Raw genomic sequence first — 57671 nt, 5'->3', positions numbered from 1 at the left:
TCCTCCAAACGCATTGATTCTAACTGAGATTAACATCTGAAATATGTATTCTCACCGCCGCTCCATATTTCAACCAACTGATTTCTACACCAAAAGTGAAAGCGAAGTTTGTCTCTTGAATTCATTAAATCTTCCTAGCAGATTGGGTTTAAGAGGCAATCAGCATTTTAAACATATGCATTTTGCTAATGAATGAAAGAAAGGGAAGTTATACCTGTTTTTTTCATAAGTGGCAATTTATAAAAGGAAGACCGGAATCATTTGATATCTTCATTTCGCTTTAAAAAGGACTAGCCGGTGAAAATTAGCTAATTTAACAGTTCGACATTAACCAACAAGTATGGAATGTATATTGGAAAATATAGAAGCTATCTTTCGAAAAATGAAGGATCGAGGTTGGAATATAGACAGTCCACATAAATGGGGCTTCTGTTTTTTTAGCCGAAGTGCTGATCCATTGAAACTGATTTTTAAAGAACTGGAAGATCACAACTATAAACTTGAAAGTCTTACAAAATCCAACGGCGATTGGAGAATTGAAGTTAGTAAGGCTGAAATTCTGACACCACTTAAACTGCACAAAAGAAATATCGCATTTAATGAGCTAGCAGATCACTTTGATTGCGATTATGACGGATGGGATGTTGAACCAGTATAGCGGGTGTGTGACATATTTCCGTTACAAACTTTATAATTCGAGCAATTAAATCTTGCCTCACAATTGGCGTAGTATCACAAATTGCGCCTCCTAGTTGATGCATCAAGTTAATTCGCACGGGCAAATTTCTGTGAAACTTCGAGGGTAGTTCATGAAGGCTTGATCAACCGTTTTTATAATTTATCTCCTATTGTTTTCACCTTCTCTCCCGTAATCCTCTCTCACAAACAGGAGGGATCGTGAGAAAGGGGGTGCAGCGCTAACCTTCAATACCAGACCTTCGTGAGAGCCTACCTTTCAAAGCCTCCATATCTTCACTGACCTTCGTAACAAAAATCTTCGCATAAATCTGCCTAGTGCGAATGTTAGTATGCCCAAGCATTTTAGAAACAGTCTCAATCGGCACACCATTTTGCAGCGTCACGGTTGTGGCCAAGGTATGGCCTGGCAACGTGTAAATTGAGAATCTTATTAATCCCGCAGATTACGACAATCTCTTTCAGATAATCTTTCATCTTTTAATTACCCGGCACAGGCAGTGCCAGCCCGCGACCCGCAAACAGGATGGTCTCTTTGTATTTGTAGATAGTTTTAAGGCTTCCGTAGCAACGGAATGTGCGATTAGTGATTCTGGTGAGTAAACTTTGCAGACTGATTGACTCACCGAATCACTCACCAAAACTTTGAGAATATTTGAACGTTTTCGTATAGTTGCGGCAAAGAAAAAAGCCTGCAATCGTTTGATTTGCAGGCTTTTGATGCTTTTTGTTATTTCTTCCAGTGATCCCGCTGGGATCATACCTATCTAAATAGCAATCTATTAATCAAAGATTTATAGCCTTTCAAATCTCTTACTCACCTATTGACTCACCAACTAAATTAACTAGCATGCAATTACATCAAAGATAATGATGTTTAAATCTGTGTGCTTGCTTATTGGCCATAATGTTAATTATACAACATACATTTTACTACTAGTTATTGTGTACAATACAATTAGTAACATCATTTATATTAACAACTTACAACGAAATAAAAAAACTGGGCCGCCCGGCGGCAGGAAGTCCGTGCTTTTTAAAAGGAAAGTTGTGGAATTTATCATGCTGAAATTGCTGATCGGCACCAGATCTACAAGCAGCTGCACATCCCTCAGGCAAGCTTTGTCATATGAACCGGTGGTATTTCAAAAACCGATTAAAGCCTTGCTTTTCCGATTAGTGCTTGAATTTTCCAATTGCTATTGGCCTAAAATAGCTTCATTGAAGGGCTACCTGGCAGGCAGCCCTTCAATATTTATTGCACTATCGCAAGTTTTCGGGTTGTTGTTGTGCCGTCGGTTAAGGTTATTTTGATGAAGTACATCCCAGTTTCGAAGGCTTTGAGCCTAATGTGATTTATAGGCTTATTAACGGATTTGTAAAGCGTTTTGCCTTGGTTGTTCAGGACTTCAACATCTTTTACTTTCCACCAATCCGGTGCATCTAAATGAACACTTTCTGCTGCCGGGTTTGGATATACAGACACTTCGAAGCCAAATTCAAATTTAATTTGCTCCATTGTGGAGTAAGTAAATGACGCGTCTGTATCCATCATTTTCAGTCGGTAGTAATTGTTTCCGTTTGCAGGATTTTGATGCACAAAATGATAATTGTGCAGCCCTTCGATTTCACCCAATGCATTCACCTTTCCAATGTCTTCCCATGTTTTTCCATTCAGGCTATGCTGAATTCCGAAATAATCGCTGCGGGTTTCGGAAGTGGTTTGCCACGTGAGCAGTGTCGTGGCGGCTTCTTTTCTTGCAGTGAAGCTGGTTAGTGTGACCGGCAATGGAGGCTCTTCCGCTGATAACGAAACCATCCATATATCTTGCAAGCCTTTACGGACAACGGTTCTGTCCCCGGGCTGGTAAACGATGTCAGACTGTGAACTGCCAATCATAAAATAGCTGCCGTTAGGCATCACTGTACCAAAACACGGAAAATCCGATCCACTTCCACCAATCGTCTTGTCCCACAATTTATTGCCCGCACCATCCACTTTGACAAGCCAGTAGTCACTGCGGTAATCACTGTCCACATACTCTTTCTGATTTTCTGTTTTGTCGAAACCGGAATCGGACTTACTGGCACAGGTCAGCAGGTATCCTCCGTCGCGGGTTTGCTCTGCATAAACAATTTCATCTCTGTCCGTGCCGCCCAGCGTCTGGTCCCATAAGACCTGACCGGAATCATTTAATTTTACCAACCAGCCATCGTTATAATTGGTCCTGATCACGTCCTCCGTTTTATCAAAACCGATTGGTGAATAGGATAAACCCATCAGCAAGATATCCCCATCACGATTCACGATCATGTCGTTAAGCACATCCGACTGCGACCCACCAAGAGAACGTTCCCATAGCAATGCACCACCCGCATTTACTTTTATCCCCCAGAAGTCAAAGGACCCTTTTGCCTCCGACCTGTCGCCGTCCGCAGGACCATTTGACGATCCTGCCAGCACAAACCCGCCATCCTCTGTTTGTTGCAGGGCTTCCAGATTGTCCGCGCCTGATGTTCCAAATGTCGCATCCCATAGCACATTGCCGGTCGGCGACAGCCGGACTACCCAGAAATCTACACTTCCCTTTGAGGCCGAGGTTTTATTGCCACCAATGCCTGAATCGGACGTTCCTCCAACCAGAATTCCTCCGTCCGCAGTTTGAATGATCTTGTGTGGAATGTCTTCACCGGGCCCGCCGATCAGTTTGTCCCACACAACTGACCCATTTGCAGACAACTTTACAACCCAGAAGTCAGTACCACCTTTACCGGGTTCAACTTCATTTCCCGCCATGCTAAACCGACCCTGCGCGCAAAGCAGGTAACCGCCATCTGCTGTGGGGACAATGTCGCTGGAAAACGGGGGTTCGGTGCTGTTTTTTGTCAAGGTTTTATCCCAAATGCGGGTTCCCTCAGGTGTAAACTTGACGATCCAGGGGTTGTTATCGGTGCCTGCCTCTGATTTATCCTCTTCCGCCTCACTGGTAGCGTTCGCTATCATGATAAAATTACCGTCGCGCGTTTTTCTGACCGTTGGAAAATTAGGGTATCCTTCATGCCCCGGCGATGCATTGCCAAGGCTTTTGTCCCAAGCTAATACGGGCAAATTTAGAGGAGTGATTTCGGAAGAATCAAATGTCAGCTGCCCAACTGCCGAGTAAGTGATATTGTCGTAAACATCTATCATTTTCAACCGGTACAAATTTGAGCCTGCGACGGGCAGCTGGTGTGTAAAAGTATAGTCATGGGCACCAGCTCCCGGACTCTTCACCGTGAACACATGGTTCCAATGGCTGTTTACACCATGTTCCACTTCAAAGCGCGTGCTGTAAGCGTCCGCGTTGGTCTGCCAGGCAAGTGCTGACGTGCCACCGTTCTTTTTCACAGAAAACGATGCCAGCGTCTGTGGATTGGGTGTATCGCTGAAGCCTATAAACCACATATCGGACGTCCCTTTACCAGGAGCCTTTCGATCTGTCGTAGGAGTATACGGATTGTAATTATCGCAGCGACCTCCGACGACATAATTCCCAGGAGAAATTTCAGTAGCGATCCGGATTTGATCCTCCCAGTCATTGAAGATGGATTTATCCCAAACCTTTTTCCTATTTGCGTCAAGCTTGACGACCCAGAAATCCCGGGAGAAGGGATATTCATCCTTCATATTTTCGGACTTCTCATAACCCGCATTTGAATTGCTCGAAACCGCGGCCAGATAGCCCCCATCCTGCGTTTGTTCTACGTAATAGATTTCATCTTCTTCCGTTCCGCCCAGTGTTCTGTCCCATCGTTTTGTGCCCGTAGACGAAATTTTGATCATCCAGCCATCCCAGGCACCCCTGTTAATGTCTGATTTGTCCCCTCCTATGCCTGAGTCCGAATATCCGGCCAGAATGAAGCCTTCGTCTTTAACAGCATAAAGATGCCTAAGCACCTCAAAACCTGTCCCACCATAAGTTTTATTCCAAATCAGATTACCATCGGGATTTATTTTAAAAGCGATAAAATCAAGATTTCCATTACCGCCCGAACCCGCATCCGAATAGCCGGCGACCAAATAACCGCCATCATTGGCCTGCACCCCAAGACCGCCATAAAAACTTCCATCGCCCCCGAACGTCTTGTCCCAAAGTTTCTCACCGGTAGGTGAAAACTTTACTACCCAAAGGTTAGCCTCCGCTGTGTTGGGCGCTGATTTATCGCCTCCGGCAACAGATTGCGAAGTGCCCGTAACCAGGAAGTTGCCGTCATTAGTCTGAAAAACCGCGCCCGGAGTGTCGTCGCCACTACCTCCAAAAGTCCTGTCCCATTCGATATTGCCACTTGCGGACAGCTTGATAATCCAGTAATCCAATCCCCCTTGCGTGTTTTGCGTCTTATCACCACCTATGCCCGCCTTGGAACCAGCGCATACAACGTAACCGCCATCGCTGGTTTCCGTAATTGCGACATTTGAAACTGCATCAGCCTCACGGAGCGTTTTGTCCCATATCTTCTGACCGTCCGCATTCAACTTGATGATCCAGGGATCCCGGCCATTCAGGCCTGGTTCGGTCTTATCACTCTGGTTTTCATGGGATGCAGTACTGGCAATAACCAGATTGTCATCCGATGTCTTTATAATTTTATCAGGATAAGCTGCTCCGCAACAGTCACCTATTCCGTTCCCAAATGACTTTTGCCATTTTATAGAAGGCTGCGCAAGAACACTTCCCAGTGAACCCAGGCAAAACACTATGAATGTTTGGATTAAAATTTTTTTCATAAATACAATTAAGTTACACCCTTGGCTTGTTTGCCGTCGGACTGCGGTTACTGGTCTATTTAATTATTATCAGTTTGATCGCCTCAGTGAATGTATCCGACTCCACTTTCAGCAAATAAATGCCTAGATTAAATGATTGTCCGGCAATGTCAAGTCTTGTGTTTTCACCCGGTTTGACGTTCTGAGGTACTGGAATAGTGAGGCTTTTACCAGCTGCATTGATCATTTCAAAAGAAATCGCACCGGCATGTTCCGGCGAAAGTGAAATGGTAAAGTGGTCTTTGACGGGATTTGGATAGATGATTGACGGCTGCTTTTCCTGTACTTCTGATAAAACTTCTTCCAGGCCTAGCCTTGCCGCACTGTTTGTTGCTTGAATGACTAGCTGCGGCGGATTGGCCGAAGCTTCCCGGCTATTTAAAATTATCCTTGTATTTCTATTGTTTGGGTCACTAAGAAGCAGACTCACCAGCTTTTCTCCGGATTGCTGTTGAGCTTTAACATAGCTGGTTACATCAATCTCGTAATATTTATATGCATCGGTAATGGTCGTAAACCCGAGGGAAGAAGTTGACGCACCTGGAGCATTGGACTTTGTGATGCCGACTTCAGTCCAGTTGTCATTGTCGATACCATAGGCATGTAGAGAGATAGCTTTTGTGTTTTCATGGTTATGTCCGTAAATACGAAGCTTCGCTGAACCAACTGTGGTGGATGCAGGTAATTGAAACCTTAGATAGGAAGAGCGACGAACGGCAGGATCACCTGAAAAGTTTTTGATCTCCAAGTTTCCAAAAAGTCCAAAATTGCTACTGCCATAACTGCCCTCCCGTACATAGGCATCGGCCACCGGAGAAAGGGTAGTGCTTGTCGCAATTACTTCAATTGCACAAACTTTTGGCAAGTCTGCCGCTCCGGTCAAAAAATCAATATTCAGTACACCGTCTGTTACAATAACGGAAATCGTTAACTGGACGGCACGCATAGCACCTCCTGCTGCAGAAAATATGTCATAGTTTGTCAACTGGCGGACGCCTTCAATGTTCACGTTAAACCGACGGCTGCCTGCACCGCCTTTTTTGCCAGGAGCACCGAAATAGGTTTCAGCGAAGTGCAGAGTTACGTTCACCTGACCATTGCGAACTGGAATGTTGTAGTTGAATGAAGGAGAGCAACGAGCAGACTGATACAGGGCGTCATTTGTTGTATTGAGAATATCGCCTGAGGTAATAGAGCTTGTGCGGTCTACGCCGGAGTAGTATTTGTCTCCAATAAACAGCTTCTTGGTGGCGGTGGTGAAATCCGGTCCACCGGCGTTGATGCGGAGGGTGGTTTGTGGGAGGGCCGGCTGGTCTTCTTCAAGGTAGGCCATCCACACATCAAATCTGCCTTTACGCCACATCGAGCGGTCTCCCCTTGCATAGAACAGGTTTGAATTGGAAGATCCGATCATCACATAATTGCCGCGTGATGTCTCCGATCCGTACCGTGGACCGTCACCGCCGTCCCCACCGGTCGTTTTGTCCCAGATCTTGTTCCCCCGGGCATTCAGTTTGATCAACCAGAAATCACCCTGTATATCCGAATCGTCGTAGGTCTTCTGGTTCTCTGATTTATCATATCCAGCATCTGACAGGCTTGTTGCGCTTATTAAATATCCTCCATCCGCTGTTTTTTCAATATAGGTAATCTCATCTGCTTTCGCTCCTCCCAACGTTTTGTCCCAAAGAACCTGGCCCAAAGAATCAATCTTAATCATCCATCCATCGGTGGCTATTCCACCTTTGCGATCCTCTGTTTTGTCAAAGCCGGCATTGGAGTAGGAAAAACCCACCAGAACAAAAGAGCCATCCGATTCCGGCAGAACTTCACTTAAGTATTCCATTTCAGTGCCCCCATACGTCTTCTCCCATAGCTTATTACCCACAGAATCAATCCTGATCGTCCAGAAGTCAAGCCCGCCCTTTACTTTGGTTTTGTCTCCGTCGGCGGGGGCTTCTGACCGGGATGATATCAGATAACCTCCATTCTGTGCCGGTCTGATGATGGCGTAATCCTCGTTGCCGGATGTGCCGTATGATTTGTCCCATTCCAATTGACCAGAAGCTGATAGCTTCACCACCCAGAGATCACGGCCTCCTCTGGATCCGGAAGTTCTGTCACCCGTGGCTCCGGATGCCGAGTAACCTGCGGCAATGTACCCACCATCACGCGTTGGAATCACAGAAGTTACAACATCTTCTAAACTCCCTCCCAGCGTCCTGTCCCACTCGATGTTTCCATTGGCGGACATTTTGACGATCCAGTAATCATGATCACCTCTGCCCGGCTCTGAGGCAGTCGATCCCTTTGTATTGTAGCTGGCCACTGCCATCACACTGCCGCCATCGGGTGTTGCAATGATGTCACCAACTGATGAAGCATTAGTATATCTGAATGTCTTATCCCAGATTCTGATACCATCCTGCGTGATTTTGATCAGCCAGGCACCAGCCCCGGCATTTGATTTGTCTTCGCCGGCTTCTTCGGACGACTGAGAAAGGATAAGAAAATTACCGTCAGTAGTCCGGGCAACCCTGCTGCAACCAGTTATGCCCATTCCATTTCGAACGTCATTGCCAAAATTTTTATCCCACTTAAATACTGGCTGACCAGTTGAGGTTATCTGAAAAGCAAAAAGCAAAAGCGATAACTGCCAGAGTAAATGTTTTTTCATAATAGGTAATGTTCGATTGAGTTACAAAATACTTCCAACCCATATAGACGGCAGTCAACTCGCGATACTGCAAGTTTTGAAAAAATTTTATTCGCTAATCAAACAGAAATCCTTCCGACAGTTGGATATCTAAGTACGGAAGGTGCTACCTTCCTCACTAATATGTACGTGACAGTGTTTGAGGCTTTGTAAGGCTTCTTCTAGAAGATCCACCATTATAGTATGACGATCCAGGTTTTACATAGGCATTTCTTCAATTCGAATTAATGTAGCAAATGTCCTTCCACGTGTACCAACACGAATGGGGCCCCAGTGGAAGGATATATGCTACTGAAATTTGTTGACAGTTACCATGTAAAATTTATCTGTTTATTAGGGATATATTCTAAGCCATTATAAATAATGGCCGAAAAGGAAATCCGGTAAAATACAATAATATCCCTTGAAACACTATTAGAGTACTGAAAAATTATTTAAATACTGTCGTATAACTTTTGTTATGTTAAGTGATTTATAAAAAACAACATAACCCGCATGTGAATGCGCGTATGAATGCTTAACTCGTGCGTTACCGCCAACCAACACTTATTCCAGCACCAGCATGAGATGCAAGCGGATTAGCCAGTAGCGGCACGGTGTATCGGAGTTTTACGATATAAATCCATTGTCTGCTAATTATATTGAACCGGAAGCCTATTATTCCAGATGGTGCAAGCAATCTTTGTTTTTTGATACCAGTGAACGGTATGTTATCGTATCGATCCACAAGGAAGCCTCCTGTTCCGGCCTCAAAAAAGCTTTCAATTAAATAGTTTCCTGGATGTGGATAACAGGACTTCCTTTTATAGGGGTTCAATATTAAGCAGTGCGTAATTGCTGATGATAGGGTTGGACTCCGGAAGTTTCCCCTGTTTATCACACCGATCCCTGCCTGTAAATTCCAGAATGTCCGCTCGTAATAGCTAAATGCTGCATCCGCAGAGATTGCACCTTTTGGTGTAATTCCAAAGCTTTCTACTCCAAATGCCCCACGAATGCGTGTATAGAATGGTTGTGAGATAGCCTGTCCACTCATAACCAGGAGCATCAGAAAATAACAATAATTTGCAACATTGGTCATAGTGTCTTAAAGAAAGCATACTATAGTTGTTATAAAACAATCAGGCAATTACCAATCCTTGTGCCGAATATTGGCGTACCATCCGGCAATGTCAAACGTAAGAAGATTGACCTTCCCCATCTTTCCTTACATACGGGAATTTACTTGTTAAAATCTAGTTAGGTGCGTTTACAGAATTGGTAAAAATTTCAAAGTATATAATGCCAGGTAAATGCGGAATAAAGACGAAAACTAAAGGCCAATTCTTAGTCCTACGCCTGCTTTAATAATATTGCCAAATGATAAAGACTTAAGATTTAAGATGTAACTGACCATGTATAAGTCAGCAGAATTCAATTCAAGGTATGGTGTTAATGATTTAACTGTACCCAAATTTGAAAACTTGTATGTTAGCGCGGTTTCGGTAGATAGATGTAACCTTAGCGCAGATTTCCACCAGTAGTAACCGTCAGGGTACCTGGATGGCCATTTAATGTGGAATTGCTCGCCAAAATGGTAGCTGACTTTTACTCCTAGATCAACAGGGTTGAAGTCAAACTTGTTTGAGATATGAAGTACATATGGTTTGAAATCAAATGAGGATGACAAGATGTGCAGCCTTCCGCCTTTTTCTTTTGGAACAAACCCGTACTGGACTCCAAGTCTCGTACGGTGTTTGAACAGGTTGTACCCGGCGCCAAGGCTCATCCATCCTACGCTGCCGGCATATTGAGTGGAGACATATTCCGGAAGAATGCTTCTTGTATTTTGCGCGTGGCATGGCCCTGCTATAATCCAAAGCAGGAAGGTCATTGCCGAAACGGTATTTTTCATAGCTTAGTAGTTAATGATGCTCTTTAGAACCTTTCCTTCGACAATTTGTAACAGTACAAAGGCATTTTGATTGAAAGCGTAGCTGGTCATGTACCTGACACCATCACCAAAAGGATAAAAGTCCATATGCTGATGGACATGGCCATGCAATGAAAGCAGCACCTTTGGATTGTGTTGTAGCAAGGATGTGTATGACTCCACCAACTCCTGGTTAAATTCCAGTGGACTGAAAGGAGGTACATGCAAAATGGTGATAATATATTTGACTGTGCTGGACTCACTCATTTCTGAGCTGAGCCAATTCATGTTTGGGACCTTCCGATCTGAGTATTCTAAGCTGTTGGTGTTGTGCGCAATAAACTTGATGCTATCATAGACGAATGAATAGTCTGTTGGACCGAAGATGCTTGTATATACTGCTTCACCATTAGCGACCAGATCATGATTTCCAATCACACCGAAGTAAGGTTTATTCAATTTGGCCAGCCTTTGGCTTACCCATTTAAATTCTTGTAAAAGGCCGAAATCAGAAATGTCACCAGCTAGCAGGACCAAATCGATCGCCGGCATCGCATTGACCTTGGCCACAAACCGTTCTTGCTCGTTATACCAACGATGCAACCCCCCACAAAGGCAATGGTTACAGTATCATCAACCGGATTTTGATTTAGCTTTTGCAGGTTTGCAGCATTCAGGTTCCGGGGAGTGTGTTTGTCTATGGTCTGATTAGGGCTAAATTCAAAATGATCACAGCCTGACATTGTCAAGGTGGTAAATACTGGCCAGAGTCCTTTTAGAATAGCTGTAAGGCGGATTAAATTGCTGGGCATAGCATTTGTGTTTAGCGGAAACTAATAGTTAGCGAGTCTGATATTGATCCTTCTGATTTCCTTGATTACTAAGAAATGATTAACAGTACTGGCGGGCAGAGCCAGAAGTGAATCAAGGTGCTGCAAGCTGTCCGATGGGTAATAATCTTCCACCGGCAAAGACTTTACAATTACATCCTGGTATTGCCAGGTTTGTTTCAGGGCCAGAAAAGTGCTTTGCGCCTCATCGTAGTTTCCGCCGTTGTACTGGCTATATAGTTGATCAATATATCTGTTAATCAAAATCTGATTGTCTTTCAATCTTGCCGCTTCGTAGTCAGCAGAAGCCGCTTCTTTGCGAGTGCTTTGTCTTTGCTGAATTACCATTGAGAAAGTCAGTATTAGCATGGTAAGTACAGCATTCTTTATCCTTCTCGTTTGGACAAGGCTCATAACGAAATCAAAGAAGTTTTGTGCGCAGTAACGAGTATCAGAGTGCCAATCCTACTCCAATGTTTGTCCTCAACCCAAAAGCAGTTTCCTTACTTTTTAACTGATCTTTAAAGTTGTAAGAAGTGTTTAAATCCAGGTACCCGCGGCGGAATACGCGAAGCTGAAAACCTACAAGCGGACCCGCCTGAATGATGTTGGTTTGAGTTCTTAAGTCTTCACCAGGAATATATCCGCTACTATGTTTGCCTTTGTAGTAGTTGTACTCCGTATGCAGCCCGGCATACCAGCCGGATAGTCCGTTGCCACCCTTCCCTCTGAGCTGCTGATGTTTTTGCAAGAAATAATACCTTGGCTGAGCCGAAAAGATAAGAATCTTCTCTCGGGAATATACATTGAGATAAGGAAATATCAGGATAATGGGTTGATTACTATTATCATTCAATACGGTCAGCACCTGATGATCATATCTAAGACTATTGAAGCCATTGTTCATGGCTGCATCCAACTGCACGTTGATAGTCCATGGCGTCGTCCTGATCTTACGCTCAAAGGCTATTCCGGTACGAATTCTGTTCAGGTAATAACCCACGGTGAGCTCGGGAAGTCTGATTTTCCACTGCTGGTTTTGGAACTCGTCGCATAGCAGAATGTCACAAAATGGCGCAGTGGGAGACTTTTTCCAATCCCCAATGGCCAGACCAAAGCTTGCCTGAGTAGAAAATTGCAGGCCGACTACACCAAAACCATATGAATAGTCGAACACGGATTTAAATACAGCAAACGAAAAATCCATGAAGCCGTGGTTTAAAAACCGCCTTTGAAAACCAAATTTCAGGCCTGCTTTAGGGTCATCGTCGTATGTCCCCGGCATGTTCCAGAATAGGGCCATGTAATTGCCACTGAAATTATTGGCGCCTTTCCCATTCTTAATCCGGCGACGCATATTTACAAACCAGCGGAGCTGCGCATCCAGCACTGTACTCTGCAAAGATTCTTTTACTGGTGTTTTAACACTATAAAGTGGGAAATGGCTTGATAATGCCAGTGAAAACGCCGGAAGGAATTTGATCTCATACCCCAGGTGAAGCGATAAGTTGTTTAACGTTTTATCATCACTCAATGCATACGGGATCGCCTGGTAGTACTGCGACAAGCCCAGCTTCAACATATGCCGGGTAGGGACATTGGTCATAAACACATTTTCATACCGGTCAATGAAGCGTTGACGGGTCAGTATGTCAGGCTCTTCACTAAATTTCACCTCTGAACTATCCTGACTATACGCAGGAGATATACTAAGCAGAAGACAGAAAACCAAGATGTGTTTGCCCATGAAAAGTGAGTCTGAAAAGCTTGTAATCTTTTCCTTCACAGACCAAAGTTCCAGTCTTTTAATCCAGACAGCCATGAATGCTTCTGCCCTGAACTGATCCTGATGCCGGAATACATCTGAAAATACGTCGTGCAGCACGTTGCTGGCATTGTCAAAGGCGCCCGTGATCCGGTAAACCAACGTATTGATCGGATTTTTGTACCGGTCATACAGCTGCCGTCGTGCAAGCCGGTCCTGTAAATGGCATCCTGAAATCAACTTCGACTTTATGGTCATAAAGTACATTTTAGATCTGTCATGTCAAAGAGGCATTGAAAAGCAAAAACGGTTGTACAGAACCCATAAATATTTTCAAACAAATTGTGGGTTACATACAACCATTTTCCTTCGATCATTCCTCTTTGTTTAACAAAATGTGCAACCATAACCTGTAAACAGTTCAATTCACTGAATGTTAAAGGCCTTCCTTTTAATTCCGGTTCTCTTATCGCTGGCGCTGCTGACTTGTGCCCAGGATACCACGTCAGTTACATTCTCAGAAGATGCGAGCAGCATTGAAGATCAGCGTTTTATCGACCGGTATGAAAACGTATTTATGACAAAAATCCCTACCAGGCGGATGTTCAAGCTGGGTTATACAGCCTCCACTTACAAAGGGATTGGACTTACTGCTGCATTTGAATACAAGATTTTTCCTTTTTTGTCACTGGAAGCAGCTGTTTATTCACTGGCAGCGCGGGAGGGTGATGGTATTTATATGGAAAATGTATTCCGGCAATTAAGCGGTGAGAATTTATTTGTAAGTGGCGGCAGCCGGTGGTATCCAAATATGAGAAAAAGGATTGTCGTCAGCAAAGTGCCAACAACTTAGCCGGAAGTTATGTGTCGGTTTTATATAGAAGATCGCTGGCTGCCATACAAAATGGATGGTACGGAATCATTGGTTTAACCGAATTTGATGGCCAACTCCGGTTTTACTACCTTCAAAAAAGTCAGATAAGAAAAGGAAAAGCATCGGACAACCTTTCCGGACTGTATGCAGGGCCGCATCTTGGATACCGATGGACCTATGAATACTTTAATCACAGGAGAAATAAATTGCTGCGGGAACCCATAGCAGGGTTAACAGCGGGATACCAGCAGCGCTTGTTTAACAAACTATACTTTGATTCAGCCCTGAGCATGTCTGCGACAGGTTTTTATCAAAGCGTAATTAAGGTCAGATACGGCGAGTTAAATGCAAAAGCCGGGGTTGGTTTTGCTTTCTGATCTTTAATTGCTGACTCAATAGTCTTCTTGGTAACAATTAACCCATTTATCTTGATAAATGCAGTGTTATTGTAAGGCTATTTCAGTGTAATACACGCTGTTGTATAATTAAGATTATGTTAAGTCATGGTGATAAACATTAGTTTAATTTATCCGGCCCAGTTACTGTTACACCTAACAATTGGAGCTAATACTTTCAAGACGCTGGATAGATTTTCCCAGTCAAGTTTATCTTTTCTCCGCTTTGAAACCTGATTACAACAATGCACTTTAAAAGGTGTTGAAGAAGGAGTAATCCGTGACTTTTGAAAAACTGAGTTTTAAGATAAATCAAGTTGTGATTAAAGCTTATGTAAGCTTCCCTAAAAATAGAGTGGTGATGAATTAGACAGATTTTCTAATTTTAATCTGCTATGAAGGGAAAAACATTCACAGAAACTCAAATTGTCAAAATCGTCAAAGACCTGGATTCTGGCAAACAGGCAAATGACGTCGCTCGGGAAAATGGCGTCTCCAAAGCTACACTGTACAATTGGCGCAAGAAATACAGCGGTATGGGAACTTCGGAATTAGCGGAATTGAAGGCTTTCAAAGAGGAGAATCGCCGTCTTAAACACATGTATGCAGAATTGGCTCTTGATCACAGACACGCAAAAGAGATTATCGAAAAAAAGCTTTAAAGCCTGCTCAGAAGCGGCTAATAGCTTCCGATATTTCTCAGGAAGCTGGATTTAGTATTGAGCGGGCGTGCAGAGTTTTGCATTTAAGTACCGGGGTCTTCTATTACAAAACTGTCAAGAACGATCTGCCTGTTATAGACATGCTTAATGAGTTGGCAGAAGAACATCCGACAAGAGGTTTTGATTGGTATTACGGCAATTTAAGGAACAAAGGCCTACCGTGGAATCGCAAACGGGTGCTTCGAATCTATCGAAGTATGGATCTCAAATTAAGACGTAAGCGAAAAAGATGAATTCTGAAAAGGCCAAAGCAGTCCTTAATCGAGGCTAAAACGTTGAACGAAACCTGGAGTATGGATTTTGTCAGTGATGCTCTTAGTTCCGGCAGACGTGTGCGAACATTAGTTCTCATGGATGATGCTAGTAGAGAAGCACTTGCAGCACATGCGGGCTACTCCCTTTGTGCCGGTAAAGCCATTCAAGTATTGCAGCAGTTGGAATGCGCACGAGGGTTGCCATTATCAATAAGAACTGACAATGGTCCTGAGTTTATCAGCAAGAAACTGGCTAAATGGTGCGAAGAAAAGCAAATTGAGCAAAAATTTATTCAGCCGGGGAAACCAATGCAAAATGGCTACAACGAAAGATTAAACAGAACTTACCGGGAAGATGTTCTGGATGCATACTTCTTTGATTCTCTGGAGCAGCTGCGCATTTTGTCTGACAAATGGCTTGACAATTACAATAGCAAGCACCCGCACAGGTCAATGAAGGGACTAACCCCGAATCAGAAGCACACACTGTTGAAAGAAAGTGCCACGAAAAAAGAAGAATGAACTATTGAAATAAACAGCCAAGTCTAAATCACAGCTCCTCTAAAAATGGGAAGCCTACTGATGCAGCACTTACAGTTTCAGGAGTAAAAGATTCTATGTACAAGGCAATGGACAATTCTATTGACAAATATAATTTTAATCAATATAAGTCTACTCAAGTTCAATCGATAAACAGTATTAAGGTCAGATGACAACATTTATTAATGAACTACTAACTGCTATATACTTACACGATAGTAATGGTAACAAGCCCTATTCGGATTCCACTTTACTATTAATATCCAAGGTAAAGGTGGCAACTTTATTTATAGTATGGACAGGGGCAGTACTTGGTTTAGTTGGTAGATATATATACAGGAAACATATTATAGTTCCAGCTACTCTACCATTTGCTGCATTAGTCCTTTTTATCTATTTTATTATCATAAATAAATTTACATGGAACCTAAATACTGTAATAAAGTATATTGAAGAAAAGGACGACCTTTTTTTCTTTAAAGAAAGATATAAACAGTTTTTTTATTTAATAATTTGTGGTGCATTAATTAGTTGTTTTATCTCCTATAATAATATTTGGAATTTGCCTAATTAAGACCGTGGCAATAAAATATAACTAGTCATACCAATAAATATTGTTTATGAAATTTTTATACCTGTTATTCTTCGTATTTATTTCACCATCCGCATGGCCCAAATTGGCAACCCGAATGAAAACGCGATGGCCGAGCGCGTGTTCCGAACCTTAAAGGAAGACTTTGGGATCAAAAAGCCTTCTTTTTCAGCAGCACAAGCCGCAATAGAAAAAGCAATTCATGATTATAATGCGATCCGTCCACATGCTTCGCTGGGCTATGATACCCCTAACAAGGCACACTTGCGGTCAAGGCCACTCCACTAAAATGGTGCGCGTACAAAAAGATGCGCTTTTGCAACGTCCACTACCCAATTGGATACATTAAAACAGGGTAAGTGTCAAAGGAATCCAATAGCATATGAGCATCCGTTTCAAATTGGATCAATCGAGCAAAATACTTTTTTCACCTTCCTATAAGGAACCTTAATATTTCCCGTTAGGACTCTTTCTAAGTCTGCATTTAACAAACTGGTTAAGATTACTTTTTCGCCATTATTCATGGAAAGTTGAATATAATGGTAACTCTCCATAGGTAACAGCTGGAATTTGCTTCCTTGGTACTTGCTAGCTGATAAGTAAATGACAGCCTCTTGTATTTCATTATATTTAAATTTTTGAGTATGTCCTTTTTCTTTTCTAGTAATACCAAGATTGTTTATTTCAAATTCCTGACCCATATTGTAGAAGAAATACTCAATATGCAAGTATACTGCAGGAGAGCAAAAAAGAAAAAAAACAATTGCAATACCTTGCAATTGTAGGTAGGAAAACTCATAATGATACAATACCCACGTCATAAATATTAACATCGTTACAATCATATATAAAGCATTAGAAATGTGATTGCGAAAACTTTGTTTTAAAATCATCAGACTATCTAGGTACCCAGCCGTTTTTAATAGCATAAACATATTTTCCTATACCTTTTGACACTTCTCCAAGCCATCATTGCACACCCGAATAAACTTGTTCTCCTGCGGTAAAGCCTAATCCCACCGCTTTACCGGCAAGTGCCCCTGCTGGACCTCCAACTACTGTACCAGCATAAACTAATGCTGTGATCCCAGAAATCCTATACATACCTACTGAGGTAGAAATCTCTCCATTTAACATTGAATTACTAAAACTGTTTAAATCTTTTTAGATTCAATATTAACTACTCTAAAATAATTCGAGTCTTGCTATCCTCTTTCCTTTTGTTAAATGCAATTAGCAGCTTCTATTTAGAAAATCCATATAGTTTTTTTTGCCGCCATTGTAGTTATAGTACTCTTGTGCAAGTGATTCATTTACTGAGAAATAAATTATTAACAATACTAGTACTATAATTTTTTCCATAATCTATTTAAGTATATTTCTTTGAAAATAAAATTTTTTGTCTTTGGTAATTTTAGGAATTACTATAACGAAGATATGGGAAAAGTATTCAGGAACATTTGGCTCATCAGAGAGGGCATCCATTCGCCGTATTATTTCGTTTTTGTCACAATCGATTGAGATATTTGAATTTTCAGGACCTAACTGAAAGTTAATACGCTCATCGGTTCTAACTATTAACATTGTTTTTCTTTTGAAGTCAATATTTGGGAGAGGAATCCCCGATTTAAGATAATATTCATAGTCAGCATTGGTTTGGATGATCAAAGTTAAATTTCTTAAATTAGTTGGCTGCCCTGTGAGATCGCCAACATTCTGGAGTGTGAGATTAGTAAATCTCGGATATTCTACCTTTACAGGTCCGTTTAAACAAGTAATCACATATGGTTCCTCCGGCTTGCATGATCCGAATATAGTAAATAAGGATAAGATATAGTATTGGACCAGCAATGTCTTTGAATATTTTGCGTATTCTTTGAATTGTACTCTTTTCATAAATCAAAGCTTAAATTGAAAATGACAGTCATACTATGAGGTAAGAACTTGAGCTATCGAGCCTAAGTAGTATCTTACCCAAAAATTATTAATTACATAATTAAGTATTTTTAATAACAACTATTTTGAGTTGCACTTACTAATTTAAAATTACCTAGTGGTATAATTGGCTTAAAATATGACCTTAATCCAACGTAGTATAGTCAAAGAACACCCACATGGCTACTGACACTTATAACACTCCTACACCCGTGAACTTAAAAGTGCACTGAGTGCATCAAATTAATCTAAGTAGGAAGCTCAACTTAGGGTATTAGGGAAAGAGTGGTATTCTGAATTTCAAATTCAGACCTTAGTGAGGAAAAGTTGTAATTGAGAGCCGAATCATTGATTTTGTGAGAAATGCTGTGAGCTTTGGTAGATATGTGAAAACATTAATAATCATGGACGACGTTGGCAGAGGAGCATTTACATTGTACGCGAACTATCCATCTCTGCAGGTAAGGTAATACAAACTTTTCAGAATGCAGAGTTGTTCGGGGATGCCATTTTTTGATAAAGTGATAAGAATTTACAATGGCTCGAAGTTCATCTGAAAGATACCAGCCAATTGGTACGAAGAAAAGCAGATTGAACAAGAATTTACTTAGCTAGAAGGCTAATTCAAAATGGGTACAACAAGACTGAACAGAACATGCCGGGACGACATGCTTGAGGCTAAATATTTGATTATATTCTAAGTGTCAACCACAACTCTTTGGCATATGCTACTCTAGAACAAGTGAGAAAGTACTTATTCTTTAAACTACTCGACGAATTTGGCCAAGCCCGCCACCAGCCTATTGTCTTGTACTATATGTACATTTTACTAAGTGTTATGCTGAATACCCTAATGCCCGTATTTGATCAACAAGCGTGAAGACGTTCCCTACTGGCTCGAGCTCATCGCCATAGTAATGTTCGATACTGCCATCAGTTACGATGTGAATATGCCTTGTTGTCCCGCTTCCATATTTCTCCCATAAGGTGATATAACCAAGCTCGGAGTCTTCCACATGGCCAAACTCAGTGGGACCGCATCCGGCCGTTACTAGCTGAAAAATAGCTTTACAGGCCGGTTCATCATTGATCAGTTCTGACAAATGTTTGTATTCCATATAGTCAAATGTTTTGTATACGAGTGCAAGGCGCAAATTCTACTATTACGCTTGTGAATTTAGGAGCTGACGTAGTTCGTCTTTGCTGGGCAGCACCGTTTCATAGCGGCTGGCAAAAATTTGGTCATTATCCTCCGGCAAGGTAAGCTCGACTAATGAATCGCTTTTTTTCTGACATAGGATGATCCCAATCGTTTTATTTTCGTCTTCCAGTTTGATGTGCCGATCGTAGTAGTTGACATACATCTGCATCTGGCCAATGTCCTGATGCTGGATCTCTCCGATTTTTAGGTCAATGATGACAAAGCATTTGAGCAGGCGGTTGTAGAACACCAGATCTGCATAAAAGTGCTTGTCCGTAAACGTGATCCGCTTTTGCCGTGCAACAAAAGTGAAACCTTTCCCTAATTCAAGCAGGAAGTGTTCAAGTTTGTCAATGAGCGCGTTTTCCAGGTCATCTTCCGAGTACCTATGGTGCTCCTTTAGATCAAGGAATTCAAGGATATATGGATCCTTGATGGCATCAGCTGGCCTGTCGATTAACTGACCCTTTTCAGCAAGCTGCTTCACTCCATCTTTGTCCTTGCTTAGGGCAAGACGCATGTAGAGTCCTGAGTTGTATTGCCTCTTTAACTCCCGGATGCTCCAATTGTTTGCAGCAGATTCAATTTCATAGAACTTCCTTTCTTTGGCATCCTTGATGGACATTAAATTTAGATAGTGCGACCAGCTCAGAGTGAAAGGTGGCGTGCTTTCTCTTGAATCGGCACTGGTTATATCCAATTCCGCAGACACTGTCTGCGGAATTGGATACTCTAAATAAAACAGCCTCATTTGCTCCAAATTTCGCTGTGAGAAGCCCCGGCCAAACTCGGCTGTTAAAGACTCGGATAGCGTTTGGACAAGTGCCTTTCCATACTCGGCTCGTAGATTGCCCTGCTGGTCTTCTTCAATAATTCGTTTACCAATCAGCCAATATGGTATTGACTTGGCGGCCATAATGGGGAGTACAGAAAAACGACCGAATAAATTTCGATGTGCTGGCTATAACCTAAGGTTATACTTAATTGGGTCAAACAAATATTAATCGTAATATTGCGATTATATTTTTAGTGTTATGTTTGCATCATGGGAGTTACCAAAACAGAGATATTCACAGAGCAGCATAACCGCATTGCGAATTTAGCAAAAGCATTTTCGCATCCTGCGCGCGTGGCGATTTTGCAGCTGCTGATTGCACGTAAGACCTGCATTTGCGGTGACTTGGTGGACGAACTCGAACTTGCGCAGGCGACGGTTTCCCAGCATTTGAAGGAGCTAAAACGGATCGGCATAATCCAGGGAGAAATTAACCCGCCCCGTGTCTGCTACTGCATCAATCCTCGGGTGTGGGAAGAAGCCCGGCAAGCATTCGGTTCGATCCTGGAATCCTTTGAGAGTGTGACCTGCTGTAACTAAACGGGTATTTTTTCGGGTAAATCAATCGTAATATTACATTATAACAATGGTAGCTATGATCAATCAATTGAACCCCATGCCCTGGCAAGCGTTCAAAAGCACGCTTGAACTAAATCCAGATCTGCATCTGCAATTCCAGTACGAGGCCGGTAAGTTCGTAGACCGCTCATTTCACATCACCGAGATTAAACAGTCACCGATTGTCTCGGTAGATTGTGGCGGTGTCATGAATAGCTGGACGGAAGTGATCGTGCAATTATGGGAGCCGCCAGTAAGTGAAACCGAGCGCTCGATGCTGGTCAGCAAAGCACTTAAAATTGTCAGCCTGGTCGAAAAGTCGTTACCGCTTAATCCGAATGCGGTTGTAAAAATCGAGTTTGGCAATTCGAAATTCGATACGCGCCAAATGTACCCAGCTGAGTTTTTGACCGAAGATGATACCTTCATTGTCATTCTGGCTCCGGATTTCACGCAGTGCAAAGCAATAAGCCGCGATCAATCATGCGGCACGGATTCTGCGGCCGCGTCCTGCTGTGGCCCGGCTCCTGAAAAAGAAGCATTGGAAGTTGCCGGTGCTGATGGCGCTGCGTGCAAACCAGGTTCCGGCTGTTGCTAATTACCAATCAATTACCACGATGAAGCGAATTTTAGTATTATGTACGGGCAATTCAGCCCGCAGCCAATTGGCGCAAGGATACTTACAGCATTTTGCAGGTGACCGCGCAGAAGTATATAGCGCTGGTGTAGATCCCAAAGGTGTAAATCCGGCTGCCATCCAGGTCATGGCCGAAGATGGTCTTGATATCTCGCATCACACCTCCAATCATGCTGACGAATATACCGGCATTGCTTTCGACTATGTAATCACCGTCTGCGATAATGCGCGTGAGCAGTGCCCCTATTTCCCGTCTGCCGGTGAGCTGATCCATCATAGCTTTTCCGATCCTGGTCATACTGGTACGCCGGAGCGGCCAGGTGAAGACCTGGTAACTTCATTCCGTAGGGTTCGGGATGAAATCAAAGCGTACAGCCGCGAATTTATCCATCAAAAACTGCCTGCATAATGGCTTTCACCATTCGCCCCCTAACAGAAGCAGACTGGCCGCAGGTAAAACAGATTTACCAGCTGGGCATCGATACCGGTGATGCGACATACGAGACACAAGCGCCGGAAGTCGATGCGCTCAAAGCAAAGTTTCTTGCTCAGCCGCAACTTGTGGCAGAAGAAAGCGGCCAGGCTATTGGATGGGCATTCTTATCTGCTGTTTCCAGCCGGTGCGTGTATGGCGGCGTGGCTGAAACAAGCATCTACATTCATCCGGATTTTCACGGGCGCGGCATCGGCCGGGCTCTTTTATCAGACCTGGTGCCGTTAAGCGAAAAACTCGGTTTCTGGACGTTGCAAGCACAGATATTCCCGGAGAACAAAGCGAGCATTGCACTTCACGAGCGGCAAGGGTTTCGCAAAGTCGGGTACCGTGAAAAGCTTGGAAAACGCAATGGGATCTGGCGCGATGTAATACTGCTGGAACGTCGCAGCTCGATTGTTGGCAATGATTAATCACAAACAGCCTATGAAGGAAAAGCGGCTTTCATTTCTCGACCGTTATTTGACGGTCTGGATCTTCCTTGCCATGTTTTTGGGTGTGTCCATCGGGTGTTTTTTCCCAGGCACACCCGATTTTATCAATCAATTTAATTCAGGCTCGACCAATGTGCCGCTGGCCATCGGGCTGATCCTGATGATGTACCCGCCGCTCGCCAAAGTGCGCTATTCGGAACTTCCACAGATATTCCGAAATACCCGTATTCTCGGCCTGTCACTGCTGCAAAACTGGATCGTGGGGCCCCTGCTGATGTTCGGCCTGGCGCTAGCATTTCTATCAGATAAACCGGAATACATGACGGGGTTGATCATGATTGGCATTGCACGTTGCATTGCCATGGTGATCGTCTGGAATGACCTTGCAGGTGGCGACCGTGTATATGCAGCCGGGCTGGTAGCATTCAACAGTATTTTCCAGGTGCTGTTTTATTCAGTATATGCCTATGTGTTCGTGACACTGCTACCGCCATTGTTTGGGCTAAAAGGGTTCAACGTAGATATTTCGATTGGAGAAATAGCGCAAAGCGTCTTTATTTATCTCGGTATTCCGTTCCTGGCCGGGATCATTTCGCGGGAAACATTGACCAGGCTGTTCAGTCAATACTGGTACGAAAAAAAGTTCCTGCCGGCCATCAGCCCCATTACCCTGATCGCATTGCTGTTTACAATAGTAGTGATGTTCAGCCTGAAAGGAAACCTGATCATAAGCATCCCGCTGGACGTTCTGCGCATAGCCACTCCCCTTTCGATCTACTTTGTCATCATGTTCTTTTCTGCCTTTTATCTCTCAAAACGTGCAGGCGCGGATTACTCAAAATCCACCTCACTGGCATTCACGGCCGCAGGCAATAATTTTGAATTGGGCATTGCGGTTGCCATTGCTGTATTCGGTATTGATTCCGGAGCTGCCTTTGCGGCAGTGATCGGGCCTCTGATTGAAGTACCGGTATTGATCTTGATGGTCAATTTCGCCCTAAGACAACAGCGCACCTTTTGAGATCAGCCTTGTCGACATAAATATGCCCGTTTATTTGTGGACAATCCAAGTCAGCAAAAGTACAGATTAAGGTATTCCACTCCGATTATAATTTACCCAAACATGCCCTCAAACCGTATAGGGGAAGGTTTCAGTAGTACATGGAAAATTCGCATTAACGACCGAATAAATCTCAGAGTACTTAGTATCAATAAAATTTATAAAGTCAGTACCTGACAGTTAACTGACGGGTGCCAGGTAACCCTGTTTTACAAGTGATGTTGAACCTGTAAGCGTGATCGTGACATAATGATGCACATTTGGTTATAAAACTGAATTGGCATTTTACTAGCAGCCCATTCGTTGATTTCGCCACAACAATTACCCTATTAGTCACTTCTCTTTCATATCCTGAGACTTCAACAACTAAACTTGTATATACAAAAAGGACCTGCGGCAGAAATGTCAATAATAGTTTTACTTTGATAACTAATAGCTTCCTTAAGTCTAGTAGCTAAGTCTGCATGATTGTATATGACCGATTGTAGTAATGGAGTTTAGATTGAAAAAAGTTGGTACGCCTCTGGCAATCGGAGTTGCTCTGGTGAGTCTTCCAATTCTGTACTTTGTAAGTACAGGAGCGAGCTGGCAGCCATTGGATCCTCATGAACATTTAGTCCAAAATGGGATTGCCTATGTTTTCCTGATACTATTCACCTACTACAACCATACAGTTTTTGTTCCCCGTTGGTTTTTAAATAAGCAGTACCGGCGCTACTTTCTTATCACAACCTGCTGTATCCTTGGAGCAGTTTATTTGCCCTACCGAATTGAACAATGGGTGTTTTTTCGACAACCACAAGAAAACACAATCGTTGGTTGGGCAAGGCAGATTTTTGTAGCAGAAATGATGCTTGCCGGCCCGGATGGCAAACCACTAAGTTTTTCTAAAAACCAAAGTCCGATGCCGGAGACACCGCCAGACTTGTTCAGGAAAAACTCTTCTCAAAAGTCTTTTGGGCCACAAGGCCGATTTAACCGGCCACCGGGCGGTCCGCCTGCTATGACATGGATTTTACCTTCGAAACTCGCCATATTTTTTTTGATAGGCAGCGTAAGCTCGCTGATATCCATCCTGATCCAGGCGACAAACCGGCTTCACAAAGTTGAGAATGATCAGCTTCAGGCTGAACTCCGGCAATTGAAAGCCCAGATCCAGCCGCACTTTTTATTTAATACGCTTAATAGCATTTATGCTCTGGCTATCCGCAATGATGAGCGCACGGCGGATACGATCGTACAGCTCTCAGAATTTCTCAGGTATATTATCAGGGATTCCAACCAGGAGCATGTGGCACTGGTAACGGAATTGAACTACATCAATAACTATATCGGGCTGCAAAAGGCCAGGTTACGGGACGCAGTACAGGTGGACTATCGGCTGGATGGAGATACAAACGGATTTCAGATCGCCCCGCTGATCCTTTTTTCATTTATAGAAAACGCTTTTAAATACGGCGTCAATCCAGAAGAAGATTCCCCGATTGGCATTCATATAAAAATCAGTGAAAACGGTTTGCACTTACTGGTAAGAAACAATAAAGTGCAAGTAAGCCAGCTGGAAGCATCAACAGGTATAGGATTAAAAAACACAAAAGAACGGCTTCGGCTAATTTATCCAGGTATGCATGAGCTTACCATCGATGACACGGACAAGCAGTTCCAGGTTAACCTAAATCTCACACTGACATGATCAAAGCCATTGCGCTGGATGACGAGCGGCCAGCACTAGACGTGATTGAAGCTTTTTGCAGCAGGTTGGAACCTATCAGCTCTTTGAAAACCTTTACCCGCACCGGAGAAGCGCGTTTGTATATGGAAAGCAACCCGGTTGAGCTAGTTTTCCTGGATATCAACATGCCCAAAGAATCCGGACTCGAATTTGCAAAAACCGTTGACCGACAAACTGCGGTGATTTTTACTACCGCATACAGCGAATTTGCCGTCGAGAGCTACGAGGTTCAGGCGGTGGATTATCTTCTGAAACCCTTCACATTTCAGCGTTTCAGCACGGCAGTACAACGTGCTCAGCAGCATTTACAAGCAATGCGGCAGATTGCCGGGAATACAGCGGACGGTGAACCTGTCCACGTTTTTTTCCGGGTGGATTATGGCTTGGTGAAGGTCGCACTAAACGATATTCTATTTATTGAGGGCCTTGATAATTATCTAAAGATTCACCTTCAAAATGCGCGGCCAATGGTTGTCCGGATGACCATGAAAGCGATTTTGGATAAACTGCCCCAGACAAACTTTTTGCGCGTGCACCGTTCGTTCATTGTTGCACTGGATAAAATCGTGAATGTCCGCAGCAAGATGATTAACATTGGGAACGAAGAAATACCAGTCGGTAACAGTTACGAAAACGATTTTACAACAAGATTTCTTAAATAATATCTACCCCCAAATTTGTTTTACAGACAACAATGGAGACGGTTTGGTCACCACATTTGTCTGATTAGCCACAAGTTTTTCACACTCTTATCACGACCTGCGAAATTTGAATCATAGATACAACAAGTACTATCATTCACTTATAATCAGAGAGATGAAAGGGATTTTAAATTCAGGATGGGGCCTGATTCTTTTTACCGTTTTTACAGTGGCGTGCAGCTCAGATGATACTGATGTTACGCCGGATGCTGGCAGCACTTCTTCTTCAATCACCGCGGCTGTACTTACAACAACCAGCGCTAACACGACTTGCTCCGGTTCCACGGGTGTGGCTAAGGCTGTTTGTCTTGCCGAAGCCTTTAAGGCAACCCTGAGCAGCAGCCAGGTTTCGACTATGCAGCTGGACTACAGCCAGACTAATGCTAAAAAATGGTCGAACCTTCCGGCAGCCTTATCGGGCCGGATTGGGATAAAGCTGGGTTCTCTCAGCGATGTGCAACTGGCTGCATTCCGGGACCTGATGGTGGGTTTGCTTGACGTAAATGCGAGCAATGAAGGCTACGATGAAATGCTGGGCAATCTGGTGGCTGACGATTATCTGAATACAATCGGCGGCGGCTCAGCCTATGGGGCTGGCGAGTATTATCTTGCATTTTTGGGAACACCAAGTGCGACCGGCCTCTGGGAAATCCTGTTCACCGGACATCACTATACGCAGTCTTATACCTTCAATGGTGGTAAACTAACCGGCGTTACACCTGCTTTCCGCGGCGTAGAGCCAGCAAGTGCCGTCACGGCGAATGGTAAAACCTACCAGCCATTTGAACAGGAACGGGCCGTATTTGCAACCATGCTGGGCGGGCTAAGCTCTACTGAACAGGCAACTGCAAAACTTTCTAGTACATTCTCCGATATATTGCTTGGCCCAGGCAACGATGGATCATTCCCTTCTTCAAAATCAGGATTACAGGTTGGCTCGTTGACAGCAGCAAAACAATCGCTGGTCTTGGATGCGATCAAGCTTTATGTGAATGACCTGGATGCCACAACTGCCGCATCGATCCTGGCTACCTACACCAATGAACTGGCCAGCACCTACATTTCCTATTCGGGCACAACAGCAGTTGCATCGCAAAATGATTACGTGCGTATCGACGGACCGAATGTATGGATCGAGTTTTCCTACCAGGGCGGTGTCATAGTTCGTAACACCCCTCACCCGCACTCTGTCTGGCGTGACCGCAGTGGGGACTACGGAGGAAATTAACCTTCTCATAATTTCTACTAAGCTGCCCTATCTGGTTAGTGCCCTACCACCCGTTGCTGTGCATTACAATGACGTCTTTTGCCAATCAACCCACCAAAACACCAAACAATAATGACAAGATCATTTTCAATTTTTATGCCTCTCCTGGGCTTTTTTATGGCAACCTTTATTGCCTGCCAGGACCATGTTACACCAGACCCTGATACACCTGCTGATTCAACAGGAACCGGCATGCCTGGCGATTCAAGTGGTGGGCCAGGTGGACCTGGTGGCAATGGCGGTCCAGGAGGGAACGGTTCAAGCGCATCGGTAGAAGTTTCGAAGGCCATAACCGCTGCCATGTATACAATGACGATGACTAATACAAGCTGCGGGGGTGCTACCGGCCTGGCAAAAGTGGTTTGTCTGACGCAGGCTTTTCAGGCAACATTGTCCGACAGTCTCTTATCTGCTGTGCAACTTCCATACAGTCTGGCTAACGCTCAAAAATGGTCTAACCTGCCTGCCGGATTGTCCGCGCGTTATGGTATCAACCAGGCCTCACTGGATGAAACCCAGCGCACCGCGTTTAAAGATTTGATGCTTGCTCTACTTGCCTTGAATGTTACAGATGAAGGCTACGACGAAATGATCGGAAGCCTGGTTGCTGACAATGTCCTGGCAGTAAGCGGTGGCGGGACAACCTATGGCGCTGGTAATTTTTATGTATCGATCATTGGCACTCCAAGTACAACAGGGCTTTGGGAACTACTCTTTACCGGGCATCACTACACCCAGCCATATACGTTTAATGGTACAGCTGGCACTGGGTATACACCAGCATTCAGGGCGATCGAGCCTACGTATGCTGTCAGTGAAAATGGCAAAACTTACCAACCCATGGAGCAGGAACGGCTGGCATTTGCAGCGCTACTTACCAGTTTGAGCAGCAGCGAACAGGCCGCCGCCAAGCTAAGTTCATCTTTCGGGGATGTGGTACTTGGGCCGGGGCAGGACTGGAAGTTCCCAGCCACAAAGGTAGGCTTGAAAGTGGGCAGCCTGACGGCCGATAAGCAAGCGCTTGTGCTGAACGCGATTAAGCTTTATGTCAATGACCTGGATCCGACGTCGGCAGCAGCGGTACTAACCAAATACACCAATGAACTGCCCGACACCTACATATCCTATGCCGGAAACACGAGCGTAACTGCTGCTAATGATTACATTCGCATAGACGGGCCAAGCGTATGGATCGAGTTCTCCTACCAAGGCGGGGTGATTATCAAAAATATGCCGCACCCGCATTCAGTCTGGCGTGACCATACAACAGATTATGGCGGGACTAAATAAATCTATTTTGGACAATCCGATATTGATCGTAAACCACTTGAAAAAGTGGTTTACGATCCTACTGATCCCAATTATACGCGGTCTAAGTGCTGGTAACGCTTTGGGTCATCCAATGCCAAATTCAGTCGTCTTGCTGACCCTGCATTCCGACCACATCAGTACCGAATTACAGATTCCGTTAAGCGAATTGCAGGCAGCAATCGGTATTCCCGTCAATGATTCCTCTGCGCAGTTAGTCGACAGGCTTGGCTCGGAGCTCCGTGCTTATTTAACCAAGCATATCAACCCCAAGACATTAGATGGAAAACCATGGCGCGTAACCATCGGCGCATTAAAAGTGCACGAAACGCAAAATGCAATTAACGGCGTTTATCGCGAGCTGACAGCACAGTTGGAACTTACACCACCCGCTGGGGCAGACATAAGAAAATTCATTCTTGACTACGACGCGGTACTTCATCAGGTTGTGACCCATAAGATATTGGTATCAGTCAGTCAGGACTGGGCGGCAGGCAAGCTTGCAGAAGATGCTCCTGCACAGGTAGGAGTCATTGAGCTTGATATTGTCAATAACAGGATTTTACCACTGACGATCAACCTGGAAGCTGGAAGTGCTTGGAAAGGGTTGATATCCATGGTCAGGCTTGGCATCCAGCACATTGCGGAAGGAACAGACCACCTGCTTTTCATACTGGTGCTACTCCTACCCGCCCCACTGCTACACACACGCAGGCGCTGGACTGATTTCGGAGGCATCCGTTATAGTTTGTCGCGTCTGCTCTGGATTGTAAGTGCTTTTACGGTCGGCCATTCTGTTATACTGCTACTCGGGGCGTTGGGATGGGTTAGGCTCCCCAGCCAACCAGTCGAAATCATGATTGCTCTATCCATCCTGGTTTCTGCTATCCATGCCATTCGGCCACTTTTCCCTGGCAAAGAAACCTGGATCGCTACCGGCTTTGGCCTAATCCACGGGATGGCGTTTGCCAATACGCTTGCCAACCTTTCGCTCGATGCTGGCAGAATGGCCCTTAGCATCCTTGGCTTCAATGTCGGTATTGAACTGATGCAGCTGCTGATTATTATAGTTACAATCCCTTGGTTGATCTTGTTAAGCCGCACGCCGGTTTACAGGATTGTGCGGCTAACAGGTGCTGTTTTAGCTGCGGTGGCCGCAATTGCCTGGACAGCCGAGCGCGTGACCGGCACTGCAAATGCATGGGCCGGGATGGTAGAGCGCATTGCGGGCTACTCGCCTTATTTTGTGTTTCTACTAGCTTTGTTGGCTATATTCTTTACAATAAGAACACGACAATTAAAAAACGCCTGACTATAAATGAAATCAGTATTACTCGCATTTGTATTGTCAATGATTAGCGCGGCTGCTTTTGCGCACCTGGGCTCGGTTGAAGGGCGTGTGACCGACGCGGCAAGTGGCCTCCCACTCCGCGGGGTCAGTGTGCAGCTGGTCGGTACAGGCAAAGCAGAAGTAACAGACGAGCTTGGTCAATATCGTTTCAACGATCTGATAGCATCGGCTTACAAGCTGGAATTTTCACACATCGGCTATGCACCTTTAGTACAGGAAATAACGGTGGCCGACGAGTTGACTACGAAGGTCCAAACCAAGATGAGTGTCGCACCCGTAACGCTCAGCACTGTCACAGTATCCGGCTTAAAAGCCCATGACCAGCAGCTGATCAGCAGTCTGGATATCCGGCTGCGTCCTATCACCAATTCCCAGGAAATACTGCGGATTGTTCCCGGCCTTTTCATCGGGCAGCATGCGGGCGGAGGAAAAGCGGAGCAGATATTCCTACGCGGATTTGACATTGATCACGGGACCGATATCCGCCTGAGCGTGGACGGTATGCCCATCAACATGGTTTCACATGCCCACGGGCAGGGATATGCAGATCTGCATTTTGTGATACCCGAACTGGTGGAAACCGTTGATTTCAAGAAAGGCCCTTATACAACTGACAAAGGCAATTTTACAACAGCAGGCTGGGTCAATCTGAAAACAAAAACAACGCTTGATAACAGCTTTATAAAGCTTGAAGGGGGACAGTACGGCACTTTCCGCGCGGTTGGCGGATTGGATTTATTAGGACAAAAGGGAAAAGAGAAAAACCAGTCGGCTTACCTGGCCTCTGAATATTCTTATTCTGATTCCTATTTTGACAACCCGCAGAAATTCAAACGGTTCAACGTGCAGGGAAAATACCACGGCCATTTATCTGTCAATACGAACCTAACTTTAACCGGCTCAACGTTTTGGAGTAAATGGAACCACTCGGGGCAGATTCCTAACCGGGCTGTTGCATCGGGACTTACCGGATTTTTCGGCTCGGTTGACCCTACCGAAGGCGGCCAGACCAGCCGCACTAATTTCAATGCAGAAGCGGTCACCGTTACCCCCAGTGGTTACAAGATCAAAAACCAGCTGTTTTACAGTAATTACAATTTTGAGCTCTATTCAAATTTTACATTTTTCCTGAAAGATTCTATCAACGGCGACCAGATCCGTCAGAAGGAGAAGCGTGATCTTTTTGGTTATAACGGAAGCATTTCACGCACTGATTATATCGGCAGCATTGGCTTCACATCCACAGCAGGTTTGCAATACCGTCAGGATCTAACCCGCGGGACAGAGCTTTCCCATACCAAAAACCGGACTGAAACCCTTGACCGCCAGCAATATGGGAACATCAACGAAGTGAACGCTGGTGCTTACGTGGATGAGCTTATCCAATTCTCGGATCGTTTTTCCATCAATGCAGGTGTAAGACTTGATTATTTCCGAAACCAGTATGAAGATTTGCTACGCTCGCCGGTGACCAAAAAGCAAAGTACATCCGCTATCATCTCTCCGAAATTAAACCTTTACTATACTGTCAATCCCGGCCTGCAATTGTATCTGAACTCGGGGAAAAGTTTTCACTCCAATGATACAAGGGTAGTGATAACAGAAAATGGCCGCAGGACGCTTCCACCAGCTTATGGTGTTGATGCAGGGACGATCTTCAAGCCATTTCCAAGGCTTCTGGTGAATGCTGCCGCATGGTATTTGTGGCTTCAACAGGAGTTTGTATACGTGGGGGACGAAGGTGTGGTCGAGCCTAGTGGCAAAACCCGGCGCTACGGGCTGGACCTCTCCATGCGATATGAGCTTACCCGGCATCTGTATGCTGATCTGGACTTGAACGCTGCCAAACCGCGGGCGATTGGCATTGAGGCGGGCCAGGATTATTTGCCGCTTGCCCCTACCCTTACCTCTGTCGGCGGGCTATCCATCCGCAACGCAGGGGCATGGAGTGGGTCATTGCGGTACCGCTATATGGGTGCCAGGCCCGCCAATGAGGACAACAGCATTGTGGCCAAAGGCTATTTTGTCAACGATTTACAACTCAATTATACCAAATCAAGGTATTCGCTCGGATTATCCATACAAAACCTCTTCAACACCCGCTGGAAGGAAACGCAGTTCGCAACCGAAAGCCAGCTTCAAGGCGAACCTGCTCCCGTTGAAGAAATCCATTTCACCCCTGGGACGCCGTTTGCTGCCCGACTTAGCTTTACATACTTTCTCAAATGAAGCTCGCTATGCATTCAGGTTTGGATGCATTCGAGTTAATCTAGTAACCCTGTTTCATTTTGCAGTTCAAGGTTCAATAAAATCCCGGTGATATTTGCCGGGATTTTTCTTTGAAAATTATAGTACAATAAAAGGTAAGTTCGAAAGAGTTAATTAGAAAATATTGCCTTAGGAATAGATTGTTTGGCAATATATGGACAGGATGCACAAGTTCATTAAAACGACCGTGGCTGTTGCACAACTCATTTTAATCTGAGTTGCTAGTTTGGCGTTATTTATTCAATGGGTTTCCAAGTAGGATCTTTCGATTCATCTTTTAGCGGTGGCCTAACGTGAGCTTTCATAGTTAGCTCGCAAGCGCCAAATACAAAAAAATTGTGTTGGCCGACTCTTAGGGAAACTGTGTTAGCACCTCCTTCATAATCCGGATTTTCATTCTGAACAGGATCACTTTCCCAAAAGCAGATTGGGCAAATGCTATAATCTTCTACCAAATGCCCACCAAGTGTTTGGTAGCCGCAGCATGGACATGTTCCTATTTTCATTGACTTTTTCGATCATTTAAACACCTTCCGGCTCGCTGCCTTATTAAACTTAATAAGGCAGATTATGCTTCGCCGAGTCAGTAATTTTCTGTAACTTAAGGAATGCAAGGAAAGAAAAATTACTCGGAAAAGTTGTTCATCAGCTTCCAACTTTCAGATCGTGTACCTAGGGAAAATTTCTACCGCAGACTTGGCGAAGCGCTCGATCTGAAGTTTTTATACAACGATACACGCGAGCTGTATGGCAAAACTGGTAATCCGTCGATTGATCCAGTTGTTTTCTTTAAGTTGATGTTGACCGGATACCTGGAAAACATCACATCAGATCGGCGTCTTATAGAGCACAGCTCGATGCGACCGCGGCGGCGGACCGTTGGATATTCTGTACTTCATTGGCTATGATATTGACGAATCGTTGCCATGGCATTCAACCGTTAGTAGGACCAGGCAACTATATCCAGCCACAGTTTTTGAAAGTCTGTTCGACAAGGTTTTCAGCATGTGCGTTGATAAGGGTATGGTCAGTGGGCATACTCAGGCCCTGGATTCCGCTCCGATCAAAGCGAATGCCTCAATGGAAAGTCTTGAGTTGAAAAAGCCATTTCAATCTATCAAGAACCACTTTGAGAATGTTGATGCTGAAAATCAACAATAGGCAAGCACTGACGTAACTTCGCCTGCCGGGATATTAACTGCTCCGCCGCATCATCTCAGGCGCATAAAATCTCACCAGGAAAAACTTCGCGAGAATCCTATTAGTGCTAGCGGCGCTGCTCATGAAAAAGCACAGCTCTTTAGCAATAAAACCCATTACAGTCCCCATGATCCAGATGCACGTATTTCAGTAAAGCCTGGAAAGGCAAGAAAACTCAACTATCACTGTCGTATGGCAGTCGATACGAGTCAGGGTGTAATCAGCCATATACAGGCAGACTTTGCAGATGGAAGAGATAGTCAGTATTTGCCAGCCATGACTGAGAAGGTTGAAGGTAGAATAAAGGCCAATGAACTATGCATGACCGAGCTCCTAGCAGATGGAGGTTACTCCAATGGTTAAAATTACCAATTCTTAGAATTACGGAATATCACACCGTGGATTCCTGTTTTTGGAAAGTATAAACCGGAAAGGGAATGGGTCACCTACGACAGGAAGGAGGATGTTTTTATCTGCACAATGGACAAGAGAATCCCATTTAAAGGCTTTGGCCGGACTTCAGATGGACAGTCTATAAAGAATTATCGGGCCTCTAAAAAAGATTGCATTCCCTGCATTCTCAAAGATTCCTGTACACCCAAGTCGCTATTTAAAAGAATATTCACGACAACCTATGAAGACTATTACCACAGAGCTCATGAAAGGCAGCACAGCAGACAAGCAAGCAAATGAAGCGACTGCGATAGAGCACAATAGAGCCTATTTTTGGAAGTCTGGTCCATCATTACGGATTAAATAAAATCAATGTTTTAGGGAAGGCCGCAGCTCATAAGGTGATGCTGATGTCAGCCATTTGCATTAATCTTAAAAAGTACCTCAAAACATTTAATAATAAACTGGTGCAGAGCGCCGCAAAAGAGGCAAAACGTGACTGTAAGGCTACATTCTTTAAGCCATTTTATCGCTTTGGGCTGACTTCATAAATTCTCAGATATTACTTATTGAAATTAACTCACCCAAAAATTCCTGCAAGTTCCGCAACAGCCACTACCGTTTCCGCGTACGCACATGATATAGCAAATCGGAGAATGAGTGGGGGAACAGAAACTCAATGCTGCCCCTGCCATTTTAAAGAGCATAAATATCTCTAAGAGCTTTTCTAGTTTTAAGGACGGATCTAACTTAGGATCCTGATTGCGTCTAATACTTTATATGTAGAATTAACTACAACCGAGATCCATAAAGTTGTCCCGATCAAGCAAGTTTATTGAAACCGAAGTTTTAGAAAGAAAAGTCCTGCTTTGTTAAAGCAGGATTGGCTTACTTGTGCAAAATAATAGCTACCGATACCAAATTCAGATTGAAAAGTCCGGACAATAAATTCACGATCACCAAGGCGTGTTCATTGTGTTTAGCCATCTTTTTACTTGGTCGCTTACAGCCGTTTCCTTTTCTCCTTTCATTACAAACAACACCCAATCTCGCTCCATGCCTCCCTGGGTTGAAAAACCTTCAAGAACGATACTTTTGGGTGCGAGCGTTTTTACCTGGTCAAATGTGGTGCCAATCCCATATCCTGCATTTGTGTTGAACGGGGCAATTGTTTTACCGGCCAAATCATATTGATCTAGAAAACTTTTTATTGGGGGGGGCAACTGCATCCCCCAAGTTGGGAAACCCAAGAAAATCAGATCATACTTTTCAATACTATCAATTCGGGTTTCCAGTGGTGGCAAAAACCCTGATGCGTTCTCTTGTGCAACCTGCTCAACAGTGGTTCGGTAATCAGCAGGATAAGGCGTTGTTAATTCAAGGGCCACCAGCTTGCCTCCGGTTTGCGCTTTAATCATTTCTGCAACAGCCTTTGTATTACTTGTCCGTGAAAGGTAAACAATTAACGTTTTTTCAAATGGTGCAACTGGTATTGAATCAAGTCCAATCTCTGCCTGTTCATTAGATGAACAGGCAAAATGCGACAGTGCAAGCAATATAATTATGCTAGTTATTTTCATTTGTTTGCTTAACAGTGGTAAACCTACAAGCATATAATTCAAGGGATTCTCGAAATGCTTTACAGGTTTTGAACCGGTGAGTACTGTTTAACACTCACCGCAGTGATAATTAAATAGCTTCCTGCCTTTCATCCTTGAAGGGTTGGTTATAATAACGCTTTCCTTTCATTTTATACAAGGCATTGGCTACTGCGCCGAATACCGGTGGAAATGGTGGCTCACCTAACCCGGTTGGATCAAGTTCATTTTTGACAAAGTGGACCTGGATAATTTTAGGCGCTTCATTGATCCGGATCATCCTGTAATTATAAAAATTCTGCTGCTGTGCAACACCCTCTTTCAACGTCAATTCTCCATAGAATGCATTACCAATCCCGTCAATAACCGCTCCCTGCACCATATTTGTTGCTGCATCCGGATTGATCACGATACCACAGTCCATAGCGCTAAACACGCGCTCGACATAGGGTTGCCCCTCGCGGGTGACCATATCGACGACGTGGGCAGCATAAGAATTATGACAAAAATAGGCAGCTACCCCACGACTATATTTCCCGTTATCGGCGCTGCCCCAACCAGATTTTTTACGCACTAATTCAAGAACACCTGCATATCTGTCTGGCTCATATTCATTGTTCTTGCCTACGGGGTTTTCCTTAGCTCGCCTTAAAAGCGCCAGTCTAAATTCAATAGGATCTTTTCCCGCCGCTTCCGCCACTTCATCCAAAAACGACTGTTCAGCAGCCGCATTGAAATTTGAACGGGGCGCCCTAAACGCACCTATTGTAATGTTCGATGGGATCTGCCAGCCTTCTGCCAAATAATTATCCACGGCCCCGGCAGGGAAACGGTTGGCATGTATCGGATGTTCTGGAATGCCGCCGCCCTTGACATGAAAGGCGACCAGATTTTTGTTGGCATCCAAAGCCGCCCGGTAAGTTGCTGTGTACATAGGCCGGTAAATCCCATATGTCATGTCATCCTCCCGGGTATATATTAACTTGACAGGTGCTTTCACTTTTCGCGAGATCAGCGCCGCTTCATAAAGGTAATGTCCATACGCCCTGCGACCAAAACCACCGCCCATGCGCGTCATCTGGATTTCAATCTTATCTGCCGGCAGGTTCAAAAGCTTTGCCACTGATGCCTCAGAAAATCCTGGTGCCTGCAAGGGGCCTGCAAGCAGAGCCTTCTCCTCAGTCACATGGGCAAAGAAATTCATCGGTTCCATGCAGTTGTGTGCCAAAAAAGGTCCATAGTAAGTACGCTCAATAACTTGCGCCGCATTGGCGAAAGCTGTTTCCGGGTCACCGTCTTTTCTTAATTGCTGCGCTGGCTTGGCAGCATACTCCTTCATTTGTTGCATTTGAGTCGCCGTACTTTCAAGGCCAGCAGGCAGGGTCAATTCCCGGCTGGGCCCCCTGCCGCCCATTCTGTCTTTTTGCCCGCCCGTAGGCTGCCAGTTCACCACTAATTTTTTACGGGCGTTCATCACCTGCCAGGTTGAGCTTCCTACAATGACAAGCAATTCGTTGAAGCTCCGGGTATCAAAAATGCCCTGTTCAAAATTATCATCAAACAATTTTAGTGTGAAAACTTCTTTTATGCCCGGCATTTTGAGCGCTTCTGCAGCATCGAAAGATTTTAGTTTCATGCCAAAAGCTGGTGGGTGCTGGATCATGGCAATCAGCATACCATCTACACTATAATCCATTCCAAAAAGTGGCTTTCCAGAAGTAATTTTTTTTATTTCAACGTTCTTTTTGGAATTACTAACGATGGTGAATTCTTTTGGCTTTTTTAGTTTGAATTCTTTGGGCACTGGTAGGGCGGCCGCTTTACTGGCCATCTCACCATATGCAGCAGACTTTCCGCTTGCATGGGACAAAACCCCCGCCTTGGTCGTCACCTCGCTTTCAGCTACATTCCAACTCTGGGCAGCTGCCTGGCGCAGCATCTGTCTTGCTGCCGCGCCAGCCTCCCGCAGCGGCTTCCAGTACATTCTTACCGAGTTGCTGCCTCCGGTAAACTGCGCACCTAATTTTGCGGGATCATGCGGACCCATTTCGACGGTCACATTCTTCCAGTCAACATCCAGTTCTTCCGCCAACATCATTGGTAAAGAAGTCATCACGTTTTGACCGAACTCAGGGTTAGGGCAAAAAAGTTTTATTTTATTATCGGTTGTAATGTGGATAAAGCCATTCAGCCGCACCGGCTCGTCTGGCAAACCCAGCGCTTCTAACTTATCAGCAGACTTAAAACTGGATAACCAGCTTACTGTCAGCATCAATCCCCCACCTTATAGCAGTGATGCTTTTAAAAAAGAGCGCCTGTTTAAGGCATTTTTATCTTTGTTCATGGTCGGATTTAGTTAATGGGTTATTTCTTAGGCGCATAAGCACCATTTTCTATCCAGGTGAGCCAGGCTCTCTTGAATTCAGCATGGCTTACTGGCGGCAAAGTCCTTCCTTCTCCCGGGTTCCAGCCTGCCAGCACCAGCCCGTCGTCGGCATGCTCGATCAGCTTTTTAAAGTCCTTATTGCCATTTTGCTTTTTATCAACAAGCTGCCGGGCCAGTTCATGGGCGCTTTTACCTTGAAAAACCATTCTCATTGCAGCTGGCGGCAAGTGCCACTCCGGATTGCCAGGGGGCGTATGAATGCCTGGCGTGTTGGTGTCCTGGTGACAATTCGAGCATTTCATGGCATAAACACCTTTACCATCCACACCGCGTTTCGGTGCCATTGCATGCAAATGGCTGTCGTCGCCTTGCAGCGGTACATCACCTGCCGGGTGACAGTTCATGCAACGCGGGCTCATCAATGTTTTATATACTGTTTCAAATGCCTTGACAGACGCAATACTATCCTTGGCAGCAAAGCCAAGCTTGATTGGCTCGACGGGCATATCATCGGTTCTAAATGCAGAAGCCGCTGCCGCAATGATAAAAATCATGACAGACAACAGCGTTAGCGTTTTGACGTAAATGAGATAGCGGATTCCTTTACTTGGATCATGCTTCATAACATTAAGTTTAGGTGAGATTACATTACCCTTTTGTAGACGTATTCCTTTGCAGCTCAGCAGCCGCGTGGATTGCTTCACGAATGCGCAGATAGGTGCCGCACCGGCAAATGTTCCCGGCCATGGCATCGTCTATATCCTGATCGGTCGGATTGCCTTTTTCGCGCAGCAGCACAACGGCAGACATGATCTGTCCCGAATGGCAATAGCCGCACTGCGGCACATCAATTTCCTGCCAAGCTTTTTGGACTGGATGGTCATTGTTTGCCGATAATCCTTCAATGGTCGTCACCTGCTTGCCTACGGCGCGGCTTACCTTGGTTACGCACGAGCGGACGGCTTCCCCATTCAAATGCACCACGCAGGCACCGCATTGGGCTACACCACAGCCGTACTTGGTGCCTTTCAGTCCGGCTAAGTCCCGAATTGCCCAAAGCAGCGGCATTTGCGGGTCAGCATCCAACTTGTAATCTTTTTTATTGATTTTCAATGTGATATTTGCCATGATGCCTAGTGGTTTAGTTATTTTCTACTTGCTAAGACTCTTGCTAACACTTGCCTGCCTGCATCAACTTCACTTTTGCCGATCTTGGACTCTACTGTTGCCATTAATTTCTCCAACTGTTCGCTGGTAAATCCAAGGTGCAGGCCAATTCCCAAATGCCCTTGCAATTGGGACTCCACGCCGCCCAGACTGACAAGTGCAGCGATTGTAGTCAGTTCCCTTTCTTCATGGGTGATGACTCCCCTGATAAAAATGTCATGAAACAGGTGCTCCTTTAAAAGCGTATCAATAGCAGGCACAAAGGCTGCATATCCACTCTTTTTAGGATAGGTTTCATGCTGGCCGGTAAGTGATTCAAGAACCTTTTTTCCACTTTCGAATTTGTCCAGCTCGCTTGGTTTGCTGGCCGCCTTGCCCACCACGTCAGTAATGCCCTTAGCTTTACGTTCATCAAGCACGATGTTAAAGGCAATAATCCCGTTCAAACTTCTTGGAAATCCACAGTACGCTGATAAATGGATCAGCTCTTCTTTGATCTCATTGATACTCATGCCGACGCTTAGGCCATCATGCAAAGCTTGTTTCAAGTTTGATAAATCACCTTTTGCCGTAAGGGCAGAGATAGCGACAATGCTGACTTGTTTTTGGCTAAGGCTTTTGCCCTGCTCCGTATTTTGCTGTGCCATACTTTGATGAAAAATAATAGCCGCTACCAATATTAATATCAATGATTTCATAAGTTCTAGCTTTGCGTGCGTGGAGATTGGCTTATTTAATCCGTCATCTTGATTGGCCTGAGAAGCCGTGAAAATGTGAGCGATCCCATTTTCCATTTACCATTCTCATTGATATAAACTTCGGTCACCATAAATGGGTTAACAACCTGATTGCCACTGACAACTGCCTGCAAATCAATATCGTTTAACAGGATTGCTGTATTGCCGATCACATTAACAGAGATAGAATAAAGCTCTGCTTTTTTATACCAAATTTCACCCGTCTGAATTACTTCTAATTCCCGTTCTTTACCCCAGGTACCACCCATATGAACAAAAACTGCTTTATCATCAAAGAGCTCAGATAGCTGGTCCACTTTCTTTTCTGACATCCAGCCCCACTTATCTTTTGAAAGCTTGATGACTTGCCGCTGAGCATCATCAGCAACACCGTACTTGGATTGTGCTAGGGACTGTTGGTTAGTTAGTATCATAAAAATAAGCCCTGCAATGGGCAGTATAAAGCACTTGGGTGGGGAATTATATATCATCAGCGCTGCTGTATAGATTATTTCTTTACAGGGCCATACTCTGCATCCGTTACCTTTTGCAACCATATTGTCCTGCCTTTTTGGGCTGGAGATGTCGCGATATAGGTCACCCCACTTTCCGCTGTGGCCCCATGCCAATGCTCCACACCGGGCAGACATTTAATTACATCGCCAGGCTTCATGGTTTGTTTAGGTTTGCCTTTTTCCTGGTAGTAGCCCTTACCCTCTGTAAAAATCAAAATTTGACCTCCCGGATGCGAATGCCAGTCCAGGCGCGCACCTGGATCAAAAATTGCCACTGCGGTGCCATAACTAAAAACACTGTCAGGCGCGCTCAGCTCTTTGAGCCAAACATTGCCAACATGATGGACATTAGGTGATTTCTCCCCCTCTTTGGCAAATATCGGAACTTGTTGTGCTACCGCGCCGAAAGACAGCGCGGTAAGCATCATGGTAATAATTGAAAGGAATTTTTTCATTGCTCCTTAAGCAAATAGTTAGCGGTCAACACGACTTTGCAATTCTTGCGAATACCGGGCGCCCTGGATCTGTACCAAAGCAACAGCATCATTGATTTTTGTTAGATCGCCTGCGGCCAACTTGACATTCGCTGCCGACAGGTTTTCTTCCAACCGGTGAAGCTTGGTAGTCCCTGGGATTGGAACGATCCAGGGCTTTTGGGCTAAAAGCCATGCAAGGACGATTTGTGCAGTTGTGGCTGGCATTCCTGCAACATCTTTTTCAGCGGCAATCCGTGTAAGCACATCAACCAGGTCCTGGTTTACTTTTCGGTTTTCAGCAGAAAAGCGTGGAACGATATTGCGGAAATCATTTTTATCAAATGTTGTCTCTTCATTGATCTTTCCAGTTAAAAAACCTTTTCCAAGAGGGCTAAATGGCACAAGTCCAATCCCCAGCTCTTCCAGAGTTGGAATAATCTCAGCCTCCGGCTCTTTCCACCAAAGTGAATACTCACTTTGCAGCGCCGAGACAGGCTGGACTGCATGCGCTTTGCGGATCGTGGCCACGCCTGCTTCCGAAAGCCCAAAGTATTTTACTTTGCCTTCACGGATCAAATCTTTAACCGTTCCCGCCACATCTTCAATCGGCACTTTGGGGTCTACGCGGTGCTGGTAAAAAAGATCGATCACATCTGTCCGCAAACGTTTCAGTGACGCTTCGGCAACCGCGCGGATATTTTCAGGCCGACTGTCCACGCCCGCAGTGGGTTTACCATCTTTGAAACCAAATTTAGTTGCGATCACCACATCACTGCGAAATGGCTGCAAGGCTTCGCCGAGAAGTTCTTCGTTGGTAAATGGCCCGTATGCTTCTGCGGTATCAAAAAATGTGACGCCCCGCTCAACAGCCGCATGGATTAACTTGATCGCCTCTTGTTTTTCCGTTGCTGGACCGTATCCGAAGCTTAGGCCCATACAACCCAGGCCAAAGGCAGATACTTCCAGGCCGCTATTTCCTAATTTTCTTTTTTCCATTTTGTTAGTTTCTTGACTGATCTAGATCTTGTGCTCACCAAGCCATTTTACCATAGCTGGGTCGCGGTGGTCAAAGAAGCTGCTGGCATTGGTGTCCAGTCCTTTGATGGCTTCCATGTCCTGATCGCTGAGCTTAAAATCGAAAATGTTGAAGTTTTCTTCCATCCGAGCTTTACGCACTGACTTAGGAATAGCTACTACACCACGTTGGGTAAGCCAGCGCAGTACAACTTGCGCTATGGTTTTATTGTACTTAGCCCCAATGGATGACAACAGCTCATTTTCAAAAATGCCGTTTTTCCCTTCTGCAAACGGGCCCCAAGATTCAATTTGCACATTGTTTTCCTGCATGAATTGATGTGGCTGGATCTGCTGGTGGAAGGGGTGTGTTTCAATCTGATTAACGGCCGGGATGATTTCATTGTGGACGATCAAATCCATCAATCTGTCGGGTTGAAAGTTGCTGACACCAATTGCCCCTTACCCGTCCTTCTTTATAAAATTCCTGCATTGCTTTCCATTCTCCGTAAACATCACCGAACGGCTGGTGTATCAGATATAAGTCCAGATATTCTAATTGCAACTTTTCCAGCGAGGCTTCGAATGCCTTTTTGGTATTCTCATAGCCCTGGCTCTGAATCCAGAGTTTTGTTGTAATAAATAGATCTTCTCTTGCAACACCACTGCTTTTGATCGCATTGCCCACTGCCTGCTCATTGCCATAAGAAGCAGCCGTATCAATCAAGCGGTATCCTGTTTCAATTGCGTCGAGCACACTTCTTTCACATTCTGCCAGATCGGGAACCTGAAAAACCCCAAATCCCAAGACTGGCATTTCTATACCATTATTTAAAATCACCTTTTCCATCATTGATATATTAAGTTTGTTGTAAAATTTCCTAAGATAGAATTAACGGCCTCCGTCCTACTCTAACTTATTGTGCTACAAAGTTCAAACCAATTGGATAATGCATTTGTATACATATTCCTGAAATGTCTACCAATATTCCTGATCTGTCATCAGCAGTGAAAGAAGCGCCACCAAATCCCTTAAATTAGCATTGGTAAAATAAGAGATTATGGAAAATCAGATCCGGTTTGACACTGTCAGCCAATACAATGCATTCAATCAACATAAAACACTACATCCACTGGTGAGTGTGTTGGACCTCTCCAAGGCTGACATGCGCAGCAAAACGAACATGTACCTGGGGTTGTATTTTGTCTTTCTAAAGGAGGTTGATTGTGGTGACCTTCGTTACGGCAAACAGTATTATGACTATCAGGAAGGCACGCTCGTATTTTTTGCTCCCGGTCAGGTAGTAAATGTTGAAAACGATGGCGAATTATACCGTCCCAAAGGTTACGCGCTGGCTTTTCACCCCGATCTGTTGCATGGCACTTCACTAAATCAGCATATTCATGAATATGGGTTTTTCAGCTATCAGAGCCATGAGTCTTTACATATTTCCGAGCGCGAAAGGCAAATTGTGCTGGACTGTTTGGCTAAAATTAAATATGAGTTGGAGCATGCCATTGATAAACATAGCCGCAAGCTCATCGTCTCAAACATCGAGTTGTTTTTGGATTACTGTACGCGGTTTTACGACCGACAGTTCCTTACCCGTGACACGGTCCACAAAAGTGTAGTAGAGCGTTTCGAAACGCTATTGACCAATTACTTTCTGTCGGATAGCCCTAGCATTATTGGGCTACCCTCAGTGGTATATTTTGCTAACGAATTGAATTTGTCAACGAAATATTTTGGGGACCTGATCAGAAAAGAAACCGGCCAAACGGCGCAGGATTACATTCAGGACAAGCTCATCCATGTGGCCAAGGAAAAAATATTTGACCAGACAAAAACCGTCAGCGAGATTGCATTCGAAATGGGTTTCAAGTATCCACAGCATTTTTCCAGGCTTTTCAAACAGAGGGTAGGCCAAACTCCCAATGAGTTCCGAGCGCTTCAAAATCTAAACTGAGAACAATACAAACATTTCAAATAATGAAAAACTGCAAACGCGCAGTTATGTTGGGCCTAACAATGTGCTTGACATTGACAAGTATACTGGTCGCCGCCCAGCAGAAAACAAGACCATCAACTGTATTAAGCACTATTTTCCCAAAAGGGCAAAAGGCACCAGCAACAAATTTTACCGGAAATGCATGGGTCACCCAGCTTATCCAGCCAGACAGCGCATTCAACATTCCGGTAGGCAGTGTAACCTTTGAACCTGGCGCGCGTACCTACTGGCACTCCCACCCTGGCGGACAAGCACTTCTGGCAACCGGGGGAACAGGTTACTATCAAGAAAAAGGCAGACCCATACAGATACTTCAAGCTGGTGACACCGTCAAATGTCCACCAAATATACCCCACTGGCATGGTGCTTCACCCGACGCCGGATTTACGCAAATTGCCATTACCCCTAATACCGAGACTGGAAGGGTAATATGGCTACAAGAAGTCACAGAACAAGAATATCGTCAAAAGTAGACATTCCACCCTGCTGAGAATAAAGTTATTCTCTGTTTTAGAAGCTTCTTGGTAAGCCTCTCCTTCCTGTTAAAAATATCATCCCTCTTTACAGTTTAACCTGGTCTACTAATTGTTAAGTGAACCATAAGGCGGTTCTTGCTGCATATACAAGAGGATTTTGCTATCTATCAAATAGTCAATTGTAATCATGCTTAAACGACTATTTACACGTACGCTAATAAGGAGTTAAAAACTTTGCACATAGCTCGCCGCTGGAAATGCAAAATATTATATGTCCGCTGATAGATTTTTAGTTTATACAGAGTTTGTGTAGAAGCTGTATATTATCAATCTTATATAGTACCAACAACTAATATCACCTACGTCTCGTAATTTATTATGCTGAGAAGGATATCAAGATATGGCATAGGTTTGACACTTTTCGTAAATGTTTTGGCCTGTTCTACTGATGAGCAAAAAGTGGTAGGAATCTGGCATACTGAATTTGAGGCTGTGGCAAACTTGAAAAGCGCATTCGATGTTGAGCTGCGTCATAATCTCTTCTCTGATTCGTGGAGCGGCAGATTTGAAATTCCAGAAACAATGGCGGAAGGAACATTGTCTGGTGTAAACCTAACAGATTCAACAATATTCCTGGACTTGGGGCAAGGAGCGACATTCACAGGTAATCTTTCGAAGAATAAAACCGAGATAGGAGGACTTCTCAATATACCCGATCACAAACCCGAAACGCTGATTTTTAAGAAAGCAGATCGTTGGACATCACAGCGGCCAGCAAGGATTGGTAAGGAAAATCGCGCGCTGCTAGAATGGAGCTATCAAGTTCCACCTGTGAACAGTGATGGCTGGAAAGTGGGCGCAATGAATATGCAGGCTACAAATTCTCAGGTATTAAATGATCTTTTTGAAAATATTTTGAAGGGCAAATATCATGGACTGGATGCACTGCTGGTTGCCCAAAATGGGAAGTTGTTACTTGACGAATACTTTTATTTAGGTAAGCGGGAAAAAATCCATAGTATACAATCTTGTACAAAAAGTGTAACGTCGCTCCTGATTGGCATTGCAAAAGATGATGGTCTGATCCAAAATCTGGATGTACCATTGACAGCTTTCTTTCCGGCCCACAAGAAGGCTTCAAAAGAGAAAGTTCCACAACCCACACTGTATAATGCCTTAACGATGTCGGCCGGACTGGATTGGCATGAGGACATTCCTTATACCGACCCAAAAAATGATGCTGTTTTAATGAACCAAAGCAAGGATATGTATGGGTATGTCCTGGCTAGGAATTTGGATCAAAAGGAAAAGCCAGGTAAGAGATTTAAATACAACAGCGGCCTTTCGATCTTACTGGGGGGTATTCTATCCAATGTAACTGGAAAGCCTGCGGACAAATATGCAGAACAATCCCTGTTTAAAGGATTGGGAATTAAAGACTTTTTCTGGACTTCAATGAATGATCAAGTTCACACAGGAGGTGGATTGTTCCTCAAGCCACGGGATATGCTGAAGATCGGCCAGTTGATACTGGATTCGGGAAAGTGGAATGAGAAGCAAATTGTGTCCACATCGTGGATCGCCGAATCTACCGCATTTGTTCTGCCGATAAATGAGTCAAGTTCGGAGTGGGGATATGGATATCAATGGTGGCGTGGCGTGTTCCGGGTTAAAGACAAAGTATTGCCCGTAATCTACGCTGCTGGTTATGGAGGTCAGGTGTTGTATATCGTCCCCGATTTAAATCTTTCAATTCTTACATTACATCACAATGCTTCGGATGTAAGTGGCAGCCACTCCCTGACCTTAAAGAATATAGAGGAGTCTATTATTCCTGCTTTCATTTGATTGAGAATCATTAAAAAAAGTGTCTACAAACAGCGGCACTTGGCTATATCTTCTTCTCCTTGTTGTTTACAGCTTAATTATTCCGTCTTCAAAATGAGGTACTTACAAATAGTACCAAGGTTCAGCAAGACTCTTATTGGCCGTTCTTACTTTAAATGACCAAGAATGAGCCTAAATGACCGTTTTTCCTTCAAATAAATGATGTTAAATGGGTAATGCTTTTATATAACCCTTACTGTTTTCAATCTCTCCCATGTCGTCCAACAACAAGGAGGCCTAGCTGATCAGTAGCTGCACTTACATATTGCAATTTCTTAGAAGTAGTAGAAAATAGCTCGGGTTCATTGTTTGATCAACTTGATGACAACTGCATTACCGGCTTTTAAAAAGTACAAACCTGGTGAAAAACCACTTAAATCTACATTCACGATTTCATTGTCAACATTTATTGTTTTAACTGTCTGTCCTATCATATTGACCAGGTTCATCTTAGTTCCTACGTACTGCTTACCCATGCGTAAAGTGGTAACTGCCTGAGCTGGATTGGGAAAAGCAGCCATTGTATTGAGCTCATTGAAAGTTATCTGCCGGATACTGCTGTATGTAAAAATACCATCAAGATCTACAATCTTTAACCGGTACAGGTTTATACCTTGTAGCGGATCCAGGTCTTTAAACTCGTATGAAGCCGGGGTGTTATTACTGCCGGCACCAGCTATGGAGGCTAAGTTTTGCCAATTCTTACCATTGGCACTCCGTTGTATGTCAAACCGCTCACTGTTGATTTCCAGTGCCGTTTTCCACGAAAGCAGTAATGCGTTTTCTGTTTTGACGACATTGAAAGAAGTGAGTGTAACAGGCAGGGAAGCATTGGTAGTAAATGGCAAAAAATCACGGCTGGTAAATGATCTCCTTACTTTCCTTACAGGATCCAATGTACCCACAATCAAGCCATCCGAATCAATCAATGCCCCATTGCTAATAACGATATAGTAGCTTGTGTTAATGGCTAAATTAGTACTCGGATTAATTGTAATAGTGTTGGTGCCGACGCCGGTAATTTGTGGGCCTGCTGCCGGGAAAGTTTCGTAAACCTGGTCAGTAAGTGCATTTACAATCGATATATTCCCTGAACCAGTAAAAACATTTTCGTCAAAGTTCAAAAGGATATCAGCGTCTATGTTTACATCGGATGCATTCCTGGCCGGGATTGTAGATAATAGTACAGGAGCAGTACCCAAGCCTGAAATATAGATATCATTTCCCGGATTTGAGAGCCTGCTCCAAATATCCAGGTCGCCGTCTCCGTCAAAATCAGCAATGCTGCCGAAAACATTTAATGCAAACCCTTGTGGGGTAGAAGAAACAAAGTCAGCAAAAGGATTTGTTTGCGGAGTGCTAAATGATTCACCATTGTTATTTTGTAAATAAACCAATGCTGCCCCTTGTGTTGCCGTATATAGCACATCGGGTAAGCCATCCCCATTCATGTCAGCTACCTGGACAAAGCCAACACCAACCAATGTAAATTCCATCCCGGGAGGTACCGGGCTGATCTGATAGATACCGTTATCATTTTTTAAGTAATTATCGTTATTACTACCATTAACCCTGGTCCAAATATCCAGGTCGCCGTCCCCATCAAAATCAGAAATACTACTTGCAACATTCAATGCAAATCCTGCCGGGGTTGATGAAACAAAGTCAGCGAAAGGATTTGTCTGCGGAGTGCTGAATGATTCACCATTGTTATTCTGTAAATAAACCAATGCTGCCCCTTGTGTTGCCGTATATAGGATATCAGGCAAACCATCGCCATTGATGTCAGCTACCTGGACAAAACCAACACCGCCCAATGTAAATTCCATGCCTTGTGGAACTGGACTGATGTGGTATACACCTTTGTCATTGAGTAAGTAATTATCGTTACTGGCACCAGGTAACCTGTTCCATATATCCAGATCGCCGTCGCCGTCAAAATCAGCAATGCTGCACGAAATATTTAATGCAAATCCCGGCGGGGTAGATGAAATAAAGTCAGCAAAGGGATTAAGCTCCGGGGTGCTGAAGGATTCACCATTATTATTCTGCAAGTAAACCAATGGTCCTGCCGTTGTTGCCGTATACAGAACATCAGGGAAGCCGTCACCATTGATATCAGCTACCTGAACAAAGCCAATTCCGGGTTGTGGTGTGTATTCTAAGCCTGTTGGTAGCGGTTGCTGTACAAATTTTACCTGGCCTCGGGTCTGCAAGCCAGTACAGAAAAGGGTTACCAAGAGGGTAGCATAAAACAGCTTGATCTGGAAAGTCATATGAAAGGAATAAAATTGTCGCATCAAAATGTATAATGTTTGTTGGTAGTATCACACATAAACATAAATAGTAATTACATGTGATATTTAAAAGTATTTCTACTTTTAAATGTTGTTGGCTAAACTTGAGTAAAAGAAGAAATGGGGTGGAAAAGGCTTAACTGCCCTTTTAAGGATGTCGATCAATGTAGATCATTAACTAGTGTAAGCCAGGGATAAACGTACTGAGTCAGCAAATAACATGTAGGTGAGGATTCACAACTTGGAGACACTACATATGTTACCATTTGGTTTATTGAACCAACCGAGCTAGCTACTAGGCGCAATTTTTCCTGGATTAAGAATTGACAATCCTATCGAGTCAATCTATGGTTTTTCGGATCAGCTTCTACTATTCCGCAAGACGACAGAGAAAGGTATATTATACCAGAGCACTTCCCGTGGTGGGCACGGCTGCATTAACAGCCCTTGAAAAAATGGGCTGCAGCGATCCAGGCACAAACATGCTGATCAATGGCGCGACCGGCGGGTTTGGAATGATCCTGCTGCAACTCCACAAACAGAAAGATGACCATGTGACCGCGGTTACCAGCTCAAACGGAATTGAATTTGTAAAAAAGTGGGGCGCTGATACAGTGATCGATTACAGCAAAGAAGAAGTGCTCACCCGTAAGGAAACTTACGACATTGTCATCGACCTCTCGGGCAAAATGGGCTATGCGAATGCAAAGCAGATCATGAAGCCCCAATCCCTGTTTCTCAACCCTACTCCCCAGCCAATCAAAATTCCAACCTCCCTGATCATGAACCTGCTCAGGAGTAAAAAGCATGTTATCATTTTGGCCAGTCCATCCACGAAATACACAGGTGAATTGCTGAATGCCGTTGCAAAAGGACTTGACATTGCGATTTATAAAGTGTTCCCCTTCACTGCATTTAAAGAAGATTACCACTATGCCGAGCAGGGCGGCTACACAGGTAAGGTGGTGATCGAACAACAGTGATCTGATACAAGTTTTTGCTCCCGTAACCAGGGACATTTGTATCATACGAAACAAACTCAAACAACAAAAGCAATGAAAAAGAAAATTGTGATACTCGGAGCTACCGGCACAATCGGCAGCAAAATTGCCCACATATTGATCAACGAAGGTCACCTGGTCACACTGGTAGGAAGACATACCGAAAAGTTGGAAAGATACCGTAAGCAGGGAGCCGAAATAATCGCTGCGGACATTAACGATGAGGATCGGCTCACCCAGGCTTTTGGCCAAGTGGACAGCGCCTTTGTACTCTTGCCGGAAAATGTAAAAGCGGAAAACACGCGGGCATACCAGCGGCAGGTGACCGGCACATTGATCACGGCAATTCAGCGCTCGGGCATTTGATATATCGTCAACATGAGCAGTCTGGGCTCGCATATGCATGAGGGTAACGGCATCATGGCTGGGACCGGTGAGCAGGAAGTCAGGCTCAACCAGCTTGAAGGTGTTAATGTGCTGCATATCCGATCTGCCTATTTTATGGAAAACTTTCTGCGCACGATCGGCATGGTCAAACAATCCGGAATCAATGGAACCGTTACCGCTGCCAACCATGCAATCCCGATGGTAGCCACGCGCGATGTGGTACAAGTAGCTGCCGGCCATTTGGCTAACCTTGATTTCAGTGGCAAGAGCGTCCATGTCGTAATGGGACCACGGGACTATACTTATGCCGAAATGACAGGCATTGTCGGCAATGCGATCGGAAAACCGGACCTTTCCTATGTCCAGCTGCCAGTTGACAAAGTAAGAGAGGTGTTCCTGGGCAATGGTCTCTCAGCTGATTTTGTCTCCAATTTGATTGAAATGGGTACTGCGATCAGCACCGGCTACATGAATTACCAACATCTGGACGATTCAACAACGTCTGCCACCACCGCAGAGGAAGTTTGCCCGTGAGGTGTATGCCCCCGCTTGTCATCAATAAATTTAACCCTGAACATTACGACAATGAAAATACTGGAACCAACCCAGCTGGGAAATCTGGCTTTGAAGAATAGAATGGTGATGTCTGCAATGACAAGAAGTCGTGTAGCTAACAACGGGATCGTTGGCGAAATGACCGTCGAGTACTACATGCAACGCGCAAGTGCCGGTCTGATCATCACAGAAGCCATCCGGATTAGCGAGGAGGCTACCGGCAGTCCGTTTACCCGGGAATTTACACTGATCCACAAATCGAAAGCTGGAAGAAGATGACCCGGGCTGTGCACGACCTGGGTGGGCTGATTGTAGCGCAACTCTGGCATACCGGCCGTGCCGGCCACTCCATTGACCGTGGTGGTAAGCTGCCGCTGGCACCCTCGCCGCTGGCCATACAAGGCATGCAGCATTTTACTTCCCAGGGTCTTTTATTCAGAAGCATATGGTCCGGCAATCCAGTTGGAGAAATCAAGGAGTAACCAATCAGTAGCTGATCAATGCGAAAACCAAGGTTGTAATCTGGACTACTTTACGCAGCTTTCCATACCGTTCAAAAGTAGAGAAAATACATATTAGAAATGACCCTGGTTGCCGGTAGGATATCATCAGCTACATTGATTCTTAGACGCTCGGCTTGTTAATGATTGTTACCAGCATATTGCATAATAGTTTTTGATCGATATTTGCATCGTAATTAACTTTTAATGCAAACCTCATCAGAAGCAGTATTAGGACATGTATTGAAGGCAATTGAAGAAGCTAAGGCTCAAGAAAAGGCTTACCTGCTTTTTACCTACTCCTCTCAAAACGTTAGTTCTCCTGCAATCCAAACTTGTATAACTCAGCTAAGAGCTCTAAACATATATGTGTCATTTTTCTGGAACTCAGAGCATGTGGCAGATCAGCGTTTTCCAAGCCTATACCTGTGCTGGACAGAAGAAGCCAGAGATCAAGCAATCGCCCGCGGCTACAACTTTGATTGAGGACATGGTAACATTGTCAACAAACTGACACCATACCCCCCATTACTATGGGTTAATTGCCCTGTTTATATGTATGTAACCGTTTGTAGCAGTTCGGTCTGGAATTTGTAAGACTGCAGCAAACAACATACGATGGATGATCAACCAATAATTTATGTAGGAGGAGACGATGATGACCAATTCTTGGTCGCTGATGCGTTGTAAGAAATTGGCTGTGCGAACGAAGTCATTAATCTCAATACCGGAGCCCAGCTGATAGACTCTTTGCGCAGCGAGCGAGTAAAGCCATTTTTGATCCTTTGTAGTCTTTATCTTCCTGGTAAAGATGGATTTGAGATAAGAGAAGAAATTAACGAGGATGAAGAGATCCGCAGGCTTTCGATACCATTCATATTTCTCTCCGAAATAGTATCGCCGAAAGATGTCGAAAAAGCCTATCTCTCCCTTGTTCAGGGATTTTATAAAAAGGCATCGGACTATGATGAATTGAAGGCGCAGCCTCATTCCATATGTGATTACTGGAAACGAGCTGTTCGGCCAAATTCGATCAAACAAGCATAACTAAGCCTTCTAATTACCTTTTAGGACTTACTATAATTAGTAACCTTTAAAGTAAAGACTGATCAATTCTAAAATCTCAAATTTGTAAAATAGATTTGGCGATTGTCCATGATTACTCATGGACAACTCTCTTAATCAGGTGTAAATTCTCAAATTTTGGGCTTCTTGTATTCGATCTTTCACATCCATTTAAGCGCAAGCGCTAGACCAATGTGAAAATGCAAAGGTGGATACTATCATTTGATGATTGTTACCTATTTTATTTAATAAACTACTATAATCATTTGAAAGTAGCTATTGATCTTTAATTTAGTTTAAATTCAAAAACTTGTCTTTATGTTCTTTTGCAAACTCCGTAAAGGAACGCGGCTGATTATTAGTGAGTCTAAAAACTTCTTCACCAAGATCATGGTCATGATTTTTTGCAACCACTTCTGCATACTGCTCGATAAGTCCATTAGCTAACCACCGGGATGCTCCTGTAGCTCTTAACAAAGTACGAAATGCAAATGAAGGCAGGTTTACATAGTCTACTTTTCTCCCAATTGCTTCTGATACTTTGAAAGCTACATCCTTCATTTCTAATGTCTCAGGACCATTAAGATAATAAGTAGCTTTTTTGTGATGGTCTTCTTTGAAAATCTTGTAAGCAACCATGCCAATATCCTTGGCATCAATATAACCCACCAGTCCTTTTCCACCCACCTGCGGCAAGTAGCCTTTTGCAATTGGCTGAGCCATTGTCAAAAAATTCTGCATAAATGCGGTAGGTTTTAGTATCGTCCATTCAATACCAGAATTACGAAGATAGTGGTCAATCTCCGCATGGGCTTTTGCCCAGGGTACTGAGGATCTCAAATTTGCGTCAGATGCAGAGACTCTTACGATATAGGTAATTCCTTCTTGGCCAGCAATATCAATGGCATTTTTCTCACATTGAACCTGATTTTGGGTAGGTGGACTAACCAAAAACAAAGAAGTACATCCCCGCATAGCTGATTTAAGGCTTTCCCGATCAACAAAGTCACCCAATACTGCATCCATGCCCAGTTTCCTAAGCTTTTCAAGTTGCTCTTCTTTCCTGCACATAGCACGAAATGGTATTCCGTCCTGAATTAAATCTTGACAAAGTTTTTTTCCAATTTCTCCGGTAGCACCAGTAACCAATAACATAATTGTAAGCGATTAGGTTGTTTATAGCATTCTATGTTTATATAAATTCAAAAATCTTACTTATTAGATCTTGATTACTAGCATATAGTCCAGCTTGCTCAAAAACGACTAATAGTCACTTTTTGTCAAAAAGTTAGGCCTTCATGCCAGCAATCAATGTTTCTGTATATACTTCCAGCAAATCTTTGCGATTTATTTTGCCAATGTCTTCAATAAACAGTCGCTTGGCCTCGATAAAGTTCATTAATCCCATACAACTCCCCCATATCATGTAAGTACAATAGATAGGATTGATGTCTCTTCGTATTACACCTTCCAGTTGACATTTTGCTATATGGTCCGTAAAGTAATCTCGTAACCTTTGGCTGATCATTAAATAGCTTTCAACATTGCTTGAGAACTCTGGCCTTTCCATGTAAATAATAAGCTCAAAGTACCGCGGATTTTCTATGTAGTATTCGTAGCAAGACATAATTAACTCCTTTGTAGCTTGAAGTAAATCGGTTTTGCTTGCTACTGCTCTTTCAAAATAATCTAACAGCATCGTTAAGGCTTGAACGCTCACTTGCGCAAGGATGTCATCCTTACTTTTATAGTATTTGTAAAAGGTACCCTTTGCTACATCTAAATACGCCACTACCTGATCAATAGTAAAGTCATATACGCCCACTTCCCTTAACAGTTGGTCTGCTGCGTCAACAATTTGCTGTTCCCTGTCGGGTTTAGAAAGATGTTTAGATCCTATTTTCATATATTGACCGTTAGTCATTTTGGTGTAGCAATTTTTGTGCCATGGCGAGGTGTACCTCATTGGGATAAAAGTTCCTGGACTCAACTTTTCCTAATCTGCCCAACGTGCTTACTAAATTGTCGTAGTGGCTGCATCTACTTTCGTACCAATATTTGGGTGCTCCCTTCAAAGAGAATCCAAGGACACAAATCGAGTCGTCAGGACTTGGAATCAGCTGAGGTGACATCTCAATCGTAATCGAGGCAAAATCTTTAAAGAACCTGACAGATGTAGCACTTTCTTCAGCATGGGTGTATTTGAAGTGCAATCTGACTTTCATCTTGCATGATGTCAATATTCAACATCCAATGATAGTCCGATTCCTAAATCTTAGCCATAGCTAATTTCGATGATTGCTAGTGTAGAAATTGTGCAATAGCCAAACCATTGGCCAAAAAATGCTTGCCTCAATACAGGTAGTAAACCATGCATTGATCCATAGCTTGGCTATTCAATGAACTCTTTGTCAAGGGCCATCAGCTGGTTGGCCAAAGCTAGGGACAAAGCAATCCACTCTAATGCTTGCCGTCTAAGTAGCTCCATCTCAGCCGCCCGGCCTTGGCCGAATATAATGGTCATTTCTGCATCATGCACAAGTAACAGCTGCTGATGGTCAACTATATATTGATTTACCAACAGATCTCTCCGGCGATGGTAGTCTGACATATAACGGTATTTTGTTTAAGGCTGGCTTCGTACTGGCTCTGTATGGTAAGTACATCCTTGAAAATTGCCTGACAAAACTATGTTTTAAGTACTTCCCTCACGTGTATAGGCTTGGAATTAAGCTCACTATTATGGTGTGGCAGGCTCAATGTGGCAACCGTAATCTGCATTCATGAATCAATCTGGATTTACTACACGTTTTCGTGCTTAACCATCTAATGCTTTCAGGCTCAAATTTGAGGTTTCAGTAATGCTTCCAAAGTTGCCTCCACACGACACTTCACAGGCCTGGGCACAGCCGACTGGTGGTATTAAGCTCAGGCTAGGACTGCGCTTATAAAAGCCCGTAAACTGTTACCTCTCTTTTTCCAGCAAATGGCAAAGAATTTTCTAAATCATTTGATTTGTATCCTAATCATGATACCTTGGGTACCCGAATGATGATACTTTTGGTATCACTTTTTTAAGTTCGTATAGTGTGCAACATAAATGCAATAAGTATCATATCCAATATTATAGTACCTGTATATGGAAAACAAATTACCCCATTTACCAGTAAAAGACACCTACAGCACTGATGAAATCAAGACCCGGCTTGTTGCCGAGTATAAGGCCTGGCGCAATCAGGTTGCTTCAACCCTTGAGCCGGTCATATACCCCAACCATGCGTGGGTTGTCTATTCTGGATGTCAAACTCAGGTCCTACAGGCGGCTTTCAGCAACAGGGAATATGCGCAGATTCTCGGTAGCTATATCCTGGATGCCCTCGAACCAGTACTCGTAGAACGATCTGAGTTAGAAGAAATCGGTGTTGACATCGACCGCTACAAAGATCCGGTAAGTTTTGGCAAGCTGCCTTTCGAGATCATCCTTCGCCCCGATGGGGAAGTTTTCGAATGCTGGGGTCCCCAAGATGGCATCCCTTTGATTCAAAAGCCAACGGTTCTTCCAGGAAAGCAATCCTGCATTACAGGTACATTTTGGGGCTGGACCCAGCAGGAAGCTATCTCAGCAGCACAAACCTACTACAAGGCACATCAAAGAGTGTAGTTAGAGTAATTGCCACATAGCAAAGCTGAGCCGGTTTGTACTTATTCTAACACCTTCCGGATTAGCCTATACTCTTCGGCTGACAGCACATCGATCTTCCCATTTGACGCCATATGTACCTGGTCTCTAAACCGCTTCACCCGTGAAAGCATCGGCTCTATGATCGTGTTGCTGTGACTTACAAAGTCATACAGATCCTGCTCGCTGGCCGGTAGCTTGTAGCCGCGCGAGTTTGCTGGCAATCAGCACACCCGCAACCCGTAGGGGCGCAATAACCTTGGTTTGAAAGTAGTGCAGGTTGACACTGGCACCGCGCCTGGCGCGGATCTGCTCCATCAGCTCACGGCTGGTGATGTAGCGGGCAGCATTGATGTGCTGAAAGTGGAATAGTAAGTACCCCAGACAGGTGACCTGATCCACCACCTGTGGAGCTGGGTTAGTCGATTTTCTTTGCAGGAAGTCATTGGCCAGATTGATACTTAAAGTGGCCAACGTATGGTCATATACGGCACCGTTTAGCTGGGGCACGATCTGGCTTTCGCCAAAGGGCTCCGGCCAGAAGCGGATTGAGAGCAATTTCTTTTGCAGCACTTCCACAAAGCTGCTGCGCTGTTCGGTAATTAGGTTCTGGTCGTAGCAGTAGGCTAGCGTGCCGGCCATGAAGCTGGCAGCTTGCACTTCCAGGCTGTCTTTAATGCCTACAAAGCCGAAAGAGGATTCATTGAACAGGTTGGTAATGTGGTTCTGGCTTACATAGCCCACAAACCCTTTCATAAAGGTATCATCCCCTATCTGGCCAGCTACGAGCTGCAAGTTGGGATAGATCCGGAAGAGCTCAAGATCAGCCAGTCAATGTATAAACTTATAGAAAGAGCCTTTGTAGCGCAGCCCCTGTCCGATCACCTGTCTTTTGTCCACCACCACGGCAAAGACTTTAAAGGGCGCTTCATCCAGGTCTTCCAGGATCTCTTTTCTTTTCGCGTGGTCATTGCCTATAACATTCGAGCTGATCACGCCACCATTAAAGTGGCGCCGGCTGATGGCTTGGAGCACCGGCGTCACTTCGGCTAGCTGACCCTGCTGCATGATCAATGCGGTGATAACAAAGTGGGTAGAAGCAAGCGGTTTGCCGGGTGCCTTTTTAGAGAAGTCCAGCGTGTTGTCCCCCCACTCGCTTAAAAAAGCAATCTGATCATGCATACTTATCAGGTTCAGCTAGTCCTTGATGATTATATAGGTAACCAGAAGCTAAAAATGCTTAGGTTACTCGCCTGCTTGTTTATCTACTTCCTGCTGTTGGTTTTTAGGCTTTCTTCCACGGGGTTTGCCTGTATAAGGCTTCTTTTCCTGCGGCGATTCAGGTGCCAAGGCCAGCTGGTAAGCAGGAGTTCCTTCATGGTCAAAGATCGAGGCCTCAAAGACGTAGCTTTGCGCCTGATAGTCGATGCCGCCTTTGGAAAGGATCAGCTCCAAGGGTAAGGAATAAGCCCTGCCGGTACGCACGAGCTGAAAGCCTTGCTGCTGGTCATTGGCGACAAGGTATAAGTTCTTGATCTTGCGTTTGCCTTGATCAGTCCCTACTTGAAACCATGCATTGTCTGATTCAATACCCAGCTCTTCTAATGTTGCTGATGGGAATAACACCTTTCTGGAGCCAGATATACGTCCGGTCGGAAGTGCTTTGGTTTTAGCAGTTGATTCTTGTTTTGCCTGATTTTCCTCGGGTGAGAAGAACCGGATACTTTTTGCTTTCATTATACAGGTAATTAAATGGTGAATTATCACAAGTTACGGCTTGGTCTTAAAGAACAATCATAAGTCCTTAACTGCATTGATATACCGGTAGACGGTGGCCCTACTGATACCCAGAACTTGGGCGATTTGCTCTACGGTCTTTTCCTGCTGGTCGTATAAGGTCTTGGCTGCATGTGCTTTGGCCATGGCTTCCTTGTTTAAGCCCTTGGGCTTCCCTCCCATCCTGCCCCGGGCGCGCGCTGCGTTCAGCCCTGCCTTGGTGCGCTCGCGGATGATGTCGCGCTCAAACTCGGCAAGCGAAGCAAAGATGTTAAAGATTAACCTGCCTTGGGCAGTGGTGGTGTCAATGGCATCGTTCAGGCTTTTGAAGCCAACTTCCTTTTCCTGAAAGTCGGTGATTAGGGTGATCAGTTCTTTGAGCGATCGGCCCAGCCGGTCAAGCTTCCAGACCACCACAGTATCGCCCGGCCGAAGGGCTTCAACAAGTTTGGCCAGCTCGGGCCTCTCCTTGGCTGACGAGACTTTCTCGCGGAAAATCTTTTGGCAGCCGGCCTGCTTTAACCCGTCGAGCTGCATGTCCAGGCTTTGCTCCAAAGTTGAAACCCTGGCATATCCAAAAATCATAGGCTTTGTCTCACGTACTCAGGCAAAGATACGAAAATGTTACATATAAATGTGAGATGACGATTTGAGAGGGTAAATGGCTTTA

61 protein-coding genes (1 of these 61 only partly in view) are annotated in these 57671 nt (G+C 44.3%); 31 read left to right on the top strand and 30 right to left on the bottom strand.

Features of this window, described 5'->3' with window-relative positions:
* Positions 1–352 precede the first annotated feature (352 nt).
* A complete protein-coding gene (locus tag HWI92_RS04205) occupies positions 353–658 on the top strand; it encodes a ribonuclease E inhibitor RraB (protein WP_204660923.1) in 306 nt (101 codons plus the stop codon).
* 1293 nt (positions 659–1951) lie between these two features.
* On the opposite strand, the gene HWI92_RS04200 is transcribed toward HWI92_RS04205, so the two are convergent.
* The 7 genes from HWI92_RS04200 to HWI92_RS04170 all read right to left on the bottom strand — a co-directional run bounded on the left by HWI92_RS04200 (position 1952) and on the right by HWI92_RS04170 (position 12984).
* Positions 1952–5464 (bottom strand): T9SS type A sorting domain-containing protein, encoded by a 3513-nt coding sequence (locus HWI92_RS04200; RefSeq protein ID WP_204660922.1) that lies wholly within the window; start codon positions 5462–5464, stop codon positions 1952–1954.
* Positions 5465–5519: 55 nt separating this feature from the next.
* Positions 5520–8180: a CBM96 family carbohydrate-binding protein gene (locus HWI92_RS04195; RefSeq protein WP_204660921.1), complete on the bottom strand. Its 2661-nt coding sequence runs from the start codon at positions 8178–8180 to the stop codon at positions 5520–5522.
* Between the two features lie 568 nt (positions 8181–8748).
* On the bottom strand, positions 8749–9300 hold the full coding sequence (locus tag HWI92_RS04190) for a hypothetical protein (protein ID WP_204660920.1): 552 nt from the start codon (positions 9298–9300) through the stop codon (positions 8749–8751).
* A 231-nt stretch (positions 9301–9531) separates the two neighbouring features.
* Positions 9532–10113, bottom strand: coding sequence for a hypothetical protein (locus HWI92_RS04185; RefSeq protein WP_204660919.1), 582 nt, complete (start codon positions 10111–10113; stop codon positions 9532–9534).
* A 3-nt stretch (positions 10114–10116) separates the two neighbouring features.
* Positions 10117–10701 carry a metallophosphoesterase family protein gene (locus tag HWI92_RS04180; RefSeq protein ID WP_229248862.1) on the bottom strand — a complete coding sequence of 195 codons (585 nt, stop codon included), beginning with the start codon at positions 10699–10701 and terminating at the stop codon, positions 10117–10119.
* Between the two features lie 263 nt (positions 10702–10964).
* Entirely contained in the window at positions 10965–11375 is a 411-nt protein-coding gene (locus HWI92_RS04175; RefSeq protein ID WP_204660918.1) for a hypothetical protein, read from the bottom strand.
* A 37-nt stretch (positions 11376–11412) separates the two neighbouring features.
* The gene (locus tag HWI92_RS04170; protein ID WP_204660917.1) at positions 11413–12984 is read right to left on the bottom strand and encodes an RNA polymerase sigma factor; all 1572 of its coding nucleotides are present in this window, start codon (positions 12982–12984) and stop codon (positions 11413–11415) included.
* A 175-nt stretch (positions 12985–13159) separates the two neighbouring features.
* On the opposite strand from HWI92_RS04170, the gene HWI92_RS04165 reads away from it, so the two are divergent.
* The 5 genes from HWI92_RS04165 to HWI92_RS04145 all read left to right on the top strand — a co-directional run bounded on the left by HWI92_RS04165 (position 13160) and on the right by HWI92_RS04145 (position 16391).
* Positions 13160–13579 (top strand): hypothetical protein, encoded by a 420-nt coding sequence (locus tag HWI92_RS04165; RefSeq protein WP_204660916.1) that lies wholly within the window; start codon positions 13160–13162, stop codon positions 13577–13579.
* 811 nt (positions 13580–14390) lie between these two features.
* Positions 14391–14657 (top strand): transposase, encoded by a 267-nt coding sequence (locus HWI92_RS04160; protein WP_204660915.1) that lies wholly within the window; start codon positions 14391–14393, stop codon positions 14655–14657.
* A gap of 140 nt (positions 14658–14797) precedes the next feature.
* A complete protein-coding gene (locus HWI92_RS25565; protein ID WP_204660914.1) occupies positions 14798–14950 on the top strand; it encodes an IS3 family transposase in 153 nt (50 codons plus the stop codon).
* A 42-nt stretch (positions 14951–14992) separates the two neighbouring features.
* Positions 14993–15493, top strand: coding sequence for an integrase core domain-containing protein (locus HWI92_RS04150; RefSeq protein ID WP_262897690.1), 501 nt, complete (start codon positions 14993–14995; stop codon positions 15491–15493).
* Between the two features lie 685 nt (positions 15494–16178).
* Complete coding sequence (locus HWI92_RS04145; RefSeq protein WP_204660912.1) at positions 16179–16391, top strand: integrase core domain-containing protein; 213 nt, start codon at positions 16179–16181, stop codon at positions 16389–16391.
* Positions 16392–16498: 107 nt separating this feature from the next.
* Here the strand turns inward: HWI92_RS04145 and HWI92_RS04140 are convergent, their stop codons facing one another.
* The 4 genes from HWI92_RS04140 to HWI92_RS04125 all read right to left on the bottom strand — a co-directional run bounded on the left by HWI92_RS04140 (position 16499) and on the right by HWI92_RS04125 (position 20155).
* Positions 16499–16948, bottom strand: coding sequence for a PH domain-containing protein (locus HWI92_RS04140; protein WP_204660911.1), 450 nt, complete (start codon positions 16946–16948; stop codon positions 16499–16501).
* 520 nt (positions 16949–17468) lie between these two features.
* The gene (locus HWI92_RS04135) at positions 17469–17999 is read right to left on the bottom strand and encodes a hypothetical protein (protein ID WP_204660910.1); all 531 of its coding nucleotides are present in this window, start codon (positions 17997–17999) and stop codon (positions 17469–17471) included.
* Positions 18000–18874: 875 nt separating this feature from the next.
* Positions 18875–19156, bottom strand: a complete 282-nt coding sequence (locus HWI92_RS04130; RefSeq protein WP_204660909.1) for a hypothetical protein — start codon at positions 19154–19156, stop codon at positions 18875–18877.
* Between the two features lie 45 nt (positions 19157–19201).
* Entirely contained in the window at positions 19202–20155 is a 954-nt protein-coding gene (locus HWI92_RS04125) for a PDDEXK nuclease domain-containing protein (protein WP_204660908.1), read from the bottom strand.
* A gap of 129 nt (positions 20156–20284) precedes the next feature.
* Between HWI92_RS04125 and HWI92_RS04120 the strand changes: the two genes are divergently transcribed.
* From HWI92_RS04120 to HWI92_RS04070, 11 genes are all read left to right on the top strand, one after another.
* Positions 20285–20614 (top strand): ArsR/SmtB family transcription factor, encoded by a 330-nt coding sequence (locus HWI92_RS04120; RefSeq protein ID WP_204660907.1) that lies wholly within the window; start codon positions 20285–20287, stop codon positions 20612–20614.
* Positions 20615–20669: 55 nt separating this feature from the next.
* Positions 20670–21230: a DUF6428 family protein gene (locus HWI92_RS04115; protein ID WP_204660906.1), complete on the top strand. Its 561-nt coding sequence runs from the start codon at positions 20670–20672 to the stop codon at positions 21228–21230.
* Between the two features lie 19 nt (positions 21231–21249).
* Positions 21250–21678, top strand: coding sequence for an arsenate reductase ArsC (locus HWI92_RS04110; RefSeq protein WP_204660905.1), 429 nt, complete (start codon positions 21250–21252; stop codon positions 21676–21678).
* Positions 21678–22175 carry a GNAT family N-acetyltransferase gene (locus HWI92_RS04105; RefSeq protein WP_204660904.1) on the top strand — a complete coding sequence of 166 codons (498 nt, stop codon included), beginning with the start codon at positions 21678–21680 and terminating at the stop codon, positions 22173–22175. The genes HWI92_RS04110 and HWI92_RS04105 overlap by 1 nt, the downstream gene beginning before the upstream one ends.
* A gap of 13 nt (positions 22176–22188) precedes the next feature.
* Positions 22189–23217, top strand: coding sequence for an ACR3 family arsenite efflux transporter (gene arsB, locus HWI92_RS04100; protein WP_204660903.1), 1029 nt, complete (start codon positions 22189–22191; stop codon positions 23215–23217).
* Positions 23218–23746: 529 nt separating this feature from the next.
* A complete protein-coding gene (locus tag HWI92_RS04095) occupies positions 23747–24949 on the top strand; it encodes a sensor histidine kinase (protein WP_204660902.1) in 1203 nt (400 codons plus the stop codon).
* Complete coding sequence (locus tag HWI92_RS04090) at positions 24946–25650, top strand: LytR/AlgR family response regulator transcription factor (protein ID WP_204660901.1); 705 nt, start codon at positions 24946–24948, stop codon at positions 25648–25650. Before HWI92_RS04095 ends, HWI92_RS04090 begins: the two co-directional genes overlap by 4 nt.
* A gap of 154 nt (positions 25651–25804) precedes the next feature.
* Complete coding sequence (locus tag HWI92_RS04085; RefSeq protein WP_204660900.1) at positions 25805–26917, top strand: DUF3500 domain-containing protein; 1113 nt, start codon at positions 25805–25807, stop codon at positions 26915–26917.
* A gap of 111 nt (positions 26918–27028) precedes the next feature.
* Complete coding sequence (locus HWI92_RS04080) at positions 27029–28246, top strand: DUF3500 domain-containing protein (RefSeq protein ID WP_229248859.1); 1218 nt, start codon at positions 27029–27031, stop codon at positions 28244–28246.
* Positions 28230–29576: a HupE/UreJ family protein gene (locus tag HWI92_RS04075; RefSeq protein WP_229248857.1), complete on the top strand. Its 1347-nt coding sequence runs from the start codon at positions 28230–28232 to the stop codon at positions 29574–29576. Before HWI92_RS04080 ends, HWI92_RS04075 begins: the two co-directional genes overlap by 17 nt.
* 6 nt (positions 29577–29582) lie before the next feature.
* Positions 29583–31844 carry a TonB-dependent receptor gene (locus tag HWI92_RS04070; RefSeq protein ID WP_204660899.1) on the top strand — a complete coding sequence of 754 codons (2262 nt, stop codon included), beginning with the start codon at positions 29583–29585 and terminating at the stop codon, positions 31842–31844.
* Positions 31845–32119: 275 nt separating this feature from the next.
* Here the strand turns inward: HWI92_RS04070 and HWI92_RS25560 are convergent, their stop codons facing one another.
* On the bottom strand, positions 32120–32389 hold the full coding sequence (locus tag HWI92_RS25560; protein ID WP_204660898.1) for a CPCC family cysteine-rich protein: 270 nt from the start codon (positions 32387–32389) through the stop codon (positions 32120–32122).
* A 102-nt stretch (positions 32390–32491) separates the two neighbouring features.
* Here HWI92_RS25560 and HWI92_RS25415 point away from each other — a divergent pair, with 102 nt between their 5' ends.
* The 3 genes from HWI92_RS25415 (at position 32492) to HWI92_RS04045 (ending at position 34027) form a co-directional block, all read left to right on the top strand.
* Positions 32492–32791: a transposase gene (locus HWI92_RS25415; RefSeq protein ID WP_204660897.1), complete on the top strand. Its 300-nt coding sequence runs from the start codon at positions 32492–32494 to the stop codon at positions 32789–32791.
* A gap of 484 nt (positions 32792–33275) precedes the next feature.
* The gene (locus HWI92_RS04050) at positions 33276–33446 is read left to right on the top strand and encodes a hypothetical protein (RefSeq protein ID WP_204660895.1); all 171 of its coding nucleotides are present in this window, start codon (positions 33276–33278) and stop codon (positions 33444–33446) included.
* A 350-nt stretch (positions 33447–33796) separates the two neighbouring features.
* Positions 33797–34027 (top strand): hypothetical protein, encoded by a 231-nt coding sequence (locus tag HWI92_RS04045; RefSeq protein WP_204664244.1) that lies wholly within the window; start codon positions 33797–33799, stop codon positions 34025–34027.
* Positions 34028–34432: 405 nt separating this feature from the next.
* Here the strand turns inward: HWI92_RS04045 and HWI92_RS04040 are convergent, their stop codons facing one another.
* The 10 genes from HWI92_RS04040 to HWI92_RS25695 form a co-directional block, all read right to left on the bottom strand.
* Positions 34433–35089: a flavodoxin gene (locus tag HWI92_RS04040; protein ID WP_229248855.1), complete on the bottom strand. Its 657-nt coding sequence runs from the start codon at positions 35087–35089 to the stop codon at positions 34433–34435.
* A gap of 76 nt (positions 35090–35165) precedes the next feature.
* Positions 35166–37349 (bottom strand): xanthine dehydrogenase family protein molybdopterin-binding subunit, encoded by a 2184-nt coding sequence (locus HWI92_RS04035; protein WP_229248853.1) that lies wholly within the window; start codon positions 37347–37349, stop codon positions 35166–35168.
* 89 nt (positions 37350–37438) lie between these two features.
* On the bottom strand, positions 37439–38083 hold the full coding sequence (locus HWI92_RS04030) for a hypothetical protein (protein ID WP_204660894.1): 645 nt from the start codon (positions 38081–38083) through the stop codon (positions 37439–37441).
* A 25-nt stretch (positions 38084–38108) separates the two neighbouring features.
* Positions 38109–38588, bottom strand: coding sequence for a (2Fe-2S)-binding protein (locus HWI92_RS04025; protein WP_204660893.1), 480 nt, complete (start codon positions 38586–38588; stop codon positions 38109–38111).
* 17 nt (positions 38589–38605) lie between these two features.
* Entirely contained in the window at positions 38606–39421 is an 816-nt protein-coding gene (locus tag HWI92_RS04020; RefSeq protein ID WP_204660892.1) for a carboxymuconolactone decarboxylase family protein, read from the bottom strand.
* A complete protein-coding gene (locus HWI92_RS04015) occupies positions 39361–39921 on the bottom strand; it encodes a nuclear transport factor 2 family protein (RefSeq protein WP_229248843.1) in 561 nt (186 codons plus the stop codon). The genes HWI92_RS04020 and HWI92_RS04015 overlap by 61 nt, the downstream gene beginning before the upstream one ends.
* On the bottom strand, positions 39873–40334 hold the full coding sequence (locus HWI92_RS04010; RefSeq protein ID WP_204660891.1) for a cupin domain-containing protein: 462 nt from the start codon (positions 40332–40334) through the stop codon (positions 39873–39875). The genes HWI92_RS04015 and HWI92_RS04010 overlap by 49 nt, the downstream gene beginning before the upstream one ends.
* 18 nt (positions 40335–40352) lie before the next feature.
* The gene (locus tag HWI92_RS04005) at positions 40353–41351 is read right to left on the bottom strand and encodes an aldo/keto reductase (protein ID WP_204660890.1); all 999 of its coding nucleotides are present in this window, start codon (positions 41349–41351) and stop codon (positions 40353–40355) included.
* A gap of 21 nt (positions 41352–41372) precedes the next feature.
* Positions 41373–41792, bottom strand: a complete 420-nt coding sequence (locus HWI92_RS25700; RefSeq protein WP_262897689.1) for an aldo/keto reductase — start codon at positions 41790–41792, stop codon at positions 41373–41375.
* The gene (locus HWI92_RS25695; protein WP_262897688.1) at positions 41770–42222 is read right to left on the bottom strand and encodes an aldo/keto reductase; all 453 of its coding nucleotides are present in this window, start codon (positions 42220–42222) and stop codon (positions 41770–41772) included. Before HWI92_RS25695 ends, HWI92_RS25700 begins: the two co-directional genes overlap by 23 nt.
* A 208-nt stretch (positions 42223–42430) precedes the next feature.
* Between HWI92_RS25695 and HWI92_RS03995 the strand changes: the two genes are divergently transcribed.
* The 3 genes from HWI92_RS03995 to HWI92_RS03985 all read left to right on the top strand — a co-directional run bounded on the left by HWI92_RS03995 (position 42431) and on the right by HWI92_RS03985 (position 45702).
* Positions 42431–43336, top strand: coding sequence for a helix-turn-helix domain-containing protein (locus HWI92_RS03995; RefSeq protein WP_204660889.1), 906 nt, complete (start codon positions 42431–42433; stop codon positions 43334–43336).
* Positions 43337–43359: 23 nt separating this feature from the next.
* Complete coding sequence (locus HWI92_RS03990) at positions 43360–43851, top strand: cupin domain-containing protein (protein WP_229248841.1); 492 nt, start codon at positions 43360–43362, stop codon at positions 43849–43851.
* A gap of 381 nt (positions 43852–44232) precedes the next feature.
* Complete coding sequence (locus HWI92_RS03985; protein ID WP_204660888.1) at positions 44233–45702, top strand: serine hydrolase domain-containing protein; 1470 nt, start codon at positions 44233–44235, stop codon at positions 45700–45702.
* Positions 45703–46043: 341 nt separating this feature from the next.
* Here the strand turns inward: HWI92_RS03985 and HWI92_RS03980 are convergent, their stop codons facing one another.
* On the bottom strand, positions 46044–48017 hold the full coding sequence (locus HWI92_RS03980; RefSeq protein ID WP_204660887.1) for an FG-GAP-like repeat-containing protein: 1974 nt from the start codon (positions 48015–48017) through the stop codon (positions 46044–46046).
* Positions 48018–48385: 368 nt separating this feature from the next.
* Here HWI92_RS03980 and HWI92_RS03975 point away from each other — a divergent pair, with 368 nt between their 5' ends.
* The 6 genes from HWI92_RS03975 to HWI92_RS03950 all read left to right on the top strand — a co-directional run bounded on the left by HWI92_RS03975 (position 48386) and on the right by HWI92_RS03950 (position 50967).
* A complete protein-coding gene (locus HWI92_RS03975) occupies positions 48386–49021 on the top strand; it encodes a zinc-binding dehydrogenase (protein WP_204660886.1) in 636 nt (211 codons plus the stop codon).
* 72 nt (positions 49022–49093) lie between these two features.
* The gene (locus HWI92_RS03970) at positions 49094–49405 is read left to right on the top strand and encodes an SDR family NAD(P)-dependent oxidoreductase (RefSeq protein ID WP_204660885.1); all 312 of its coding nucleotides are present in this window, start codon (positions 49094–49096) and stop codon (positions 49403–49405) included.
* Between the two features lie 12 nt (positions 49406–49417).
* Complete coding sequence (locus HWI92_RS03965) at positions 49418–49960, top strand: Rossmann-fold NAD(P)-binding domain-containing protein (protein WP_204660884.1); 543 nt, start codon at positions 49418–49420, stop codon at positions 49958–49960.
* A gap of 51 nt (positions 49961–50011) precedes the next feature.
* Positions 50012–50260 (top strand): oxidoreductase, encoded by a 249-nt coding sequence (locus tag HWI92_RS25400; RefSeq protein ID WP_204660883.1) that lies wholly within the window; start codon positions 50012–50014, stop codon positions 50258–50260.
* On the top strand, positions 50257–50463 hold the full coding sequence (locus HWI92_RS25395) for a hypothetical protein (protein ID WP_262897686.1): 207 nt from the start codon (positions 50257–50259) through the stop codon (positions 50461–50463). The genes HWI92_RS25400 and HWI92_RS25395 overlap by 4 nt, the downstream gene beginning before the upstream one ends.
* A gap of 225 nt (positions 50464–50688) precedes the next feature.
* A complete protein-coding gene (locus HWI92_RS03950; protein WP_204660882.1) occupies positions 50689–50967 on the top strand; it encodes a hypothetical protein in 279 nt (92 codons plus the stop codon).
* Between the two features lie 870 nt (positions 50968–51837).
* Here the strand turns inward: HWI92_RS03950 and HWI92_RS03945 are convergent.
* The 3 genes from HWI92_RS03945 to HWI92_RS03935 form a co-directional block, all read right to left on the bottom strand.
* On the bottom strand, positions 51838–52701 hold the full coding sequence (locus HWI92_RS03945; RefSeq protein WP_204660881.1) for an SDR family oxidoreductase: 864 nt from the start codon (positions 52699–52701) through the stop codon (positions 51838–51840).
* Between the two features lie 133 nt (positions 52702–52834).
* Entirely contained in the window at positions 52835–53452 is a 618-nt protein-coding gene (locus HWI92_RS03940) for a TetR/AcrR family transcriptional regulator (RefSeq protein ID WP_204660880.1), read from the bottom strand.
* 486 nt (positions 53453–53938) lie between these two features.
* Complete coding sequence (locus tag HWI92_RS03935; RefSeq protein WP_204660879.1) at positions 53939–54157, bottom strand: hypothetical protein; 219 nt, start codon at positions 54155–54157, stop codon at positions 53939–53941.
* Between the two features lie 528 nt (positions 54158–54685).
* On the opposite strand from HWI92_RS03935, the gene HWI92_RS03930 reads away from it, so the two are divergent.
* Positions 54686–55207 carry a hypothetical protein gene (locus tag HWI92_RS03930; protein ID WP_204660878.1) on the top strand — a complete coding sequence of 174 codons (522 nt, stop codon included), beginning with the start codon at positions 54686–54688 and terminating at the stop codon, positions 55205–55207.
* Positions 55208–55393: 186 nt separating this feature from the next.
* Here the strand turns inward: HWI92_RS03930 and HWI92_RS03925 are convergent, their stop codons facing one another.
* From HWI92_RS03925 to HWI92_RS03910, 4 genes are all read right to left on the bottom strand, one after another.
* Complete coding sequence (locus HWI92_RS03925) at positions 55394–56020, bottom strand: hypothetical protein (RefSeq protein ID WP_204660877.1); 627 nt, start codon at positions 56018–56020, stop codon at positions 55394–55396.
* 36 nt (positions 56021–56056) lie between these two features.
* Entirely contained in the window at positions 56057–56407 is a 351-nt protein-coding gene (locus tag HWI92_RS03920; RefSeq protein ID WP_204660876.1) for a hypothetical protein, read from the bottom strand.
* 63 nt (positions 56408–56470) lie between these two features.
* A complete protein-coding gene (locus HWI92_RS03915) occupies positions 56471–56962 on the bottom strand; it encodes a hypothetical protein (protein WP_204660875.1) in 492 nt (163 codons plus the stop codon).
* Positions 56963–57019: 57 nt separating this feature from the next.
* Positions 57020–57586 carry a recombinase family protein gene (locus HWI92_RS03910; RefSeq protein ID WP_204660874.1) on the bottom strand — a complete coding sequence of 189 codons (567 nt, stop codon included), beginning with the start codon at positions 57584–57586 and terminating at the stop codon, positions 57020–57022.
* Positions 57587–57662: 76 nt separating this feature from the next.
* Here HWI92_RS03910 and HWI92_RS03905 point away from each other — a divergent pair, with 76 nt between their 5' ends.
* Positions 57663–57671: the 5' end (the start) of a hypothetical protein gene (locus tag HWI92_RS03905; RefSeq protein ID WP_229248839.1), read on the top strand. It continues 744 nt past the right edge of the window; only the first 9 of its 753 coding nucleotides appear in the window; the start codon lies at positions 57663–57665; its stop codon lies off the right edge, out of view.

It is taken from the genome of Dyadobacter sandarakinus (genome assembly GCF_016894445.1).
GTDB classification, from domain to species: domain Bacteria; phylum Bacteroidota; class Bacteroidia; order Cytophagales; family Spirosomataceae; genus Dyadobacter; species Dyadobacter sandarakinus.
This window is presented reverse-complemented; position numbering and strand designations above follow the sequence as displayed.

Bases quoted from the DNA above. Each gene is read 5' to 3' on its own strand.
- HWI92_RS04095 (WP_204660902.1), top strand. From the start codon at position 23,747: ATGGAGTTTAGATTGAAAAAAGTTGGTACGCCTCTGGCAATCGGAGTT.
- HWI92_RS04030 (WP_204660894.1), bottom strand. From the start codon at position 38,083: ATGAAGCATGATCCAAGTAAAGGAATCCGCTATCTCATTTACGTCAAA.
- HWI92_RS04020 (WP_204660892.1), bottom strand. From the start codon at position 39,421: ATGGAAAATGGGATCGCTCACATTTTCACGGCTTCTCAGGCCAATCAA.
- HWI92_RS03970 (WP_204660885.1), top strand. From the start codon at position 49,094: ATGAAAAAGAAAATTGTGATACTCGGAGCTACCGGCACAATCGGCAGC.
- HWI92_RS03915 (WP_204660875.1), bottom strand. From the start codon at position 56,962: ATGAAAGCAAAAAGTATCCGGTTCTTCTCACCCGAGGAAAATCAGGCA.
- HWI92_RS25695 (WP_262897688.1), bottom strand. From the start codon at position 42,222: ATGATGGAAAAGGTGATTTTAAATAATGGTATAGAAATGCCAGTCTTG.
- HWI92_RS03950 (WP_204660882.1), top strand. From the start codon at position 50,689: ATGCAAACCTCATCAGAAGCAGTATTAGGACATGTATTGAAGGCAATT.
- HWI92_RS04050 (WP_204660895.1), top strand. From the start codon at position 33,276: ATGGCAGTCGATACGAGTCAGGGTGTAATCAGCCATATACAGGCAGAC.
- HWI92_RS03920 (WP_204660876.1), bottom strand. From the start codon at position 56,407: ATGCATGATCAGATTGCTTTTTTAAGCGAGTGGGGGGACAACACGCTG.
- HWI92_RS04145 (WP_204660912.1), top strand. From the start codon at position 16,179: ATGGCCCAAATTGGCAACCCGAATGAAAACGCGATGGCCGAGCGCGTG.
- HWI92_RS04110 (WP_204660905.1), top strand. From the start codon at position 21,250: ATGAAGCGAATTTTAGTATTATGTACGGGCAATTCAGCCCGCAGCCAA.
- HWI92_RS03965 (WP_204660884.1), top strand. From the start codon at position 49,418: ATGAGCAGTCTGGGCTCGCATATGCATGAGGGTAACGGCATCATGGCT.
- HWI92_RS03985 (WP_204660888.1), top strand. From the start codon at position 44,233: ATGCTGAGAAGGATATCAAGATATGGCATAGGTTTGACACTTTTCGTA.
- HWI92_RS03940 (WP_204660880.1), bottom strand. From the start codon at position 53,452: ATGAAAATAGGATCTAAACATCTTTCTAAACCCGACAGGGAACAGCAA.
- HWI92_RS04185 (WP_204660919.1), bottom strand. From the start codon at position 10,113: ATGAAAAATACCGTTTCGGCAATGACCTTCCTGCTTTGGATTATAGCA.
- HWI92_RS04190 (WP_204660920.1), bottom strand. From the start codon at position 9,300: ATGACCAATGTTGCAAATTATTGTTATTTTCTGATGCTCCTGGTTATG.
- HWI92_RS25400 (WP_204660883.1), top strand. From the start codon at position 50,012: ATGAAAATACTGGAACCAACCCAGCTGGGAAATCTGGCTTTGAAGAAT.
- HWI92_RS04015 (WP_229248843.1), bottom strand. From the start codon at position 39,921: ATGGTTGCAAAAGGTAACGGATGCAGAGTATGGCCCTGTAAAGAAATA.
- HWI92_RS04195 (WP_204660921.1), bottom strand. From the start codon at position 8,180: ATGAAAAAACATTTACTCTGGCAGTTATCGCTTTTGCTTTTTGCTTTT.
- HWI92_RS04165 (WP_204660916.1), top strand. From the start codon at position 13,160: ATGTTAAAGGCCTTCCTTTTAATTCCGGTTCTCTTATCGCTGGCGCTG.
- HWI92_RS25415 (WP_204660897.1), top strand. From the start codon at position 32,492: ATGCAAGGAAAGAAAAATTACTCGGAAAAGTTGTTCATCAGCTTCCAA.
- HWI92_RS04040 (WP_229248855.1), bottom strand. From the start codon at position 35,089: ATGCTTGTAGGTTTACCACTGTTAAGCAAACAAATGAAAATAACTAGC.
- HWI92_RS04120 (WP_204660907.1), top strand. From the start codon at position 20,285: ATGGGAGTTACCAAAACAGAGATATTCACAGAGCAGCATAACCGCATT.
- HWI92_RS04115 (WP_204660906.1), top strand. From the start codon at position 20,670: ATGATCAATCAATTGAACCCCATGCCCTGGCAAGCGTTCAAAAGCACG.
- HWI92_RS25565 (WP_204660914.1), top strand. From the start codon at position 14,798: ATGCTTAATGAGTTGGCAGAAGAACATCCGACAAGAGGTTTTGATTGG.
- HWI92_RS04200 (WP_204660922.1), bottom strand. From the start codon at position 5,464: ATGAAAAAAATTTTAATCCAAACATTCATAGTGTTTTGCCTGGGTTCA.
- arsB (WP_204660903.1), top strand. From the start codon at position 22,189: ATGAAGGAAAAGCGGCTTTCATTTCTCGACCGTTATTTGACGGTCTGG.
- HWI92_RS04025 (WP_204660893.1), bottom strand. From the start codon at position 38,588: ATGGCAAATATCACATTGAAAATCAATAAAAAAGATTACAAGTTGGAT.
- HWI92_RS04105 (WP_204660904.1), top strand. From the start codon at position 21,678: ATGGCTTTCACCATTCGCCCCCTAACAGAAGCAGACTGGCCGCAGGTA.
- HWI92_RS04090 (WP_204660901.1), top strand. From the start codon at position 24,946: ATGATCAAAGCCATTGCGCTGGATGACGAGCGGCCAGCACTAGACGTG.
- HWI92_RS04085 (WP_204660900.1), top strand. From the start codon at position 25,805: ATGAAAGGGATTTTAAATTCAGGATGGGGCCTGATTCTTTTTACCGTT.
- HWI92_RS04175 (WP_204660918.1), bottom strand. From the start codon at position 11,375: ATGAGCCTTGTCCAAACGAGAAGGATAAAGAATGCTGTACTTACCATG.
- HWI92_RS03935 (WP_204660879.1), bottom strand. From the start codon at position 54,157: ATGTCAGACTACCATCGCCGGAGAGATCTGTTGGTAAATCAATATATA.
- HWI92_RS04135 (WP_204660910.1), bottom strand. From the start codon at position 17,999: ATGAAAAGAGTACAATTCAAAGAATACGCAAAATATTCAAAGACATTG.
- HWI92_RS04130 (WP_204660909.1), bottom strand. From the start codon at position 19,156: ATGGAATACAAACATTTGTCAGAACTGATCAATGATGAACCGGCCTGT.
- HWI92_RS03910 (WP_204660874.1), bottom strand. From the start codon at position 57,586: ATGATTTTTGGATATGCCAGGGTTTCAACTTTGGAGCAAAGCCTGGAC.
- HWI92_RS04075 (WP_229248857.1), top strand. From the start codon at position 28,230: ATGGCGGGACTAAATAAATCTATTTTGGACAATCCGATATTGATCGTA.
- HWI92_RS04125 (WP_204660908.1), bottom strand. From the start codon at position 20,155: ATGGCCGCCAAGTCAATACCATATTGGCTGATTGGTAAACGAATTATT.
- HWI92_RS03990 (WP_229248841.1), top strand. From the start codon at position 43,360: ATGAAAAACTGCAAACGCGCAGTTATGTTGGGCCTAACAATGTGCTTG.
- HWI92_RS03930 (WP_204660878.1), top strand. From the start codon at position 54,686: ATGGAAAACAAATTACCCCATTTACCAGTAAAAGACACCTACAGCACT.
- HWI92_RS04005 (WP_204660890.1), bottom strand. From the start codon at position 41,351: ATGGAAAAAAGAAAATTAGGAAATAGCGGCCTGGAAGTATCTGCCTTT.
- HWI92_RS03975 (WP_204660886.1), top strand. From the start codon at position 48,386: ATGGTTTTTCGGATCAGCTTCTACTATTCCGCAAGACGACAGAGAAAG.
- HWI92_RS03945 (WP_204660881.1), bottom strand. From the start codon at position 52,701: ATGTTATTGGTTACTGGTGCTACCGGAGAAATTGGAAAAAAACTTTGT.
- HWI92_RS04160 (WP_204660915.1), top strand. From the start codon at position 14,391: ATGAAGGGAAAAACATTCACAGAAACTCAAATTGTCAAAATCGTCAAA.
- HWI92_RS04140 (WP_204660911.1), bottom strand. From the start codon at position 16,948: ATGATTGTAACGATGTTAATATTTATGACGTGGGTATTGTATCATTAT.
- HWI92_RS04070 (WP_204660899.1), top strand. From the start codon at position 29,583: ATGAAATCAGTATTACTCGCATTTGTATTGTCAATGATTAGCGCGGCT.
- HWI92_RS04080 (WP_229248859.1), top strand. From the start codon at position 27,029: ATGACAAGATCATTTTCAATTTTTATGCCTCTCCTGGGCTTTTTTATG.
- HWI92_RS25560 (WP_204660898.1), bottom strand. From the start codon at position 32,389: ATGAAAATAGGAACATGTCCATGCTGCGGCTACCAAACACTTGGTGGG.
- HWI92_RS25395 (WP_262897686.1), top strand. From the start codon at position 50,257: ATGACCCGGGCTGTGCACGACCTGGGTGGGCTGATTGTAGCGCAACTC.
- HWI92_RS04010 (WP_204660891.1), bottom strand. From the start codon at position 40,334: ATGAAAAAATTCCTTTCAATTATTACCATGATGCTTACCGCGCTGTCT.
- HWI92_RS03995 (WP_204660889.1), top strand. From the start codon at position 42,431: ATGGAAAATCAGATCCGGTTTGACACTGTCAGCCAATACAATGCATTC.
- HWI92_RS03980 (WP_204660887.1), bottom strand. From the start codon at position 48,017: ATGACTTTCCAGATCAAGCTGTTTTATGCTACCCTCTTGGTAACCCTT.
- HWI92_RS04170 (WP_204660917.1), bottom strand. From the start codon at position 12,984: ATGACCATAAAGTCGAAGTTGATTTCAGGATGCCATTTACAGGACCGG.
- HWI92_RS25700 (WP_262897689.1), bottom strand. From the start codon at position 41,792: ATGGATTTGATCGTCCACAATGAAATCATCCCGGCCGTTAATCAGATT.